The organism is Methylobacterium sp. CCH7-A2, assembly GCF_001557075.1.
GTDB lineage: Bacteria > Pseudomonadota > Alphaproteobacteria > Rhizobiales > Beijerinckiaceae > Allobosea > Allobosea massiliensis.
Map to the genome: position 1 here is coordinate 1 of NZ_LSKN01000248.1, position 42,567 is coordinate 42,567.

The 42,567-nt window shown below is 63.7% G+C and carries 41 protein-coding genes; 16 read left to right on the forward strand and 25 right to left on the reverse strand.

The window, feature by feature from the left end; genetic code table 11:
- Positions 1-87: 87 nt before the first annotated feature.
- From AX750_RS19210 to AX750_RS19230, 5 genes are all read left to right on the forward strand, one after another.
- Complete coding sequence (locus tag AX750_RS19210; RefSeq protein WP_066735000.1) at positions 88-636, forward strand: hypothetical protein; 549 nt, start codon at positions 88-90, stop codon at positions 634-636.
- Positions 637-686: 50 nt separating this feature from the next.
- Positions 687-1,226: a hypothetical protein gene (locus tag AX750_RS19215; protein ID WP_066734883.1), complete on the forward strand. Its 540-nt coding sequence runs from the start codon at positions 687-689 to the stop codon at positions 1,224-1,226.
- Complete coding sequence (locus tag AX750_RS19220) at positions 1,223-1,870, forward strand: hypothetical protein (protein WP_245282453.1); 648 nt, start codon at positions 1,223-1,225, stop codon at positions 1,868-1,870. Before AX750_RS19215 ends, AX750_RS19220 begins: the two co-directional genes overlap by 4 nt.
- 126 nt (positions 1,871-1,996) lie before the next feature.
- Positions 1,997-2,563 carry a hypothetical protein gene (locus tag AX750_RS19225; RefSeq protein WP_066734888.1) on the forward strand — a complete coding sequence of 189 codons (567 nt, stop codon included), beginning with the start codon at positions 1,997-1,999 and terminating at the stop codon, positions 2,561-2,563.
- A 13-nt stretch (positions 2,564-2,576) separates the two neighbouring features.
- Positions 2,577-3,275: a hypothetical protein gene (locus tag AX750_RS19230; protein ID WP_066734890.1), complete on the forward strand. Its 699-nt coding sequence runs from the start codon at positions 2,577-2,579 to the stop codon at positions 3,273-3,275.
- 908 nt (positions 3,276-4,183) lie between these two features.
- Here AX750_RS19230 and AX750_RS19235 read toward each other — a convergent pair.
- The 7 genes from AX750_RS19235 to AX750_RS19265 form a co-directional block, all read right to left on the reverse strand.
- Positions 4,184-5,146, reverse strand: coding sequence for a DMT family transporter (locus tag AX750_RS19235; protein ID WP_066734892.1), 963 nt, complete (start codon positions 5,144-5,146; stop codon positions 4,184-4,186).
- Positions 5,139-5,954 carry an ABC transporter permease gene (locus tag AX750_RS19240; protein WP_245282454.1) on the reverse strand — a complete coding sequence of 272 codons (816 nt, stop codon included), beginning with the start codon at positions 5,952-5,954 and terminating at the stop codon, positions 5,139-5,141. The genes AX750_RS19235 and AX750_RS19240 overlap by 8 nt, the downstream gene beginning before the upstream one ends.
- A gap of 25 nt (positions 5,955-5,979) precedes the next feature.
- Positions 5,980-7,053: an ABC transporter substrate-binding protein gene (locus AX750_RS19245; RefSeq protein ID WP_245282455.1), complete on the reverse strand. Its 1,074-nt coding sequence runs from the start codon at positions 7,051-7,053 to the stop codon at positions 5,980-5,982.
- Positions 7,010-8,050, reverse strand: a complete 1,041-nt coding sequence (locus tag AX750_RS19250; RefSeq protein ID WP_245282456.1) for an ABC transporter substrate-binding protein — start codon at positions 8,048-8,050, stop codon at positions 7,010-7,012. Before AX750_RS19250 ends, AX750_RS19245 begins: the two co-directional genes overlap by 44 nt.
- A 51-nt stretch (positions 8,051-8,101) precedes the next feature.
- Positions 8,102-9,064 (reverse strand): LysR family transcriptional regulator, encoded by a 963-nt coding sequence (locus AX750_RS19255; RefSeq protein WP_066734897.1) that lies wholly within the window; start codon positions 9,062-9,064, stop codon positions 8,102-8,104.
- Between the two features lie 79 nt (positions 9,065-9,143).
- Positions 9,144-9,824 (reverse strand): ABC transporter permease subunit, encoded by a 681-nt coding sequence (locus tag AX750_RS19260; RefSeq protein ID WP_066735012.1) that lies wholly within the window; start codon positions 9,822-9,824, stop codon positions 9,144-9,146.
- A 78-nt stretch (positions 9,825-9,902) separates the two neighbouring features.
- Positions 9,903-10,790 carry an ABC transporter ATP-binding protein gene (locus AX750_RS19265; RefSeq protein ID WP_245282457.1) on the reverse strand — a complete coding sequence of 296 codons (888 nt, stop codon included), beginning with the start codon at positions 10,788-10,790 and terminating at the stop codon, positions 9,903-9,905.
- A 288-nt stretch (positions 10,791-11,078) separates the two neighbouring features.
- Here AX750_RS19265 and AX750_RS19270 point away from each other — a divergent pair, with 288 nt between their 5' ends.
- On the forward strand, positions 11,079-11,582 hold the full coding sequence (locus AX750_RS19270; protein ID WP_066734903.1) for a MarR family transcriptional regulator: 504 nt from the start codon (positions 11,079-11,081) through the stop codon (positions 11,580-11,582).
- On the opposite strand, the gene AX750_RS19275 is transcribed toward AX750_RS19270, so the two are convergent.
- The 3 genes from AX750_RS19275 to AX750_RS19285 all read right to left on the reverse strand — a co-directional run bounded on the left by AX750_RS19275 (position 11,579) and on the right by AX750_RS19285 (position 16,429).
- Positions 11,579-13,366, reverse strand: a complete 1,788-nt coding sequence (locus AX750_RS19275; RefSeq protein ID WP_066734906.1) for a thiamine pyrophosphate-dependent enzyme — start codon at positions 13,364-13,366, stop codon at positions 11,579-11,581. The genes AX750_RS19270 and AX750_RS19275 overlap by 4 nt on opposite strands.
- 182 nt (positions 13,367-13,548) lie before the next feature.
- A complete protein-coding gene (locus AX750_RS19280) occupies positions 13,549-15,018 on the reverse strand; it encodes an aldehyde dehydrogenase family protein (RefSeq protein WP_066734909.1) in 1,470 nt (489 codons plus the stop codon).
- A 73-nt stretch (positions 15,019-15,091) separates the two neighbouring features.
- Complete coding sequence (locus AX750_RS19285) at positions 15,092-16,429, reverse strand: Rieske 2Fe-2S domain-containing protein (RefSeq protein ID WP_066734912.1); 1,338 nt, start codon at positions 16,427-16,429, stop codon at positions 15,092-15,094.
- Between the two features lie 114 nt (positions 16,430-16,543).
- On the opposite strand from AX750_RS19285, the gene AX750_RS19290 reads away from it, so the two are divergent.
- A complete protein-coding gene (locus AX750_RS19290) occupies positions 16,544-17,503 on the forward strand; it encodes a PDR/VanB family oxidoreductase (RefSeq protein WP_066734920.1) in 960 nt (319 codons plus the stop codon).
- A gap of 9 nt (positions 17,504-17,512) precedes the next feature.
- A complete protein-coding gene (locus tag AX750_RS19295) occupies positions 17,513-18,712 on the forward strand; it encodes a Gfo/Idh/MocA family oxidoreductase (protein WP_066734936.1) in 1,200 nt (399 codons plus the stop codon).
- Between the two features lie 31 nt (positions 18,713-18,743).
- Here AX750_RS19295 and AX750_RS19300 read toward each other — a convergent pair whose 3' ends face one another.
- From AX750_RS19300 to AX750_RS19335, 8 genes are read right to left on the reverse strand one after another with little or no spacing between them, the layout of a single operon-like run.
- Complete coding sequence (locus AX750_RS19300) at positions 18,744-19,817, reverse strand: hydroxyacid dehydrogenase (protein ID WP_066734939.1); 1,074 nt, start codon at positions 19,815-19,817, stop codon at positions 18,744-18,746.
- 28 nt (positions 19,818-19,845) lie between these two features.
- Positions 19,846-20,685 carry an ABC transporter permease gene (locus AX750_RS19305; protein WP_066734941.1) on the reverse strand — a complete coding sequence of 280 codons (840 nt, stop codon included), beginning with the start codon at positions 20,683-20,685 and terminating at the stop codon, positions 19,846-19,848.
- Between the two features lie 13 nt (positions 20,686-20,698).
- Complete coding sequence (locus tag AX750_RS19310) at positions 20,699-21,691, reverse strand: ABC transporter substrate-binding protein (protein WP_082735260.1); 993 nt, start codon at positions 21,689-21,691, stop codon at positions 20,699-20,701.
- Between the two features lie 56 nt (positions 21,692-21,747).
- Positions 21,748-22,524 (reverse strand): ABC transporter permease, encoded by a 777-nt coding sequence (locus AX750_RS19315; protein ID WP_066734952.1) that lies wholly within the window; start codon positions 22,522-22,524, stop codon positions 21,748-21,750.
- On the reverse strand, positions 22,521-23,354 hold the full coding sequence (locus AX750_RS19320) for an ABC transporter ATP-binding protein (RefSeq protein ID WP_245282459.1): 834 nt from the start codon (positions 23,352-23,354) through the stop codon (positions 22,521-22,523). The genes AX750_RS19315 and AX750_RS19320 overlap by 4 nt, the downstream gene beginning before the upstream one ends.
- On the reverse strand, positions 23,351-24,100 hold the full coding sequence (locus tag AX750_RS19325) for an aspartate/glutamate racemase family protein (protein WP_137883173.1): 750 nt from the start codon (positions 24,098-24,100) through the stop codon (positions 23,351-23,353). The genes AX750_RS19320 and AX750_RS19325 overlap by 4 nt, the downstream gene beginning before the upstream one ends.
- Positions 24,097-26,112: a hydantoinase B/oxoprolinase family protein gene (locus AX750_RS19330; RefSeq protein ID WP_066734955.1), complete on the reverse strand. Its 2,016-nt coding sequence runs from the start codon at positions 26,110-26,112 to the stop codon at positions 24,097-24,099. Before AX750_RS19330 ends, AX750_RS19325 begins: the two co-directional genes overlap by 4 nt.
- Positions 26,109-28,184, reverse strand: a complete 2,076-nt coding sequence (locus tag AX750_RS19335) for a hydantoinase/oxoprolinase family protein (RefSeq protein WP_066734958.1) — start codon at positions 28,182-28,184, stop codon at positions 26,109-26,111. The genes AX750_RS19330 and AX750_RS19335 overlap by 4 nt, the downstream gene beginning before the upstream one ends.
- Positions 28,185-28,301: 117 nt before the next feature.
- On the opposite strand from AX750_RS19335, the gene AX750_RS19340 reads away from it, so the two are divergent.
- The 8 genes from AX750_RS19340 (at position 28,302) to AX750_RS19375 (ending at position 35,969) form a co-directional block, all read left to right on the forward strand.
- Entirely contained in the window at positions 28,302-29,084 is a 783-nt protein-coding gene (locus tag AX750_RS19340; RefSeq protein WP_067254867.1) for an IclR family transcriptional regulator, read from the forward strand.
- Between the two features lie 80 nt (positions 29,085-29,164).
- Positions 29,165-30,151, forward strand: coding sequence for an ABC transporter substrate-binding protein (locus AX750_RS19345; protein ID WP_067254870.1), 987 nt, complete (start codon positions 29,165-29,167; stop codon positions 30,149-30,151).
- A 197-nt stretch (positions 30,152-30,348) separates the two neighbouring features.
- Positions 30,349-31,164: an ABC transporter ATP-binding protein gene (locus AX750_RS19350; RefSeq protein WP_066734969.1), complete on the forward strand. Its 816-nt coding sequence runs from the start codon at positions 30,349-30,351 to the stop codon at positions 31,162-31,164.
- A 19-nt stretch (positions 31,165-31,183) separates the two neighbouring features.
- Complete coding sequence (locus AX750_RS19355; RefSeq protein ID WP_082735263.1) at positions 31,184-32,173, forward strand: ABC transporter substrate-binding protein; 990 nt, start codon at positions 31,184-31,186, stop codon at positions 32,171-32,173.
- On the forward strand, positions 32,170-32,913 hold the full coding sequence (locus AX750_RS19360; protein ID WP_066734975.1) for an ABC transporter permease subunit: 744 nt from the start codon (positions 32,170-32,172) through the stop codon (positions 32,911-32,913). Before AX750_RS19355 ends, AX750_RS19360 begins: the two co-directional genes overlap by 4 nt.
- Before the next feature lie 41 nt (positions 32,914-32,954).
- A complete protein-coding gene (locus tag AX750_RS19365; protein WP_197432843.1) occupies positions 32,955-33,680 on the forward strand; it encodes an ABC transporter permease in 726 nt (241 codons plus the stop codon).
- Between the two features lie 63 nt (positions 33,681-33,743).
- Positions 33,744-34,940: an alpha-hydroxy acid oxidase gene (locus AX750_RS19370; protein WP_066734980.1), complete on the forward strand. Its 1,197-nt coding sequence runs from the start codon at positions 33,744-33,746 to the stop codon at positions 34,938-34,940.
- 102 nt (positions 34,941-35,042) lie between these two features.
- Complete coding sequence (locus AX750_RS19375) at positions 35,043-35,969, forward strand: DMT family transporter (RefSeq protein ID WP_082735264.1); 927 nt, start codon at positions 35,043-35,045, stop codon at positions 35,967-35,969.
- 37 nt (positions 35,970-36,006) lie between these two features.
- On the opposite strand, the gene AX750_RS19380 is transcribed toward AX750_RS19375, so the two are convergent.
- From AX750_RS19380 to AX750_RS19410, 7 genes are all read right to left on the reverse strand, one after another.
- Positions 36,007-36,213 (reverse strand): hypothetical protein, encoded by a 207-nt coding sequence (locus AX750_RS19380; RefSeq protein WP_066734985.1) that lies wholly within the window; start codon positions 36,211-36,213, stop codon positions 36,007-36,009.
- Positions 36,214-36,441: 228 nt separating this feature from the next.
- Positions 36,442-36,909 (reverse strand): MarR family transcriptional regulator, encoded by a 468-nt coding sequence (locus AX750_RS19385; RefSeq protein ID WP_066734986.1) that lies wholly within the window; start codon positions 36,907-36,909, stop codon positions 36,442-36,444.
- 92 nt (positions 36,910-37,001) lie between these two features.
- Complete coding sequence (locus tag AX750_RS19390; RefSeq protein WP_066734989.1) at positions 37,002-38,948, reverse strand: FAD-binding monooxygenase; 1,947 nt, start codon at positions 38,946-38,948, stop codon at positions 37,002-37,004.
- 33 nt (positions 38,949-38,981) lie between these two features.
- On the reverse strand, positions 38,982-39,974 hold the full coding sequence (locus AX750_RS19395) for a class II aldolase/adducin family protein (protein WP_245282460.1): 993 nt from the start codon (positions 39,972-39,974) through the stop codon (positions 38,982-38,984).
- 154 nt (positions 39,975-40,128) lie between these two features.
- Positions 40,129-40,779 carry an amino acid ABC transporter permease gene (locus tag AX750_RS19400; RefSeq protein WP_068078768.1) on the reverse strand — a complete coding sequence of 217 codons (651 nt, stop codon included), beginning with the start codon at positions 40,777-40,779 and terminating at the stop codon, positions 40,129-40,131.
- Entirely contained in the window at positions 40,776-41,402 is a 627-nt protein-coding gene (locus AX750_RS19405; protein ID WP_066734992.1) for an amino acid ABC transporter permease, read from the reverse strand. The genes AX750_RS19400 and AX750_RS19405 overlap by 4 nt, the downstream gene beginning before the upstream one ends.
- Positions 41,403-41,524: 122 nt before the next feature.
- Positions 41,525-42,370: a transporter substrate-binding domain-containing protein gene (locus AX750_RS19410; protein ID WP_066734994.1), complete on the reverse strand. Its 846-nt coding sequence runs from the start codon at positions 42,368-42,370 to the stop codon at positions 41,525-41,527.
- Positions 42,371-42,567: the final 197 nt, after the last annotated feature.

Below are 42,567 nucleotides of genomic sequence, written 5' to 3' on the forward strand. Positions count from 1 at the left end.
ACAGTGGCCGGTTAATTATTGGATTACCCGGCCGGTCGCGTCGGAATCTGCAGTCTGAGCTCTATCGCCGGGATCGGCGCCATCGTGATGGCGGCGATGGTTGGTCTGGGCGTCCCGGGCAAATCCGATGAGAACGCGTCATCGGAGGAGCCGGGCTTCTATGCGCCTAAAGGCCAGCAGCAATCGCCTCCCTTGCGGGTCGAGGTGATCGAGGGGGTCAGGTTCCGGGATATCGAGACCGGCCAGATCTACACGCTCTACGGGATCGACACATGCGCGCCGGATCAGCGCGCGACGCTCGGGCGTCAGCCATGGCCTTGCGGGGTCATCGCAACCGCCTGGCTCGTTTCGGCGACTCTCGGAAAATGGATCGCCTGCGCCAGGATTCATGAACGCGACGGTGTCATCCAGGCTCGCTGCGCCTCCTCTCAGCATGGCGATCTCGGCGCCGCCATGCTGCGTGAAGGTCTGGCTGTCTCGATTCCGGTCGAGCCGCCGCTCAGGACCTATGCTGCGCTCGAGCAGGATGCTCGGAAGGCCTATCGCGGCCTCTGGGCGAGCCGCTTCCAGATGCCGGCAGAGTTTCGGCGCAGCGCCGCGGCCGCGCTCAGCGAAGCCGAGGGAGCCCGGCGATGATAGGGCATGGCCCCGAGAGAGAGAGCCGCGTCATCGATAGGAGACGCGGAATGGCCGCGATGCTGACCGTCCTGCTCGCCTCCTGCGCGCAGCCGCAGCCGGTGAGCCTCGTCGCGGAAGGTCGGCCTACGAGCGATGCTCTCTATCGTGCTGACCCCGTCAGACCAGGTCGCCTGGCCTATGCGCCGGACCGCGCAACCTTCGCTCCGATGCTGACGGAAGCCTACACCTACCCCACGCAGCCACAGGCCGAGCAGGCCTGGCAACGAGCAAGCCTCAATCGCATGGAGGTCATGGCACGGAATGATGGGCCGCCCGGCATCCGACTGTTCGGGTGCAAGCCGGGCGCGCTCGACAGTTTGACTGGACGCATCACGCGCTATCGCGGTCCCGTCGTCCATTGCGCGGCCGATGTCGCGATGGCGTCAGGATTGCCGCCTCGGCGCGAGACGGTGAACTTCTACTACCATGGAGGTGCCTGGAGCCTGCTTATGACCGATGCGCCGCGGGCGCCTGTTGCCTGGCTCAATCGCGAAAAATCGGTGCGCGATCCGTGGCGGTTCCTGCCGTGGCGGGATCGCTACGAATGAAACCGACTTTGTCGAAAAGTGTTGCGAGTTCTGGGCGATGCCTGCGATGGGGGCGGCATCGTCGACGCGCCGCCCGCTGCGTTACGACGATCGCCACAGCCCTTGTCTGGCAAGGCGTGCAACTCGATGCCGGCGCGCAAGAGCGCACACCCGATCCCGGGGCCTGGCGGCCCGTCTCCTATTCGGATCTGACGGCCCCCGCCCCTGCAAACGCGACCTTCGTGGACATCTGGAAAGAAGAGATCGAGGCGAACAACAAGACCTATCGCGAGAAAGGCGACTTTCGCTTTGCCGGCGGCAACGCGCCAGCGACCGAAGCGCATTTCGTGATCTGGAGTCCCGCGAAATCCGTCGTCCTTTCGATCCTCAACACCGCGACGCACTGCACGACGAAGCAGCGTGACGCCGGCGTTCTCGTCAAGCTCTGTCCTATGCGACTTGTCATCTATGAAGGCGTCCGGACCCAGGTGCTCGACGCCGATCGCGGCTGCTTTGTCGAGATCGACCCCTCAATCGGTCAGCAATCCAGCGTGGCCGCAGCCTACGCTGCTTATGACCTCGGAGCCCGAACGATCAAGACGGGTCTGGTCGTTATGGGCCAAGCTGTCGAGGGCTGTTCGCATGGCATTCCGCTGCCGCGATGAACCGGTGGAACTCAATTCGTGTTCCAGAATCGCGGCGGACCTGGACGCCTAACGCAGCCCACCATTGGCGGTCCGGGCCTCTGGCGCTTAACTCACCCCACCCGCCGTAGGAAACAGGAGCAGGTCATGAACCAGGTTTTGCGAGCGGCCGGCACACTTCTTCTGATCATGGGTGCCGGGCAGGCCATCGCGCAGTCCGATGGGAACTCGGCCTGGCGGGCGATGACGTTCCATGATTTCCGTCAGCCATCAAGCGATGTCCTCCAGACGGTCGTCTGGCCTGACGTGATCGCGGCCGCCAATGCCTACACCGAGAATGAGCTTAAGCGCCCGCTCAAAGGTCGCAATGCGCTCGTCACGGCGTTGTCCTCGACCTATCAGCTCGGCGATCGCACCGTGATCATCAGCACTGCGCTCGTGCGTGGCTGCGACAGCGGCGCAAATTCGAGCGGTGCCGAGATCGAGCCATCGCTCTGTCCGCTCCGCATCCTCGTGATGAAAGCCGGAAAAGTCGTCTCATCCAAGACCGAACACGGCTGCTACATCGACCATGCCGACAAGGACCTCCCCCAAAAGAACCGCAACGACAGTTCCTATACGCGCTTCGACCCGAAGACCGGAACGATTGCGCTTCGCACGGTCGTGGGCGGCAAGGAGATCCCGTCCTGCCAGCGCAGCTACGCTGTCGACTGAAAGGGGGACCGGCATGCCAAGATTCACAAAGGTCTGCTTCGCGCTCAGCCTGGCGGTGAGCCACATTTTTGCCTCGAGCGCGATCGCGCAACGGGGCCAGTACTGTGAACGGACGAACTATTCAGCTCAGCAGATTACCGATGCCGTCCGAAATTCGTCCCTGCGCGATGATCTGAAGTCGACCTCGTGTTCACTGGGCGGGCTCGGACGTTATGAATCCGGCGGCAATAAGGGCGTCTACAATGGCAGTTGCTGCACCGGCATCTTCCAGCTCAACAATGCCAATGTCCGAAAATATGCGGGCACCGATCGCGAGGGCTACGGATGCCTCACGCTGCAGCAGCAGGTCAATGCCTGGGCGAACCTGACCAATGACGGCTACAATACGGGGGTGGTGCGCCAGCTCGCATCGATGCAGACTTTCGACGGCCAGAAGGTCGACGCCGGCTTCCTGTCAGCCTGCATCCAGCTTGGAACGGGGAACTGCCAGAGGATGGTGAGTTCCGGCCGGTGCTCGGGCTTCGCCGACATCAATGGCACAACCATCTGCGACATGGCCCGCTCCGCGCGCGCGATGACGGACCCGAACTGCAAAGATGGCGAAGCGTCATGCACACAGGGGCCGGGGGATTTTCCAACAAACATCGGTGTCGCTGCAAATCCGCCGACGGCCGACATCGCAAATGTCGTCGTAGGATCTTCGGAGGTTTGAGTCAGTCAGGTTCACGAAATCTCGTCGGGATCAATCGCGATCATTGCCGCAAGCCGCTCAAGAGAGATTCGAGTCTCTTGAGGCAGGGAAGTTTTTCGATAGTAGGCGTGAACGAGCGCCCAGTACGCCACAGATTCCGAATTTCCTGCGAACAATGCTTTTGTCATGCATTGGCCAATTATAGTAATCGCACGGATTGACGATCCATGCCGGTCGTAGAGCCGCAACGCCATCTCCTGAGCTTGTATCGGTCCCGCTGTCGTCACAATTTGCTCCCAGATTGGCTCATCGCGGTAGTTGTGTCAGTCTGCCAAGAGCATCGGACCGAATATCCTATTCAAGCCGATACTTTAGCTCTTTGATTTTGCATTGGCTTTATCGAAAGCCGCGTCCACTTTTCGGGACGATGCTCTAGCGGTATGAACGCTGAAGGAGCCAACGATGAATTCGACCGATGCATTCGCTTGAAGTTAGACGCTCCTCTTACGGTTGCGGTGCCCGGCGCCCGACTTTTGACGTAAGCATTCGCATCCAACAATCCGCCTGAATTTCGTCGGACCCATCTGACAATGCCGGTCGATCTTTATAGTGGCTCTGAAAAACCTAATGATATCTTAGATTTATAGAAAGCAATCACGAGAAATACTGATTGTCTGATATCAGATAAGAATAATGTGAATCACAATTGTTCCGAGGTTCTGAGCATTTGAGCGCATGAATAATTGACCTAAGTTCAATTCATAGCGCAGAGAGCACGAATTGGCTTCTATGACGCTTAGCGCAGTCAGCGAAGCACCGAAGAGTGGCCGGGGTCTCCTCGATTAGCTCAATTTGCGGCAACTCATCCAGATCTGATGACGTTCGCCAAAGGCAGATGACTTGCTAAGGACGGCATCCAAGGCAAGCTACTATGCTCCAGTTCCGTGCTGTTTCGCACGGGGGTGTAAGGGGGAATTCGTCGTAGCCAATGCGATTCCCGCGATGATCACAACAAAAGCCACAGGGTGAAACCACGCCAGCCTCTCGCCGAGAAAAACCGCGGCAAGTCCAGCGCTGAAAACTGGTAGGAGGTGCATGAACATCCCCGTCGTAGCTGGTCCGAGCGTGGCGACGGAACGGTTCCAGCAGACATAGGCCAGGATCGACGGAAAAACCGCAAAATAGAGCAAACCGAACGCAATCCGTGGCGTGGGCACAAATGTTCCGACCGCATTCGTTTCCGCGAGGACGAAAGGAACATGGAAGAGGACACCGAATGCAGCCGTAACCCCGAGCAGAGATAGCGCCTCAAGTCCAGGTGGCCGCCATCTGATCAGGACGGTGTAAAATGCCCAAAAGCTCATGCCGATAAAGACGAGTACCTCGCCGCGGCTAATCGAGAAGTGGGCGAGCGAGATCAGATCGCCGCGCGTGATCACCAGAGCGGCCCCGACCAGCGAGACCAGAATGCCGACGGCTCGCCGCGGCGCCACTAGTTGACCGAGCAGAACGCGTGCGATCAGGATCGTGACCACTGGAAGCAAAGCGTTGACAAGGGCCGCGTTGACGACCGTCGTGTGATGCAGGGCGGTATAGATGAAGCAGTTGAAAGCGGTCACTCCGACCGCTCCCAGCAGCGCCAAAAACGGAAGCTGGCGCTGGATCCTCGTCCAGTCGCGCCGCGTTGGCCGCCAAATGAACGGCAGCAGAATGAGAAATGCCAGCAGCCAGCGCCAGAAGGACATCTGTATCGGCGGGATATCGTCACGTATCAGCCGGGCAATCAGGAAATTGCCCGACCAGAACAGCGGTGGAAGCACCGCGACCCAATAGGCGGCCGGAGCGGCGCCCGCAGACGAGCGCGTTAATCCGGCCCTGGAATATTCAGCCATTCGCTTGCTTCTTCGCCTGGCGGACTTCGGTATAACGTCCTAGGATCGAATTGACTCCAACAGCAAGCAGGAACACAATAAGTAAAAGTGCGTACATGCGTGGCATATTGAAAGTCGCGTAGGTTTGAATGACGGCGTAACCCAGTCCTTGATTTGCGAGTTTTGTCTCGGCTAGGAGTGTTCCGACGATCGCGACTCCCAAACCAATACGGATTCCATTGAGAACAGGAACCCGCATGGCTGGGATGTAGATTTTCATAAACATCTGAGCGGCATTTAGACGAAAGCTCATTCCGACTCGGATTAGTACCTGATCCACCTCGCGCATCGAACTCGCAACGCTGACGGCCACGGGAAAGAAGCAAGAAAGGGCCCCCATGGCGATCTTCGATCCAACACCAACGCCAAACCACATGATCATGATCGGGAAGAAAATGATCTTCGGCGTTGGACCGAGATAGTGCAGCAGAGGCTCGAAGGCATGGCCGAGATAGCGGTTACGGCCAAGGACAACCCCGACGGCAATGCCACTTCCGCCCCCTATCGCCACCGCCAGCAGCACCTCACTGACTGTGATGCCGAGGTTCCAATAAAAGCCGCCGTCGAGAAAGAGCAGAACGAATTCTTTCGCGATGAGCGACAAAGACGGGACGACATCGCGATAGAGCAATCCGGACCGCGCGAGTGCCTCCCATGCGACAACAATCGCCGCTAGTATTGCCAATCGCGTCAGAATGACCGATCGAGATTCATCGGCTGCGGTATTTGAGACCGACTTCGCCGGTTCTCGCATGGCAAGCAACTGCATGATTTAAGTCCCAGGACAGTCAGAATTACCGGCGCGGTGGAATCCGGATCAGATCGTCGAGCTGTACCTTCGTCAAAGGCTGCGCGGTATATTTCAGCGCAACGGCATCAGGTACGATAGTCTCCAGTCCAACGATACGATCGGGATTCAGCGCCTCTTTCGGGAAGAACTCATCTCGTGTCCGCCTAGCGATATCAATCGGCACGCCGACGAATTCTGCGTAGACCTTGAGCGCCTCTTCGCCGGAATACATCGCCTCGATCGTTTCGCGATAGGCTTCCATGAAACGATTGATCTGATCCTGCTTATTCTGAAGCACCGATGTATTGGTGATCAGCAGGCGCACGGTTTGGCTCTTGAAGGCTTTCGTATCGTTGCCGGTGGCAATGACACGGATTTCGCCCTTGCTCAGCTGTTCTAGCCCAAAGGGAGGAGCGGACCAGCCGACATCGATCTGGCCCGACATAACCTGAGTCAGTGTCGGAGCAGGACCTCCCGTAGCCGTTAAGCGGGGCTTGATGCCGTTTTCCTGGACAAAGGCGTTGACAACACCATGCGTGGAAGAGCCGTTGGTCGAATAGGCAACAGTCTTACCGTCGAAGTCCTTCAGCGTCTTGATCGGCGAATCCGCCTTCACATACCAGTAAAGATCCTGGCCGCCCGTGGTTTCCGCGCCGATAATCCGAATTGGAGCTCCTTTCGAATACGCCGAAAGCGCCCCCATGATGCCACCCGCGACTCCGATGTCGACGCTGTTGGAGAGCACAGCCTGTTGCGTCTCTCCGCCGCCTTGCGTGTAAAGCAGCTGCAGCTCGAGGTTGTGCCTTTTGAAGATGCCGAGCCGGCTTCCAATTTCTGCCACAGAAGTATCCCAGTTGCCACGCTGACCAACTGCGAGTTTGAGTTGATCCTGTGCGGCAGCTAAGCTCACACTTGAAGCTGCAATAGCAATAGCGCCCGCAGCAATCAGTAGTCTCTTTAGAATAATCACTTGAACCTCCCATAAAGTTTTGTTGGTTTTTTGGACAAGCTCTAGCTTGGCCGCCCTTGCCGATCTAGATCTTGAACGCTTCCAGTGTCGGCAAATGAAAAAGCTCATCAATTCCCAACTGGCGAGGCGAAAGACCTTGCGAATGATGGGTCTTCAGGAAAGCGTCGAGCACATGCAGGTTGGGTCCAACTCCGTAGGACCAAAAATCCTCGCCCATCAGCGCGCGGGCCGATTGAAGTTGCTCTTCCACGAAGGGCAGCGTGATCTTCGTCGCCGAGGTATCACTCAGCCGTCCCAGCGCAACCCGCTTCGATTGCTCAAAGGCCTTTAACAGTGCAGCCGGCAGCCATGGGTGCTCTTCAACGATGGTGCGGCGGGCGCCTATGGCATGCATGATGGGAAAAATCTTGGTGCGCCGATAATAGTCGGCGGCGGCAGAGGTCGGATCCGAAAACAGCCGCACGACGTTGGGATGACCAGCCTCGAAAGAGGAAGGTGAGCGCGGACCGATAAAGCCATCGATCTCACCGTTGGCAAGCATCTGGTTCAGGGATCGGTCTGCAGGCGCTTGCTCCAGACGAATGTCCGACGGCAGTGACACCTGAATCTTCTCGGCACGCCCGGGTTGCTCGATACCGCCCCGCACCCAGGTCACATCTGAAGGCTTCACCCCGTAATCATCTTCAAGAAGGGCGCGAATCCAGACACAGGCGGTAAGCTGGTATTCAGGGCAACCGATACGCTTACCCTTCAGATCCTGCGGCTTCTCGATGCCACGGTCGTTGCGGATAAAAATGCCGGTGTGCCGGAATGCTCGCGAGACAAAAGCCGGGACGCCGACATAGGGGTTGGTCCCTTGTGCTGTCTTGATGGTGAAACTCGAAAGCGAAGCTTCGCAAACGTCGAATTCAGCATGCCTGAAAGCACGAAAAAAAATCTCCTCCGGCACGAGCTTCATGAAGACAGGATCGACACCATCGATTTGCACCTCACCATCGAGCAGCGGCCTGTTGCGATCGTAGTCACCAATAGCTATTGAAAGACGAAGCTTCGACAATGATCCCTCCCGAGCGGCCCACCGGCCGCGCTCTTTACCGAGGATCATGCTGTCTGCTGGCGCCCGCGACAAAGACTTATCCGAGATGCCAGTTAGATATTAGCTGTTTGGCGCTGCCGCCCCGACCCGTCTCGCGAGCGGTCCCAGCGACTCAAGCAGACGTTTGACGATCGTGTTGAGAAAGCTGTCGATCGCGTCCTGATGACGCGAGAGCGGCGCATGAGACGGCTTCAGCAGGTAGAGGGTACGCGTCAGGGGGGTGTCCGAAATTCGTTGGACTGCAATTTTCCCCGCTCGAATTTCCTCGACGGCTGTCCCATAGGGCATGAAGCTTGATGCTGCGCCCCGGACCACCAAGGTTCGCATCGCAGGAATGGACTGCGCCTCGTAAACGATCCGCAAGTTCAGCGTGTATTTCTCGGCCGCGCTCTTCAAGAGACGCTGGACCATGTCACGCTCGCCGGCCTGAACCAGATCATGTGTCAGCGCCTCGGCCAACGTCAGCGATTCTGGAAGGGACGTGTCGGTCGCCGGGCGTACGAAAAGAAGCTCCTCGATAAGAATGGCCTTGCGCTCAACCCCTGGTCGCGGCTCGTCGGCGCCATAGGCGAAAGCGTAGTTGAGTTCGCCGCGTTCGAGCGACATCGCAAGGCCGTAGCTCAACTCTTCCACCAGGCTCAATGACACGTTCGGCATGGTCTGCTTGGCATCGAGCAGCATGTCCGGCCCGATCTGCAGCACGATGCTCGGAGTCAGACCCAGTATGAGCATCTCCTGCTCATGACCCGGCAGACCGCGAAACTCTCGCTTGATCTCCTCCACGTCCTGAAGCAGCCGACGCGCGCGCTCCAGAAGGAGCTTGCCGGCCTCCGTGAGTTCGACGCCACGAGAGTGGCGTAGCAGCAAATCGGCGCGGAGTTCCTGCTCGAGCTGTCGAATTTGCAGGCCGAGGGCAGGCTGAGCGACATTGAGCTGCTCGGCCGCGCGCGTGATGTTCCCGACCTCCGCGATTCGTACGAAATATTGAAGCTGTCGAAGATTGATCCTCGCCTCCTCCGGCACTGGATGACGCGCCGATTATGTCGGCGGCGCGCCCTGTCGAGAAGAAGCTAACGCATCGCGCTTGCGACCACGAGGCACATTACCGCGAAGGGCGAAGCCAGCGCTCTATCCACTCCAGCGCCGAAAAGAGGACCACGCTAACCAGGATAACGAAGATGATCGTGGCAAAAACGCCAGGAAGATCGTAGCGCTCGGCGAGGTCATTGATCAGCTGGCCAAGCCCGCCGAAGTTGATCAGGAATTCAACGCCGATGAGGTTGATCAGCGTGAAAATCAGGCCCAGGCGGATCCCGGTAAAGATCGTTGGAATTGCCGCTGGAAACTGGATTTTCCAGAACAACTGGCCTGAGCTCAGATTGTAGCTATGACCGACGTTCAGCAGCGTCTTCCTAACAGCCTGGAATCCTTCAAGGGTCTTCAACAAGGCCGGAGCAAGCCCAGCAACGAAACCCATCGCGACGATTGTTGCCGAGCTACGACCAAATATGACGAGAAAAAGTGGGTAAGCGAGCACGATCGGCGCAGCCGCCGCCGCAGCGATCCATGACTCTGTGGCCAGCCTCAGGATGCGGTGCTTGTGGAGCAGTATACCACCACCGATGCTGAAGCCGATGACAAGCAGGCTCGCGGCAAGCGCCTCCGCACCGGTAACCAATAGCCGGTGTAGAAGCTGTTCCTCGGCGAATAGACGACCGAAGGCGCCGAGAACGGCTGAAGGAAACGGGATTACGAACTGGTTCAGCACCCCGATGGCGAGCATAGCCTCGACGGCGCAGAAGCAGAGTGCGACACAGCCCAAGCCGAACGCAATGGGTGGGATCCTCACAGCTCCCACGGCTTAGGCTCCCCTCAGCCGCGCACTATCCTCGGCCTCTGCCATACCACGCGAAGCCTCCTCGCGCAGATCGTTCCAGATCTCCGCCACGTAACGACCGAAAGCGTCGCTCCCGACGACATCGCCTTGGCGCGGACGCGGCAAATGAATATCAACGATCCTCTTCACCTTGCCGGGCCGGAAAGTCATGATGAGAACCCGATCGGACAGCTGCACGGCTTCCGTGATGTTATGGGTAATCAGCAGCGTGGTCTGACGCAAATCCTGCTGGATCTTGAGAACCTTGTCTCCGAGCAGCACACGGGTCTGCTCATCCAGAGCCGCGAATGGCTCGTCCATCAGCAGGATCTTTGGCTCGAATACCAGAGTGCGGGCAATGGCCACGCGCTGCCGCATGCCGCCGGAGAGCTCGGACGGATAGCGCTGCTCGAAGCCAGTCAAGCCAACCATGTCGATGAACTTGCGCGCGACCGCATAACGCTCGGTCTTAGGCACGCCTTTGACCTCTAGCGGAAAGGCGACGTTGTCGATCACGGTACGCCACGGGAATGTCGATTCTTCCTGGAAAACCATGCCAATCGACGCATGAGGCCCTGAGATCCGCTCGCCTCCGACCACGACGGACCCGTCATAACCGCCTACGAGCCCTCCGAGGATGTTGAACACCGTCGACTTGCCGCAACCCGACGGGCCGATGATCGACACGAATTCCCCTCGTTTGATCTCGAAGGACACCCCGTCAACTGCGGTCACCGTCCCTTCACGCGTATTGAAACGCATGGAGACGTCCTGGATGACCAAATCGATCTCATCTGTCGTGTCGGCCGCCAGACGCAGCTTCGCACTGGATGCCCGCATATCCGTTTCGTCCTCTGAATGGCTGCCGCTCATTAGCCCAATCCGCGCTTCGAAACGCACAGGGGTGCGGCGCGCGGAATGGAGGCATTGCTATCTATTGCGATAAGTCCGAGCATGTCGGCCCTTCCCTTTATCGCGGTTGTCGTTTTGGAGATGCTCCGCTTGCCATCAACGGTATGAGGGTCGGGCAGCCAGGTCCAAGATTATCTCGCTTGGCCTCTCAAACATTTGTGCGGTACCCTCGACGTTCCGCGTGGGTGCGCGAAAGTTGGTAACGCACGCATGAATAGAGGACTAGATTAGAGCCGAGACCCGGAAATCATGGCAAACAGAAATCAGGCGCGGGTCGAAGAGCCAGCGGTCGAGTTTAACGATTTGCCTTTGCAATCGAGCATCGGCTATCAGTTGCGCATGGCTAATCGTGCGATGCAGCGTTATCTTCAGTCGCAGATCGAACCGCATGGCGTAACGCTCGGCATGTGGTACTTCTTGCGCGCCCTTTGGCAAGAGGACGGCCTAACACAGCGCGAACTATCTCAACGAATCGGCACGATGGAGCCCACAACCCTCTCTGCCTTGGCGGCGATGGAACGCTCCGGGCTGGTGACCCGGGAACGTGACGATACCGATAGACGCAAGCTGAACGTGAGGCTCACGCCGAGGGGGCGCGGGTTGAAGAAAAAACTGATCCCCTGCGCCGAACACGTTATCGATCGCGCAACGACCGGCTTCGCTCCAGAGGACAAGGCGAGATTCCTGGGCTATCTCGCCACGGTTCAACGCAATTTCGGGGACAGCTACGCGACGCCTGAAGAGGTCGACTAGTCTCCGGCTGTTTTGGACCCTTCGCGGGTCATCCCGGCGGCCATCGTCGGGTTATAGCCGGGCTTCACCCGCGCATCGATCACGACCGACGCACCCGCCTTTGCGGCCGAGACCCCTTCGCGAACGGCCTTGACGAGATCGGCCGTGGTCGTTACAGGGCCGATTCCGACGAGCCCTTGCGCTCGCGCAATGGCTGCGATGTCGATGTCGGGGTCTCCGATCCGCTGCCCGATCCACTTGTTTTCGACCGGCCGGTCTCTCGTGCGCGCGACACGTTCCTGATGGATTTCGTCATTGTAGAACGACCGGTTATTCGAAACGATCGCCAGGAAAGGCAGCTTGTAGTGAGCGGCGGTCCACAGCGCCGAAACCCCCATCATCGTGTCCCCGTCGCCGAGGACGGCGACCGGAAGCCGTTCGGAGCCCTTGAACGCAAGCGCTGCGCCAACGAGCATGCCGGGGCCGGAACCAATACCGGCGCCGCCATCGGAACCGAGATAATCAAGCGGGTGGCGAAAGTGCCAGGACTCGCCGGCCCAACCCAGCGGCAGTCGCACCAGCGAGACGATCTCGTCGCGCAAAACCTCCCCGATCGCTGCAGCAAGCGAGACGACATCGAGTTCCCGGGCCTGCTTCTCGAGGTTCAGCGCAGGCAAGGCCGGAAGCGTGTCCGGCTCCGAGCCCGCACCCACGCCCAGCTCATCCGCGATAAGGTGCAGGGTGAGATCCGGGTCGCCGCTCAAATACAGGTCGGCGGGCGGCAGCGCCTGATGATCCATGCTCCAGCCATTGTGGAGATGGTGATCGAGCGCAACGTTGATCACCTTCGCACCGGCCGCGCCGCCCCCCTGCTTCAGCGTTCCGGCGAGATCGACCCAGTCGAAAGCTGCGATCACGTCCGCCTCGCGAATATGCCGGGCTCCCGTCTCGTCGAGGAAATGGCCGGGCTTGGCGGCGTGGAGCTCATGGTCGGTTGGGAAGACCGCGCCCACCTTGATATCGGTGAGCACCCGCGCCTTGAGCCGCTCCGCGAGCGCGACACGGCGCGCCCAGTCGCGCGGGTCGCGCGACAGCCGGCCGAGCAGGATGAGCGGGTTTCGGGCGCCGGCGAGCAGCGCAGCGGCGGCGGTGATGTCATCGCTCGCCGGAACGCTCGTGGACGGCGCCCTGTAGCGCGCCGGATCGGGAAATTCGGGCATGGCCTCCAGGCGTCGCTCCTGCATGGAGACGTCGAGGCAGACATAGGTCGGCGCCATGGGGGTCGCGCGCGTCAGGTTGACGGCGCGCAGCAGGGATTCGAGCGTCGCCGGCACAGAAACGGGCTGGTCGTCCCATTTGATATAAGGCCTGATCAGCGCCGCCTGGTCCTTGGCGGTGTGCAGCCAGTCGATCCAGGGGCGCCGCTCGGCGGCGTCGAAAGGCCCCGTCGCGCCGAGGATGAGCATGGGAACGCGATCGCACCACGCATTGTAGATCGCCATCGCTCCATGCATGAGCCCGACATTGCTGTGAAGGATCACGCCCATCGGATGGCCGGCCACCTTCGCATAGCCATGGGCTACGGCGACGGCATGCTCCTCGTGCAAGCACAGCAGCATCTGCGGCTGCTCGTTGCCGAGATGGTTGACGAGGCTGTCATGCAATCCGCGGAAGCTCGAACCCGGATTCAGGGCGAGATACGGTATGTCGAGCTTACGAAGCATGGCGGCGACGGCGTCACTGCCCCAGATCCCGTTATCGTGGGATGCTACCGGCACATCGATGCCGTCCAACGGAATGCTCATCAGGTTTTCCTCGGTTGTTCTTCTCATTGCTCAGGCGCCGACATCCGCACTTCTCGCACAGGATGTCGGCGGCCAGAACGGTTGATGATTGTCTGGCAGCAAGCTCCGGCGCTTTGGGCGGGAGCCGGTTGAGCGCGCGGCGCCCGCCCGGCATCGCACCAGGGCCGGATCCCGCAGGCCGCTCAGGCGCGGCCCTGTTTCAGGCTGACGTGAACGTTCTTCTCCTGCGTGAACGCCAGGAGTTCGCCCAGACACTCCTCGCGCCCCAGCCCCGATTGCTTCCAGCCGCCAAAGGGCGCTCCGAGGAAATGCTTCGAGACCTCGTTGATCCAGACGAAGCCGGCCTCGACCGCCATCGCAGTGCGATGCGCCTTGAGCAGGTCGTTGGTCCAGATCGAGCAGGTCAGCCCGTATTCGACGCCGTTGACCTGCGACACCATCGCAGCTTCGTCGTCCCAGGGCGCGATCGCCAGGACCGGACCGAAGATCTCCTCGCGGGCGATACGCATCCCTGGCTCGACATCGGCGAAGATGGTCGGTTCGATGTAGAAGCCCTTTTTCAGGGCCGGGCCGTCCGGCGTGCCGCCACCGGTCACGAGACGCGCGCCCTCCTCCCTGGCCGACGCGATGTAGCCGAGCACGCGCTCGTACTGCGTACGGCTGATGAGGGCGCCCATCGTCGTCGCTTCGTCCGTCGGCAGGCCCGGCACATAGTGGCTCGCCTTGGCCGGAAGGCGGGCCAGTACGTCTTCGTAGATGGCGCGGTGCACGAAAGCACGGCTGGTCGAGCCGCAGGACTGCCCGCACCAGGTGAAGTTCATGCCCGCGACGATGGCCTGCGCGACCTGCTCCGGGCCGGCGTCCGGGAAGGCGATCAGCGCGTTCTTGCCGCCGAGCTCGAGCAGAACCGGCTTGATCGTATCGCTTGCGGCGCGCATGACCGCGCGCCCCGCACCCACGCTGCCGATGATCGCGACCTTGTCGATGCCGGGATGGCCGGCAAGAGCGGCGCCCGCCTCGCGCCCGCCCGGCAGGACGCTGAACACGCCCTTCGGCAGAATGCCGTGGACGAGCTCCGCCAGCCGCAGCGATGACAGCGGCGCCTGTTCCGGCGGTTTCACGATGACGGCGTTGCCGGCCGCGAGCGGGGCCGCGATCTTGCCGGCACAGAACATGAACGGGTGATTGAAGGCGAGGATACGCGCTACCACGCCGAGCGGCTGCCGAACCGTGAGGTTCAGCGCATCCGGCCCCATCGGAATGGTGTCGCCCTTCATCTCGGTGACGAGACCTGCGAAGAAATCGAGCTGGGCCGCGGCGATCGCGGCGTCGCCGATCATCTCGCGCACGGGATTGCCGCAGTTCGCCGCATCGAGGGCGGCGAGCTCGCGCGCATTGGCGCGCACCACGGCCGCAACCTCCTTGAGAAGGCGCCCGCGCTCCAGCGGCACGACGTCGCGCCAGACACGGAAAGCCTCGCGAGCGGCGACGACCGCTGCGTCGACGTCGGCGCCGCCGGCCTCCGCAACATCTCCGATCGGTTCATCGAGCCCTGGATTGAAGGTCGGGTTGTAGCGGCCCGAACTCGGATGGTGCCACTCTCCGCCGAAATAGAGACTACGGCCGCTCGGTGCCGGTTGAGTTTTCAACATCCTGGGGTCCTCACAAGCCACCGCCACGTCAAAGGGCGGCCGCAAGGGCCGCCCTTCCTAAACTTCTTCAGGATCAGGACTGTGCCGCAGCCGCCATCTCGGCTTCCGTCTCATCCTGTTCCATTCCCTCGATCAGCGCGATTTCCTCGTTCGATGCGCCGAGGCGGCGCCAATCGTCGCCCTTGGGAACGATCCCCTGATAGGAACGCAGCTTGGCCTGCGGAATATGGGGTTCAATCAGGCCGATAGGCGGACCGCCGGCCGCGTATTTGCGGGCGGCATCAATCATGACGCGGCGGAACTGCACAATAGCGATGTCGCTGGCACCGAGACGTTCGCTCGTCCGGTCGGCAATCGGCCCCATGGACTCCCACATCATGATGTCCTGATTGGGGATGCCCGGAACGCCGGTGAAATTGCCCAGCTTCATCCACTGACGATCCTGCAGATAATTGTTGGCTCGGTTACGCAGGATCGGCTTGTAGTTCTTGTCGAGATCGATGCCGACCTGCGCCACGCAGAACTTGCGCCAGCTCTCCTGGTCGATGCAGTCATCATTGCCCCAAGCGATGAAGTGGAAATAACTCGAGACATCATCTTTGGGCACGATCACGGTCGCGACGTTGTAGGACGAATTCGGTGGAATCAGCGCGGCAAACGGCGCCACATAGACGGTCAGACGGACGTAATCATGGGTCTGGGCATTCGCGATTGGCCGACGCAGAGCTGCGTAGCGGAAGCCGTAATTGGTGAGTTGCACCTGGATTCGTGGGTTCTTATCGGTGGAAGGCCGCGTCCAGTGCGTGTCGGTTGCCCCGGCCGTGGTCACGCGCGCCGGCTTCATGTCGGAGGAGTGGAGGCTCGAGGAGTGAGCGGAATCGATCTGCCCCTCCATGATCTGGGCCCAGTTGCAAGGCAGGTCGATCTTCACAATCGAGACCTTGGCTTCGGGCGTCGGCGCCCAGGGCGGCGCCTCGAACTCCGGCATCTCGTCCTTCGGCCCCATATAAACCCAGATGAAGCCGCCGGCCTCATGGGTCGGATAGGCTTTGTGCTGGACCTTGTCGGCGAAGCCGCTCTCGGCCGGCTCGGAGACCATCTCCAGCACCTTGCCGTCCACGTCGAACTTCCAGCCGTGGTAGAGGCAACGCAGGCCGCATTCCTCGTTGCGCCCGAAGAAGAGCGAGGCCTTGCGGTGCGGGCAGTATTCGCCCAGCACGCCGATGCGCCCGTCCGTATCGCGGAAGGCGACGAGATCCTCGCCGAAGAGCCGGACGCGAACCGGGGCGCCGTCGCTCTCGACGAGTTGCTCCGAGAGCAGCGCCGGCACCCAGTGGCGCCGCATCAACTGCCCCATGGGCGCATCGCCCTCGACACGGCACAGCAATTCGTTCTCTTCATGCGTCAGCATTGGCTTCCCTCCATCTCGTCGGCCGGGGCTAGCCAGCCGGATAATACTTAGATATCTAATCCTCACATTAGTCTGGATGCAAGCTCCTGTCGAGCCGGGCAGGCTGAGGGTAAAATGGCCGAGGAAAATCAAACTTTTAACGTAAAAATCGCCGAGAAGCGGGCGATTGCCGACGACATCGTGATGTTCGAGCTGCAGACGGTCGACGGCAGCCCGCTGCCGCCTTTCACGCCGGGCGCGCATCTGGGCGTGCAGGTGCCCAATGGCGAGCTTCGCAAATATTCGCTCTGCAACGGGCCTGACGAGCTCGACCGCTACGTCATCGCGGTGAAGAAGGAGCATGGCGGACGCGGCGGGTCGATCAGCCTGATCGAGGAAACGAGGGTCGGCGACGAGCTCCCCATCACGCCTCCGCGCAACGACTTCTCCCTGAAGGAGGGTCCGTCGAGCTACATCTTCATCGCCGGGGGCATCGGGATCACGCCGATCCGGTCGATGATCCGGCATTTGATGGCGACGCGGGGCAGGCCGTTCAAGCTCTATTATTTCACCCGGACGCCGGCGATGATGGCGTTTCGCGAGGAATTTGCCGGTCCGGAATTCCGCGGCAAGGTCGTCATCCACCATGACAACGGCGACCCGGACCAGGCCTATGACCTCTGGCCCGTGCTGGAAGAACCGAAGGGCGCCCATCTCTACTGCTGTGGCCCGCGCGGCCTGATGGAGGCTGTGCGCGACATGACCGGCCACTGGTCGTCCGCAGCGGTGCATTTCGAGGATTTCGGCGCCGCCAGGGCGCGTCCGGAGGACAATACGCCCTTTACCGTCGTTCTGGCCAAGAGCGGCGAGCGCTACGAGATCCCGGTCGACAAGACGATCCTCGAGGTGCTCCGCGCGGCAGGCAGGACATTGCCGAGCTCCTGCGAGAGCGGCACCTGCGGCACCTGCAAGACGCGCCTCGTCGGCGGCGAACCGGACCATCGCGATCTGGCCCTTTCCGAGCAGGAGCGTGCGCGCAACATCATGATCTGCGTCTCGCGCGCGAAATCCGACGAACTTGTGCTCGATCTCTGAGGAACGGTGATGAGCGATCCGTTACGCCTTGGCGTGGTCGGTCTCGGCCGCGCTTTCATGCTGATGCTGCCCACCTTCGCTCAGCACCCGCTGATGCGCCTGACCGCGGCGAGTGATCCGCGCGAGGAGGCGAGACGGCGGTTCGAAGCCGATTTTTCGACGCCCGCCTCGGCCGCGCGCGTTTACGGGACGCCCGAAGCGCTATGCGCCGATCCCGGCGTGGAGGTGGTCTATATCGCCTCGCCCCACCAGTTCCATGTCGAGCATGTGCGGCTGGCCGCGCGTGCCGGGAAGCATATTCTCGTCGAGAAGCCGATGGCCCTTACCCTGGCCGATTGCCGGGCCATGATCCAGGCTGCCCACGAAAACGGCGTCCATCTCCTGGTGGGCCACAGCCACTCCTTCGACGCCCCCTATCTTCGCGCCGCCGAGCTGATCCGCTCCGGCGTATACGGCCGGCCGCGAATGATCCTGGCGGCGAATTTCACGGATTTCCTCTACAGGCCCCGACGGCCGGAGGAGCTCGACACCAGCCAGGGCGGCGGCGTGGTGTTCAGCCAGGCCGCGCACCAGGTGGATGTCGTCAGGCTGCTGGCGGGGAACAGGGTCAGCACCGTTCGCGCCGTGACGGCGCGGTTCGATCCGGCTCGCCCGACCGAGGGCGCCTACCAGGCGTTCCTGACGTTCGCCGATGGCGCGAGCGCTATGCTGACCTACAGCGGCTACGGCCGCTACGATACCGACGAGCAGCTCGGCTGGCTCGGCGAGCTCGGCCAGAAGAAGGACCCGTCGCAATACGGCTCAGCGCGCAGGGCGCTCGCCAAAATCGCGACGCCGGAAGAAGAAGCCGCACTCAAGAACAAGCGCGCCTATGGCATCTCGACAGGCGGGGCTGGCCCCTTCCCCGTCCCGGAGGGTCACAACCATTTCGGGCACATCGTGGTCTCTTGCGACAAGGCCGATCTGCGCCCGACGGCCGAAGGAGTCCACATCTACGCAGACGAACGCAACTGGCTCGACAGGTTGCCGGTTCCGGCGGTGCCGCGATCGGAGGTCGTGGACGAGCTCTACGCGGCCGTGCGCAACGGGGTGCCGCCGCTCCACTCCGGCGAGTGGGGCATGGCGACTCTGGAAACCTGCCTGGCCATTCTCGATTCGGCGGGCTCTGGCAGGGAGGTCGCCCTCGGCGGCTCTCCTGCGGGCGTCTGAGCAGCCCTTCCCTGCCGGCGCAGACGCCGCGTCAGGAGTAGGCGGGCAGTTGCGGCGCAAAGCCCATGATGGTGGTGAAGCGCCGGCTGAAATTCGGCCAGGCTTCCAGATTGACGATGCGCGGCGGCGCCCGGCCGTTCAACAGTTCGATCCATTGCTCCGCCGCCGAAACCGCCATCTGGCGCAGCGCCTCCTCGGTGATGCCGCCCGTATGCGGCGTCGCCAGGACATTGTCGAAAGCCAGCAGCGGATGGTCCGGCGGCGGCGGCTCCTTCAGGAACACGTCGATGCCGGCCCCCGCGATGCGCCTCTCGCGCAAGGCCGCGGCGAGCGCCTCCTCGTCATGGATTCCCCCGCGGGCGGTGTTGATGAAATAGGCGGTCGGCTTCATGAGCGCGAACTCCGCCGCGCCCAGCATGTTGAGCGTCTCCTTCGAGCGCGGGCAATGAACGGAGATGTAGTCGCTGCTGCGCAGTAGCTCGCCGAGATCGACCTTGCGTCCATGGCGGCGCGCGATCTCGTCGGCGTCGAGATAGGGATCGCAGGCTAGCACCGTCATGCCGAACAGCCGGTGGCAGAGCTCGGCGAAGCGGCGGCCGATCGTGCCGATGCCGATGATGCCCACCGTCTTGCCGTGGATGTCGTTGCCTTGCAGCGCGTAGCGGTCGACCGCGGCGCCCGGCCGGCGCAGCAACTTGTCGGCAAGTCCGATGCGCTTGGACAGGGCGAGCATCATCCCCAGCGCGTGCTCGGCCACCGCCTCGGTATTGGTTCCTCCCTGGTTGCAGACCAGGACGCCGGCCGCCGTACAGGCATCGACATCGATATAATCGTAACCCGCGCCGGTCGAGCTCATCGCCAGCAGATTCGGGCATCGCGCGATCAGCGCCGCATCGCCGAACCAGGGTTCGCGCAGCTCGGTGCGTGCCTGGACCTGATAGCCGTGGGCGCCTGCCATGATCTGCCAGTTGCGGGTTTCCGGCGTGGCGTAATCGAGCTTGACCAGCTCGAGGTCGTCGCGATCGCGCAGCATGGTCTCGGCTACAGAATCGACCCAGCTGTCGAAGAAGACCAGCCGCGGCCTGTTGGTCGAAATGCCTGTCATGATCCGTCCGTCCGGGAGCGAGGCCGCATCAGCGGCGGTTCCAGTGAAGAATACGCTGCTCGATGCGCAGGAAGCCGGCATTGAGCGCGAAGCCGCAGATGGCGAGCAGGAACAGCGCGGCATACATCTCGGCGGCACGGCCGGCATATTGCATCGAGACGAGATAGTAGCCGATGCCGGCATCGCCGGCGATCATCTCCGCGACCACCGTGACGATGAAGGCCAGGCCGATCGCAACCCTGATCCCGGCAAAGATGAAGGGCAGCGTCGCCGGCAGCAGCACGGCCCGCATCCTGCGCAGCGGCGGCACCCCCAATGTGCGCGCCACCAGACGATAGGTCGGCTCCACCGAGGTCGCGCCCTCGAGCGTGTTGATGAAGACCGGGAAGAACGCCGTCATCGCGACGACCGTGATCTTCATTCCGTCGTCGAGCCCGAGGAAAAGGATCAGCGGCGGCACCAGCGCCGGAACCGGCAGCGGCCGCAGCAGCTCGACCAGAGGCTCGACGGTCAGGCGCAGCCAGCGGCTGGACGCGAGTGCGAGCCCGACGAGCACGCCGATGGCGCTGCCGAGCACGAGGCCTGCCAGCATGCGGTAAAGCGTGCCGACCAGCGCGAGCAGGAGATCGCCGCCGGCGAGGCTGGTGGCTGCGACCGCCAGGGCCTGCGTCACCGGCGGCCAGTTCTCGCTGCGCACGATCCCCAGCCTCGCGGAGAGTTCCCAGGCCAGCAGGAGCAGCACCACGAGCAGGTAGCCGCTGACGCGGCGCCGGCCCGGAAGTGTGCCGTTCCCGGCGGAGCCCGTGGCCTCGCGGGAGGGTCGTGCTCGCCGCAGCGGAGCGCCGGACGCTACGGAGCCTTGCGGCATGGCGCCTCCTCCCTCAATGCACGCGCCCGGTCTCGTAAAGATAGCTTTCCGCCTTGGGCACGGAGGTGAGCATGCCGTACCGCTTCATTCCCTCGGCGATGCGGTCGAGATTGGCCGTGTCCACGCCTCGCGGATAGCTCGGCCAGGCCAGGAGCGCGCGCAGCCGTTCCGGCGGCAATTGCGTGAACTTGGCGATCAGCTCGACATGGGCGGGGTTGCCCTTGTTGCCCTCGCACCATTCGGCCCCGTTGCGATGGGCCCGAGTGAAGGCCTGCACGATCTCCCTGTTCCTATCGATATAGCTCTGCGTGGCGGCGAAGGCGGCGACCACCGTTCCCGGCATCATGCTGCCGCACAGTCCCGAGATGATCTCGAGCTTGTCGGGATTGGCCTGAACCTGGGCGGACATGAACGGCTCGATGCTGGCGACGTAGTCGACGCGGCCCTGCAGCAGCGCATCGGCCTGCTGCGGAAAGCGCACCTCGATGATCGCGTTCTTCGCGGAGTCCCCGCCGGTCTGGTCGACCCACATGCGCAGGCAGATCCACAGCAGATTCTGCAGCAGATGCGAGGCGCCGATCTTGCCGACGGTGTCGGCACCCGAGCGGACGCTGCCGTCCTTCCGGACCAGGATGGAGGTGTAGTCGTTCGGCGGCGCGTTCGCGATCGAGGTCGGCGCGACGATGCGCAAATCCACCCCCTCCGCCGCCCCGGCGATGATAGTGGTGATCGTCGACATCGCGAACTGGAACTGGTTGGCGACCAGCGCGGCCATCGCCGGGCCGCCGCCCGGGGTCGGCGTCACCTCGACCTCCAGTCGCTCGGCCGCGAAATAGCCTTGCGCCTGCGCGGCGATGAAAGCGCCGGCATCCAGGACCGGCACGACGCCGGCGCGGATTTTGGTGATGTTCGCCTGCGACCAGACCGCCGGGGCCTTGAGCGTTAATGCACCGGCTGCCGCTGCGGTGAGCAATCCCGACATCTGTCGGCGATTCATGCGAGACATGGTTGTTTCTCCCTCGGTTCCGCCCCGTTCCGGGTGTCGTGGACAGGAATTGAGCGCTAGCGCCGGTGCTTCTCCAGCCAGGGCGCCAGCCTGCGCTCGGCAACCGTCATGCCCCAGCTGATGACGAGGCCGATGACGGCGAGCAGCACCAGCCAGGCATACATCTGGCGGATGCGGAAGGAGCGCTGGTTCTCGAGGATCACCGCGCCGAGCCCGCCGGTGCCGGCCAGCATCTCCGAAAGCACCGTCATCAGCAGGGCGATGCCGACCGAGATGCGCAAGCCGGCCGCGATGAAGGGCAAGGTCGCCGGCAGCACGATGCGCAGCGTGATCCTGGCGCCGCTCCAGCCGAAGGTGCGCCCCGTCGCGATCAGGACGGGGTCGATGCTGCGAACGCCCTGAACCGTGTTGATCAGGATCGGAAACACGCTGGCGAGCGCGATCGAGGTGATCTTCATCGGCACGCCGAGGCCGAGGAACAGGATCAGCACCGGCACCAGCGCCGCCTTGGGCATCGGCCTCACCAACTCCACCAGCGGGTCCAGCAGGTCGTCGACCCAGGGGACCGTCCCCATCAGCAGGCCGAGCACGACGCCGAGCGCCACCGCGATCGCGAAGCCGACGGCGAAGAGGCCGAGCGTCGCGAGCAGCGGACCCTGCACCTCGCCGGAAAGGAGCAGGTCATAGAGCGTGCGCCCGATCACGCTCGGCGGGGGCAGCAGCACGCGATTGATCAGGCCGCGATCCACCAGGATCTCGATCGCGACCAGCAGCGCCGCGATGAAGGCGACGCCGGGGACGAGCCGCAGCGAACGGTCGAGCAAGCCGATCATAGCGGGCGATCCAGCAGGCGGTTGAGCAGCGCGTGCCGATGCTTCAAATAGACGGAATCCTCGCGGGTCTCGATCGCATGCCGCGGACGCGGCAGGCCGATCTCGATCACGTCGTCGATCCGCGACGGGCGGCGGCCCAGGATCGCGATGCGGTCGGCGAGGTAAACCGCTTCGTCGACGTCGTGTGTGACGAGCACCACGGTCAGATCCTCGCTCGAGGACCAGATGTCGAGGATCAGAGCCTGCAGCTCGACCCGCGTCAGCGCGTCGACGGCGCTGAAGGGCTCGTCCATCAGCAGCAGCCGGGGACGGGCGGCGAGCGCGCGCGCGATGGCGACGCGCTGCTGCATGCCGCCCGAGAGCTGCCAGGGGTAGTGGTCGGCGAACTCGCCCAGCCCCACCCTTTCGAGGAGGCTTTCGGCGTCGCGCTTCCGTTCGGCAGCGGTGACAGGCTTGTGTTCCAGGGCGAAGGTCACGTTGCGCCGGACGGTGCGCCACGGGAACAGGGACTTGGCATATTGCTGGAAGAGATAGACGGCGTCCGGCGGCGGCGCGGTTACCCGCCGGCCGTCCAGCGTAACCTCGCCGGCGCTCGCCTCGGACAGGCCCGCGATGATCTGCAGCAGGGTCGACTTGCCACAGCCCGAGGGGCCGACGATGGCGAGGAACTCGCCGCGCCTGATCTCCAGATCGGCTTCCCCGATGGCGACAGTGCGCTGGTCGCCGCCCGCGCCGTAGTGCTTGCGCACGCCCGAGACGCGCACGAGCACGTCGCCGAAACGATGCGGCGGATCGGTGTGCAAGGCCTGGGATCCCGCCATGGTCGTCATGCGTCGCCTCCCGCTGCCGCAAAGAGGCGGCCAGGCCCGGTCGCGACATCCATGATCTTCATCTCGCGCAGCGCATGCCAGGCCGCGACCTGGTTGCTCGTGAGGACCGGCTTGCCGAGGTCGCGTTCCAGCGCCTCGACGACTTCGAGGGAGCGGATCGCCGTGCAACTCAGGAAATATACATCGGCGTCCGGACGCCGGTTGGCGCGCACCAGCCGGTACCAGTCGCCGGGATCGACCCGGACCATGTCCTGCGGACTGTCGATGCCGAGCCCGACGGCACTCAGCGTCTCGCAGCCATGCGCGGTGAGAAAAGCGGCCTCGCGCCGGTTGATCGCGTCGATATAGGGCGAAACGAGCACGAGGCGGCGTGCCGAAAGCGCCCGCAAGGCGCCGATCAGCGCCCGCGAGGTCGCCGTGGCAGGGCACCCGGCCGCCTTGCTTATCCTGGCGATCAGCGGCTCCTCCGCGGCCGCGTCCCATGTCGAGACGGCCGTGCAGTGGAACAGGATCAGATCGACGCCGGCATCGCCGAGCAGGCCGGCCGCCTCCTCGACATTGTCCGTCATGGCCCGCAACTGCTCATCGCTGCTGCCGGTCAGGCGCAATCGCGTCGTGTGCAGGCTGACGCCATCGGGGAGCATCGCCTGAAGCTGCGGTTCGGCGGCGACGTTCCCGGAGGGCAGCAGCATGCCGAGCCGGCCGCGCCAGCCATAGCGGATGACGTCGCGGTCGAACGTCGTCATGCGATGCCCTCTCCGCGGAATGGAACGGCGGTTCGAGCCCGTGCCGGACGACGCAGCCTCTCCCATCGCTCGCTCACGACCTCGGGCGTGAGCGCGGCGCCATCGGCCCGCCGCCGGTCGAGATCCTCCCACAGGCGACGGCGCGCGTCGCTCCGCAGCATCGGCGGCAGCGCGAAGAGAAGAGCGCTGAAGCGGTCCCAGACCGGCTGGCTCCAACCGGCCTCATAGGCCTCGCGCTCCTTCCCGAATGTGAACAACCCCGCGGCCGCCGGCCTGTTCGCACGCAGGCAAGCCGTCGCCGCGCGGTCGACCGCCTCGCCGGCCAGGACCACGCCGTAGTCCCGCCCGGCTCCCTCCCGCGTGACGAAACCATCCAGCACATCCTCCAGCACGCGCTCCGGTTCGCGCTCGAAGGGGCAGCCATAACCGCCGCCGCCCGGCGTCAGGATCCGCAGCGTGTCTCCCGCCGACACCTCGAGCGCGTCGATCTTCCACAGATCGGAGAATTCGGCTTCGCCGGCCCGCCGGATGAGCACGCGCGCTCCGGCCGGGCAGCCTCCGCCCGCCAGTCCCCAGGGCAGGAAGCGATGCCGCTCCTGCCCGCGGGCGGTGACGAGCCCGGTCGGCCCGAGCACCTCGAATTCGAGCACGGCGCCGAGCCCCCCGCGATTCAGGCCGGGTCCGCCCGAATCGGGCCGAAGCCCATAGGTCGTGACCAGCACCGATGCTGCCTGCTCGACGATCTCGAGCGGGCTGTTGCGCAGATTGGCGATGTCGACGACATCGCGCGCGTTGAGGCCATCGCCGGCCGAGGAAGCGCCGGTGCCGCCCACCATGGGTTCGAGCACGTTCACCCGCATGCCGCCGGCAACGAGATCGGGCTCCGCGAAAACGACGGGTGCGATATAGCCTGCCCCGGCGGCCGGCATGACTTCCGGCAGCGCTTGGGCCAGCGCGCCGCAGAGCGCGTCCTGGACCCTCACCCCCGCGGTAGTGCGCAGGCCCACGGCCGCGGGCGCCACGCAGTTGACCACGGAACCGGCCGGCGCGACCACGGAGACCGGCCGCATCATGCCGGCATTCACGGGAATGTCCGGCTGCAGCGTCAGCAGCAGGAACATCGTCTTGTAGATCAGCCAGGGATGCGGCTTGCCCTTGGAATAGATGTTGAAGGCCGAGCGGACCTGCGGGTCCGACCCCGTGAAATCGATCACCATCCCGTCGCCCCGGACCGTCAGCGCGACCTGGAACTTGATGGGGATCCGTGTGGCGACGTCGTCGTCGAGATAGTCGCTGAAGCGGTAGGTGCCGTCCGGGATCGTCGCGATCGCCCGGCGCGCCCGTGCCTCGCCATAGTCCAGCGCGTCCGCCATCGCTGCGACGAAGATCTCGGCGCCGACCCGCGTGACCGCTTCCTTGACCCGCCGCTCCCCGATGCGAAGGGCAGTGATCATCGCGCGGATATCGCCACGATTGTCCTTCGGCGCGCGGCAGTTGGCGAGGATCAGCGCCATGATGTCGGGGCACTCCACGCCGCCGCGATAAAGCCGCGTCGGCGGGATTCTCACGCCCTCCTGGAAGACGTCGTAGCTCGACGGGGACAGGCTGCCCGGCACCTTGCCGCCGACATCCGTGGAATGGACATAGGCATAGACATAGCAGATGAGCCGGCCCCCGACCCAGACCGGCGCAATCACGCTGATGTCCGGCAGGTGCGAGGACAGGCCGCCGGTGGAATAGGGATCGTTGCAGATGACGACGTCGCCCTCATCGAGCACGCCGGCCGCCTCCAGCAGTTCGCTGAAGTCCAGATTGGCGAACATCGTGATGCCGATCGAGCGGGGATATCCGAAGATCTCGCCGGTCGGCGTCACCAGAGCGACGCCGAGATCCGCCGTCTCGTTGACGAAGACGGTGTGGCCGGTGCGCTGCAGCGCATAGCCCATTTCCTCGGCGATGGAGCGGAATCGCTGGATCAGGACTTCGAGGGTGATCGGATCGGTGCGCATCATGCGGCTTCCCGGCTGAGCATCAGATTGCCGAAGCGATCCGCGCGAGCGAGATATCCCGGCAGCACCACGGTGGTCGTATCGGGCTGCTCGATCACGGCCGGCCCCTTCACGACATGGCCCGCCTTGAGCGCGGCGCGGTCATAGACGCCGGCCGCATGCCGCTGCCCGCCATGGACGATGGGACGCGATCCGGTGCGCGGCGGCGCCTCGCCTCGCCCGGCCTCCTCGAGGATGCGCGGTTCCGGACGATGGGTCCGGCCGGCGATGACGACCCGCAGATCGACGATATCGACCGGCGCCGCCGTGTCGCTGTTGCTGTAGAGCGCCTCGTAGGCGCTGTGGAACAGCCCGGCCAGGGTCGGGCCGTCGAGCGCGGCGGTCGGGATCGCGCCCGGGATCTCGACCTCGACGTCGAAGGCCTGTCCGCGGTATCGCAGGCCGGCGGAGCGGCGGATCTCGATCGTGGCGAGGTCGGGCCGTTCGCCGGCGAGCCAGTCGCGCGCCCGTGCCTCGAGTTCGCCGAATATTTTGCGCAGAACCTGCGGATCGGCGGCCTCGGCCGCAACCCGATGGGTCCTGATCTGCTCCGAGCGGATGTCCGCCATGGCGGCGCCATAGGCGCACAGCGCTCCCGGAGCGGGCGGAACCATCACGCGGGGGATGCCGATCTCCCGCGCCAGCAGACAGGCATGGGTCGGCCCGGCGCCGCCGAAGGCGATCAACGTGAAGTCGCGCGGATTGATGCCGCGCTTGGTCAGCATCGGCAGGATCGCCCCGGCCATCGTCGCGGTCGCCAGCGTCAACACGCTCTCCGCCGCCTGTTCGAGGCTGATGCCGAGCCGGGAGGCGACGCCGCCGAGCGCAGCCTCCGCGAGCTCCGGCCGGAGCGGTATGGCGCCGCCGGCAAAGCGCTGCGGATCGAGGAAGCCGCACGCAAGATAGGCATCGGTCGTGGTGGGCTCGGTGCCGCCCTGCCCGTAGCAGGCCGGTCCCGGCGAGGCCCCGGCGCTGCGGGGGCCGAGCTTCAGCAGCCCGGCCTCGTCGAACCAGGCGATCGATCCTCCCCCGGCGCCGACGGCGAAGACGTCGACCGCAGGCATGATGATCGGGAAATCGCCGACCACGGCCTCGGTCGACTGCACCGGCGCGCCGTCCCGGATCACCGCGACGTCGGCGCTCGTGCCGCCGATGTCGAGCGTGACCGCCTCGGTCACGCCGCTGCGCGAGGCGATGTAGGCTGCGCCCACGACCCCCGATGCCGGGCCGGAGAGCATGGTGTGGACGGGCTGCTCACGCGCGCTGGAGGCGGACATGATGCCGCCGTTGGAGCGGGTGATGTAAAGACGCGTGGCAAGGCCGATTTCGGCCGTCTCCCGTTCGAGTTCGTCGACATAGCGGCGCATGATCGGCTGCACATAGGCGTTGAGCGTCGCGACCGTTGCCCGCTCATATTCCCGGATTTCCGGCCAGAGCTGCGTCGAACGCGAGACATGCAGGCCCGGCCGCGTCCTTGCCGCCGCCGCGGCCGCCTGCCGCTCCTGGCCGTCGTCGAGATAGGCGTTCATGAAGCACAGGGCCACGCTCTCGACCTCCGGCGGAAGCGCGGCGACGGCACGCTCCACCGCCTCTTCGTCGAGAGGGATCATCGGCTGGCCGTCGGCCGCCATGCGCCCGGCGATCTCGAAGACGCGCCGGCGCGGGACCAGCGGCGCCGGCATCACCGCACGCAGGTTGAAGAGGTCGCTCTTGCGCTGGCGCCCTAGTTCGAGGATGTCGCGCGTGCCGTCCGAGACGAGCAGGGCGACCTCGGAGCCTCGACGTTCCAGCACGGCGTTGAGCGCGATCGTCGTGCCGTGGACGAAGCTGCCGATATCGGCCGGAGACGCTCCGACCCGCCGCATCACCTCGACGATGCCGCGCGAGACGGCACGGGACGGCGATTTCGGCGTGCTCTGGACCTTGTGCGTGGTGATCGACTGCGTCTCGTCGTCTATCAGGCTGAGATCCGTGAAGGTGCCGCCGATGTCGACTCCGAGGCGGTAGCGGCCCGGTGCGGAAGCTGAATGAACCAACTTCCCTCCTCCCATTACGTATTGTAGAATTTGATTATGAAAATAGAAGCAGCCTTTCCAGGAAGTCAAAGGAAATCCGCCGCGGCGGAGCAGGAGGCCGCCAGCGAACGGCAGAGCGTGCGCTCCGTGGTCGTTGGAACGCCGCTGCTGCAGGCGCTGAGCGAGGTGACGGGCCCCCTGCCCCTTGCCGAGCTTGCGCGCCGGGCCGGGATGCCAGCCGCCAAGGCACATCGCTATCTCGCCGGATATATCGCTGCGGGCCTGATCAGCCAGGATGCCGCGACGGCCCGCTATGACCTCGGGCCGTTCGCGCTGCATCTCGGGCTGGCGGCGATCCGCAGGCTGGACGTCGTTGCGGCCGCCGAACCGGTCATGGAGGCGCTGCGCGACGAAATCAACGAGACCGTGTCGCTGGCAGTTTGGACGACGCGCGGCCCGACGCTGGTGCGCTGGGTCAGCAGCACGGCCCCTATGACGATCAATATCAATCCGGGCACGGTGCTGCCTGTGACCACCTCCTCGAACGGGCAGCTCTTCGCCGCCTATCTGCCGGAGATCGCCACCGCTGGGCTGATCGATGAGGAGCTGAGCCGTGCCGCTGCTGCAGCTCCCGTGCCGGGCAGGCCACGTAACCGGCCCGAGCTCGATGTGATTTTGCGCAAGGCCCGCGAGACGGGTATGACGGCGATGAGCGGCGTCGTGCTGCGCGGCATCAGTTCGATCTCCGTTCCCATCTTCGGGCATGCCGGAAACCTCCTGGCGACGCTGACCATCGTGGGGCTGGAGAGCGTGTTCGACAATTCCCCGATTGGCACGCCGGCGCAGGCCCTGCTGCGTGCGGGAGCAAGATTGTCTGAGCGCATGGGCGCCCTGCCTGCCCGTCCGGCTGAGGCGCGCTGACGCTTCGTCGATCGAAAGGTCGGCTGGCGATTGCCATTCTGGCGAATGTCGCTTAGTTTTCTAACTAATAAAAGCTGGGAATGGCGCTGACGGGCGGGAGGATATCGTTGAGAACCTTACTGGGTATGTTCGTCGGGCTGGGAATCGTCGTAGCAACATCGGCTGCCGCTGAAGGAACCAAACAACTTCACGTAGCGATCGTCTCGCGAACGATATTTTATCTCCCTGTCTGGCTGGCAGCAGAGAAAGGCTACTTCAAGGACGAGGGCCTCGACGTCCACATCGAAGTATTCGACAATGCCGAGAAAATTAACGGCGCCTTGCGTGAGAACGCTGTCCAGATTGCCGTCTCGACGCCCGAGAGCATTATCGTCGACGCGCTCAAAGGCGGCAGCTTGCGAATGGTCGCTGGAAATGCGGGTCGACTGCCTCACTATGTGATCGCCCAACCGGCGATCCGATCCATCGCGGATCTGCGCGGCAAGACGATCGGTGTGCTGTCGAACGAGGAAGGCACCACGCATCTCGTGCCTGAAGTGACGCACAGCGCAGGCCTCGAGCCCTCTGATTACATGGTGAAGGCTGTGGGCGGTGCTCCAACGCGCTGGCGTTTATTGCGTTCTGGAGAGATCGATGCTGGCCTGCAGCCGTTCCCGCTAAGCTATGAGGCCGAGGCTGCCGGCTTCAGCAATCTCGGCCCTCTGGCGGATTTCGTGCCCGACTGGCAGTTCACGAGCGTCAATGCGGACCTGCGCTGGGCGGAGCGGCATCGGATGGTACTCGTCAGCGCCCTGCGCGCCCTGCAGCGAGGGCTCGATGCGATCATCGAGGATCCCGCTGCCGCAATCAGGGTCGCGGCGCGCGAGCTCCAAACCGATGCGAAGCTCGCCGAGCGCGCCATCCGGGATACTGCCAGGCTGGGCATATTGACGCCGAAGATGGAAATCTCCGTCGCAGGCACGAAGCGGGTCCACCAGGCATTGATCGCCGCCAAGCTCGTCCACGACGAACCGTTTGCGCTCGAACGTGTTTCCGAAGCCGCATTTCTCCAGGAAAGCCGCCGATGAACAGGCCGGCGCAATGCCGCAGCTCCTCCGGCAAGGAGGAACTCGCCCGCGCACCGGCTCACGGGCTGACGCGCGCGTCCTCGCCAGATGATGGATCGCTACGATGAAGCCGTTCCGCTGCCCCCTTGACGGAGACTGCGCCGATCCCCGCCGGCTAGTGGAGGCAGCCCTGCGCAACTTCATGTGGGAGCATACTTTTGGCCAATGATCTCGAGATTCGGGGCGTTTCGAAGCGCTATGGTGATCCGCCCGGCGGGTTGCTAGCGATCAGCGACATCAGCCTGAATGTGCAGAAGGGGGAGTTCGTCTCGATTATCGGGCCGAGCGGCTGCGGCAAGTCGACCCTCTTCGGCATCATCGGCGGGCTTGTGCCCGATTACGATGGCGAGGTGCGTGTCGGAGGGCAGCGTCATGTCGGAACGCACAAGGACATCGGCATCGTCTTTCAGGAAGAATCTACGCTGCCCTGGCGGACGGTGCTGACCAATGTCGCGCTTCCTTTGGAGATCCAGGGTGTCTCGCGGGCAGAGCGCGAAGAGCGTGCGCGCCATTATATCGAGCTTGTCGGCCTGGCCGGCTTCGAGAACAGTCGCCCCGTCGAACTGTCTGGCGGAATGCGACAGCGAACGGCGATCGCGCGCACCTTGGCCTTCCAGCCCAAAGTACTGCTGATGGACGAGCCTTTCGGCGCGCTCGACGAGCAGACGCGGCTACTGCTGGGCGACCGGGTGCTCGCCATCCACAAGGAGCTGAAACAGACAACCCTGCTGATCACCCACAATATCACCGAGGCGGTCCAGCTCAGCGATCGGGTGGTGGTGATGTCCTATCGGCCGGGGCGGGTTCTGCGGATACTCGACATCGACCTCCCGCGGCCGCGCAGCTCCGATAGCGTCACCGATGAGCGCTTCGGGCGCTACGTCGCCGCGATCTGGGGAGATCTCCGCGCGGAGGCGAGTCGCGGCATGAAAGAAGCCGAGGCGTTACGGGGAACCGGCCGAAGAGCCGGCTGAATCGAGAGGAGAGAAACGCATGTCAAGACTGCCAAAACAATCGTTCATGCCGTCGCGCCGCAGCGTGCTCCAGGGCGCAGGCGCCGCACTCATCGCATCGCGGCCGGCCCATGCGGCTGACAAGATGCGCATCGTCAGCAGCCAGAAGGGCTTCTGGGATACGACGCTCATCCTGTTCGGCCAGCAAAAGGGCATCTTCGCCGATAATGGGCTCGAATTCGACATCATCTGGACAGACGGCGGCGCTGACATCCAGCAGTCCATCATCACTGGATCAACCGATTTCGGTGTGGCGCCCGGCATCCTGGGGGCGCTCAGCGCCTTCGCGAAAGGCGCGCCCATCGCTGTCACCAACGCCGCGATGACCGGCTCAAGTGACCTGTTCTGGTATGTGCGCTCAGACAGCCCAATCCGGAGCCTCGCCGATTGCGCCGGCAAGACAGTGGCATTCTCCCGGCCGGGTGCGTCTAGCGAGCTCATTGCCGCGACTCTGCTCGACCATGCCGGCGTCAAAGCCAAGCTGGTCGGCGCCGGCGGCCCCGGCGCCACCCTCACCCAGGTCATGTCGGGCCAGATCGATGTCGGCTGGTCGGCGCCTACAGTTGGACTTGCTGAAGAACGTGCTGGGCAACTCCGTGTCATCGCCCGTGGCAACGATGCTCCCGGCCTTGCCTCACAGACCGTGCGCGTCGGCATGACCAACAACAAGTTCCTGACCGAACGCGCAGATTCGCTCAAGCGGCTTTTCAAGGGAATCCAGCAGACGATCGAATGGGCCTATTCCGGAGACGAGGCGGTGCAGATGTATGCCGATCTCAACCGCATCGATCTAGCCACCGGCCGACAGGCGCGGGACGTCAATTATCCGAAGGCGGCGCTGGCGCTGGCCCCAATCGGCAACCTCGAGCTCAGCATCGCGCAAGCCGTCAAGGACAAGCGGTTGTCCACTACGCTGACGCCCGACCAGACTAAGGCCTTCACGGCCAATGTCGGTCGGTTCCTGGCATGACGCGCGGCGGGAGCATCGGCAGCATCGGGCTGCTCGTTGCGGTCGTCGCTGGGTTGGAGGCCCTGTCGCGCACCGGCCGGGTTTCAGCGTTCGTGATGCCGCCGCCATCCGAGATCCTGGCCGCCATCCCTGCCCTCGTGCTGCACGAGGGGCTGGGCTACGCGACTTGGCTGACATTCAACACCACCTTCGCGGCCACCGCGGCGGCGCTGCTGCTCGGAGTTCCCGCCGGCACGCTGCTGGCACGTCGGCGTGTGTTAGGGCAGGCCTACGAACCATGGCTGGAGGCGGCCTTCGCCGCCCCTATCATTCTGCTCTATCCGCTGTTCCTGATCTTCTTCGGTCGAAGCCTAGTAACTGTGGCGGTCATGGGGTTTGTCGTGGCGGTGATCCCGGTCATCATCAAGACTCGGGAAGGCATCATTGGAGTGAGGCCGGTTCTTCACAATCTCGCGCTGTCGCTCCACATGACGCCGCTGCAAAGCCTAACCAAGATCGTGCTGCCTGCGGCGCTTCCGACGATCTTCGTCGGTTTGCGGTTGGGATTGATCTACGCGATGATCAACATCGTTGCCGTTGAATTCCTCGTGGGCATCGGCGGTCTCGGCTTTGTCGTCGCCGACATGTATGATCGCTACGATATTCCTTCGATGTATTCGGCCGTCGTTTTCGTCATCGTGCTGAGCAGCCTGTTTTTCTTGCTGATAGAGCGGGGGGAGCGATGGCTACGGCCGGTCTGACTGCGTTTGCCCCGTCCCAGTCCGGCGGCGTGACCGTGACCATGATCCGGATGCTGACGCTCGCCGGCCTGCTGGCCGCATATCAGGCGATCTCGTCATCGGGACTCGTTTTCACCGGCGCCATGCCGAGCCTTTGGGCCATCGGCTCGGCGTTGCTGCGGCAGCTTGCGGATGCCGGCTTCTACGCGCATCTCGGCATCACCGCTTACGAAGCGGGCGCAGGCATCCTGATAGGCGGCAGCGTCGGCCTGCTCTGCGGGATCGCTCTGGGCGTCTCGCGGCTGCTGGCCGCGGTGCTCGATCCCTGGGTGCGTGCGCTCGCCCCGGCGCCCAAGATCGTTTTCCTGCCCATCCTCATGGTGGTCTTCGGCATCGACGCCGGCCCGAAGATCGCGATGGCGGCGATCTCGGCGTTCTTCCCGGTGGCCGTGGCGACGTTCGGCGGCATGCGCGGCGTCAGTCCGATCTTGATCCGGGTCGTGCGCAGCTTCGACGCCTCCTTGCTGCAGCTCGTCCGGCTGGTCTATCTGCCCTCGATCGTGGTGCCTGTGCTCGGCAGCTTGCGACTCGCCACCGGCGTAGCTCTGATCGGCGCGCTGCTGGCTGAGGTGAAGATGTCGAATCGCGGCCTGGGGTATCTGATCATCCAGGACTACAATGCGTTCCGGACGGCGGAGATGTACGCTCTGCTCATCTCGGTGTTTACCCTCGCGCTCGCCGTCAATGCGGCGTTGCGGGCCTTCGGCCGCCGCTACGGTGCGGTGTGAACACCTGTTTTTCATGACGGCCCGTCTTGCGCAGACTTCCGCCTTATCCGATTGGAAGGGACCATGCCTCTCGACAACGCGATCAGCATCGCGGACCTTGCAGCCCGCGCGCGACGGCGCCTGCCGCGCGTGGTCTGGGACTATCTCGACGGCGGAGCGGAGGACGAAGCGACGCTGCGCGACAATCGCGCCGCCTTCGAGCGATGGCAGCTGATGCCGAGCGTGCTGACCGGCAACAAGCAGCGCGATCAATCGGTCGAACTGTTCGGCAGCCGGTTCCCCGGCCCGTTCATGATCGGACCGACCGGCCTCAACGGCCTGCTCTGGCCGGATGCGGACCTCGAACTCGCCCGAGCCGCGGCCGATGCGGGCATCGGTTTCGCATTGTCGACGGCGTCGAACAACGCGCTCGAGCAGGTCGCCGCGATCGGCGCAGGCACGCGCTGGTTCCAGCTCTACCCCTGGGGCGACGTCAGCTTCGCAAGCCGGTTGCTCGATCGCGCCCGCAACGCCGGGTACCAGGCCGTGATCGTCACCGTCGATACGCTGACGGCCGGCAAGCGCGAGCGCGACCTGCGTAACAATTTCTCGCATGAGCTGCGCCTGACGCCCCGGGTCGTGCTCGACGGTCTCCTTCACCCCGGCTGGCTGGCCAATGTCTGGCTGAACAAGGGGATGCCGCGCTTCGAGAACCTCGCCGAGTTCCTGCCGCCCGGTGCCACGGCTGCCGAACTCGCAGACTTCACGCGCTCGAAGCGCAATCCCGCGTTCTGCTGGGCCGATATCGCAAGGCTGAAGGAACGCTGGGACGGGCCGCTGCTCGTCAAGGGAATCCTCTCCGGCGCCGATGCCCTGCGCGCCCACGAGCACGGTGCCGACGGCGTCATCGTCTCCAACCACGGCGGTCGCCAGCTCGACGGCGCGCCGGCCTCCATCGACAGCCTGCCCGAGGTGGTGCAGGCGGCGGATGGACGGATGGTCGTGCTCATGGACGGAGGCATCCGGCGCGGCTCCGACATCGTCAAGGCCGTGGCGCTGGGCGCCGATGCCGTCCTTCTCGGACGCGCGACTCTTTATGGCGTCGCTGCAGCGGGGCGAACCGGGGTTGAGCGTGCGCTGGCGATACTTCGGGACGAAGTCGATCGGACCATGGCGTTGATAGGAGTGGGCGCCCTTGCGGAGCTTCGCGCGAGCGGCATCCTGTATCCGCATCCGGCATCCAAAGGCCTGCCCGCTCGATCCAAACCAGCAGCGTGCTGAAGCGCCACGACCGATGCCTCTTCCTATCTTTGGCACGCCCGCCAGATTCTTACCTCATCCCGCTCGCCTAACGGCCAACGGTACAGAAAGGCCGCCTCTCCCATGACATTTATGGCGGCGAGACTCGGAGAGCTGTTTTCGATTCTGTCCGTTCTGGCCTTCGGCTTCGGCGGCGTGGCGATCGCCAAAGCACGCAAGAGCGGGCCTGGCGACGGCGGGGCCATCCTCTCGGTGGGGTTGACCGCGCTCCTTTCCGCAGCCCTATGGGTGAGCACGGCGCAGGAGTCGCAGAATCTGGTAGGAAGGCCCGGCGCGCTTGTAGGCCTCGCATGGTTTGCGCTTTCGGGACTTCTCGCGACCGCCCTGGCCCGCAGCCTGTATTTCCTCTCGGTGCGAGATCTCGGCGCGATCCGCGGCGCCGCAATCAAGCGCGCCATCCCCTTTTTCTCGGTGCTGTTCGGCGTCGTCTTTCTCGGCGAGATCCTAACCTCGGCCAAACTCGGCGGCCTCCTGCTGATCGCGATCAGCGTGGCCGCCCTGGTGGCGGTCGATCTCGCAGGCAGCGGAAAGTCTTCTGCACCGGCGGCGGAGCAGATCGAGCCGATGGGCTATATCTGGGGAACGGCTTCGGGCCTCTGTTATGCCTCGGCCTACGTCGCGCGCAAACTGGGGCTCGATCTGGTCCCGGACGGAGCGCTGGGCACCTTCGTCGGAGCCATGGCTGCAATGGGCTACTATGTCCTCACCGCGCTCGTCAGCGGGCGCAGCCGCAAGGCGATCCTCTCCGCATTGATGGCGCGCAACATCTGGGGTGTAGCCGCGGCGCTGTGCTTCGCGGCGGGGCAGATCGCCAACTTTTATGCAATTCAGTATACGGCGATCTCGACAGTCGGAGCGATTCAGTCGCTCGAGGTTTTCGTGTCGATGCTGATCGCCAGCTTGCTTTTGCGAACTGAACGCGCCCCGAATCTCCTCACCATCGCCGCCGCGGTCGTCGCAACCGCCGGTGTGCTGCTTGTCGTCGCCTGACAACAGCGTTACGGGCGGTCGCGGAGCCGAACCGACACTACCGCCGGTTGGGCGGTTCTTCCGGCGGCGGGTTGTTCGCGGCGGCCGACAAGATCGCGATGGTATCCTGTTCCGCCGCCGCAGCGCTCTTGTAGCGCGGTGCCGTGGTCACCAGCGGCTTTTCCGCATCTGCCGGCAGGTAAATCTCGATGGCGAAGCGGCCGGATGCTCGATCCTCGACGGGTTCAATACGGATTGTCGGCATATCTAGTCCTCCCTTTTTTCATGAGCACAAAACCTCTTCTGATATTTTAGGATAGGCACAGTCTGGTGGTCCAAGACAAAAGAGCTTTGTCTGCCAAGCTTCATGCTCATGGTCGATTTCAGTCCTTATGACGCTCAGACTGTTCACTGCGGCACCCGCTCGCGTCAGAAAATGCGATGGAACGTGGAACGGGAGCAGTTCCGCGATTCGGAGAAGTGTGGAATTCCCCTAGCTGGCCGACGTCAGCCGCAACGGCGCGCGCGAGACCTCGTTGTTGGATTCGACGAGCCTGGCCAATATGCTCATGAAAGCCTGCCGGTCCTCGGGCGGCAGCGGGGCCAGGATGCGCGTCTGCGCCCGATCGACCAAGGGCTCAGCCTGAGCGAGAACCGCCTCTCCCTCGGGCGTAAGCCGCAGGACCTTGACGCGCCTGTCGTTGTGGTTGCCCGAGCGCAAGATGAGCCGTTTCGTCTCGAGACGCTCCAGCACGTTGGCGAGCGTGGAGCGATCGAAAGCGACCAGCGCCGACAACCGCGTCGCGTCGATTCCCGGATGGTCGCGGATGGTGACGAGTGCGGCATATTGCACCGGCGTCATGTCCAGGGATGCGCATTCGTCGAGGAAGATCGAGACTGCGATCTGCTGGGCGCGCCTGATCAGATGACCGGGCATCGAATAGAGATTCTGGCTCGCCATTCTACGATCTTCGCCTCGCCCTCATCCCGAAACGGCGGCAATCCATGCCGGGAGCGGTCTACCCCCGCAAGCACGGACGGCCATCCTCTCTTTCACCTCGCCGGTCCGATCTCGCCCGGGACGAGCATGGATGAGGCGAAAAAAGCCGAGAGCGCTGCCCCGTCGGCCAGCGGCAGGATCTCGGCGACATACTGGTCCGGCCTGACGACGACGACGCAGCCGGCCTCGCGGCGGATACCGCGCAGGTCGAAGATGTCCTGCCCCGAGCGCGTATCGGCGCAGAACAGCTTTTCATAGTCCCATAGACCGTAGCGTCCCTTCGCCGGCCGCAGGAAGGCCGGAACGCGCGCCATATCGACCTCGCGATGGTTCTGCTGCAACACCGCCAGCACGTCGATCACGGCGTCGACATCCTGTCCCGGCGGCGTATGGCGCCGGAGAGGCGACGATTCGTCGGCGTCGAGGAAACGGCAGAGCTTCATCAGCTCCGATCCGGCGTCGAAGGGCTCGCCCGCATCGGCGAAGGCGATCAGGCGCCAGCGTCCGTCCGCCTTCGCGCAATGGCCCAGTTCCAGCGGCTTTGCATCAGCCAGCCGCACGACCGGGGCCGAATGCAGCCGCATGCCGAGCGGAAAGCCGCTTGCCAGAGCCTGATGCCGGCCATCGCCGCAGATCAGCGAGGGCTTGTAGCGGACCGCCGTGCCGGCTGTGAACCGCCCCTGCTTGACGAAATAGCGCTGGAAGTCGGCAGGATCGACGGCATCATCCTGATTGCCGGCCCCCGTTTTGGGACGGGCGCTGAACATCCGGGCGAACTCGCGGTCGAAATCGATCAACTCCTTTGCGACGGCATGGCGCTCGATCGAATATGTGTCGAGCAGCCACGGCGAGGCCTGTCCCCGGATGACGGCCGCCAGCTTCCAGCCGAGATTGAAGGCATCGCCCATCGAGACGTTCATGCCCTGCCCCGCCTTGGGGCTGTGGGTGTGACAGGCATCCCCGGCGATAAAGACGCGCGGCCGGCGATCCTCTCCGGCTGGAACGTCGTCGAACTTGTCGCATAACCGCTGGCCGATCTCGTAGACCGACCACCAGGCGATCTCCTTCACCTCGAGGGAATAAGGACGGATGATGCGCCGGGCTGCCGCAACGAGCCGGTCCGCGGTGATCGCGCGGGCCGAGACCCGCTCGTTTTCGGCGAGCTTGTCGAGCTCGATATAGAAGCGCACGAGATAGCCGCCCTCGCGCGGGATGATCAGCATGCTGCCTTCCTCGGCGGAGTGGATGGCGCTCTTCAGGCGGATATCCGGAAAATCGGTGACCGCGAGGACATCCATCACGCCCCAGGCCTGATTGGCCGAGTCGCCGGTCAGGCTGCGGGCGAGCGACTTTCGCACGGCGCTGCGCGCACCGTCGCAACCGACCACGTAGCGCGCCTTGACGACCTCCACCGTCCCCCGGCCTTCGGAGCCCGCCCGCTCCAGCCTCACCGCGACCGGATGGGACCGGCGGCCGTCGCCATCCCCTCCCGCGATCTCGAGATCGACGAAGCGCAACCCATAATGCGGCTCGAGGCCGAGCGGCGCATGGCGCATGGTCTCGAGGAGAAAATCATGCACGCGCGCCTGATTGAGGATGACATGCGGAAACTCGGACAGGCCGTCCTCGGTATCCTGGATGCGGCCGTGGCGCATGATCTTGCCGGCATCGGCCTCATCGGGCTTCCAGAAGGTCGTTTCGTTGACCCAGTAGGCCTCCTTCACGACACGTTCGGCAAAGCCGAAGGCCTCGAACATCTCCATCGTCCGGCAGGCGATGCCGTCCGCCTGCCCGATCTGGAGCGGCCCGGACTTTTGCTCGACGATGCAGACGCTGAGATCGGGAAAGGCGGCAAGTTGGGCCGCCAGGACGAGCCCCGCCGGCCCGCAGCCGATGATCAGGACATCGACCTCCCGCGGCAGGCCCCGGCCGCCTCCGGGGGCGGGGACTGCCCTGATCGCCGGATCCCCCGGCCTGAAACCATTGAGATGAAATTGCACGGCCGCTTCCAGAAGCTCGGGACGGTTTTCGGTTCAGCCGGGCACGGCCTCGCAGCGAATGCGCGCTTTCTCGAGCCAGAGATCCCAGGGCCTCTGCATCTGCCCCTCGACCTTGTCGACGCAGGCGCGGCACTCTCCCTCGGTCAGGAAGGTGACCTCGCCGAGCTGCATCGCCTGCAACTGGTAGCGTGCGTTCAGCTCCGCATAGACCGCACGATAGACGGCCCGCTTGATCGAATCTCCGACGACGGTTGAACCGTGCCCCCGCATCAGCACGATATCGCTCTCCGAGAAATGCCGTGCCAGCGCCGCACCGATATCACGATTGCTGATCAGCAGATCGGTCGACTCGCCCGCCACCTCGCGAATCTCGAAAACCGGCGCACCTGGTCCGATGAACCCCGCCATATGGAACAGCGGGCGCAATCGCGCGCCCCTGACGACGCTAAGCGGCACGATCGAATGCGAATGGCTATGGACCACCGCCTGGACATCCGGTCGGGCCTTGAAGATCTCGGAATGGATGAAGCGTTCGAGATAGACCTTGCGCCCTTTCGCGTTCACCGCCTCGCCATCGAGCGTGAACTCCACCAGATCGTCGAGCGTGACCCTGCCCGGCGCCATGTTGCGGGCGAGGAAGAAACGGTCCGGCCGCTTGTCGTGCCGGACGCTGATATGGCCGAAGGCATCGACGACACCCTGGTCGAACAGGATGTGATTGGCTGCCACCAGCTCGTCGAGCAAGGCAGTCGAAACGTCGCTCGAAGCATCGCCAACGTCAGGAACCGCAACCGCGGCACCGCCCCCGGATTCGCTGTGACACATGGCCCGTCCTCCCTTGCTGTTCCGCCCTGTCTCTCCACCGACGGTTTCGTCGGCAGGCTGGATTATATGAGCACTGAATATCAGCATACGGAGGAAATGCCAACCGCGCGATCTCCGGCGAAGCGGAACGCGGACCGCGATAAGAAGCCGACACGTCAGTGGGGTGCGCTGGCTTTGCCGGGAGCGAGCAATTCCGGGCAAGCGTACCGGCGGTGCCGAGCCGGCCTCCACCCGAAGGGGCCGCACCCTCCGATAGAGTTCGGGGGGCCAAGCCCGAGGCGCGCCTTCATCCGGCTCCGGGAACAAGAAAAGAGCAAATTCGCCGGGGGCGTCCGCCGCGCTCCCGCCGGACCGGTCAGCGGATAGCCAGGCGGCGCTCGAGATGGCGCCCGAGCATCGACAACGGCATGCAGACGGCTGTGTAGATCAGCCAGACCAGGGTCATGACCTTGAATCCTTCGAGGTCGCGCTCGATGATCTCGCGCGCCGAAAACATCAGTTCGGGCACGCCCAACAAGGAGATGATCGACGTAGCCTTGACCAGGAACACGAACTGCCCGATCAGCGGGGCAAGCAATACCCTCAGAGCTTGGGGAAGAATGATCAGGCGGATCGTCATGAGCCGCTTCAATCCGAGAGAATAGGCGGCTTCGATCTGGCCTTTCGGGATTGCGACGAGGCCACCGCGAACGATTTCACTGATCGTCATGGCCGCAAATGCGCCGAGGGCCACCGCTGCCGTGGAAAAGCGGTCGAGCGTCGGGCCGAACAGAGGCAAGAGGTAAAAGATGGCGAAGACCTGGATCAACAGCGGAAGTCCTCGCGCCAGATAGAGAAGCGCGCCGACGAAGAGACGCACCGGCGCGCCGCCATAGGCTGAGGCGACGCCGAGCACGACGCCGCCGGCGGTGCCGAATACGAGCACGACGGCAGCCAGTTGAAGGGTGACGGCCAGCCCATGGAGCAGGGTGAGGACGATGTCCAGGTTCGATGTGGCTTCCATCATCGCGCCCTGGCCTCCCCGCGTGCGAGAGCGCGCTCCCAGAGACGGGCAATCGCCGCTACTGCGCTGGTCAGGAGCAGATAGGTCAGCCCCGCCACCAGGAAGAATTCATAGGTGCGCATGTTGAGGGCGATCTGCGAGGTGAACACGAAATAGAATTCCCGCACGGAGAGCGCGCTGGTCAGCGACGTATCCTTCACCATCTCCGCCCAGTAGTTCCCCAGCCCGGGGAGCGCCCGGCGCAGGGCCTGCGGCAGAAGGACCTTCCGGTACGTCAGAAAGGGATCGAGGCCCAAGCTGATCGCCGCCTCGCGCTGGCCGCGTGCCACGCTGGCGAAGGCCGCGCGGAAGATGTCCATCATATAGGCCGCGTTGTGGAGGACGAGCGCTATGACACCGGACCAGAAGGCGGTCGGAAACAGCCCCAGGACCGGAAAGCCGAAATAGATGAAGTACATCTTGACGAGGCTCGGGCTGTTGCGCATGAGCTCGACATAGCCGGTCGCGACAAAGCGCAAGCTCGCATGTCTCGAGAGCATGAGGCTCGCGCCGCCCAGGCCCAGCAGCGTGGCACCGATCGAGCTGATCAGGAAGATCTCGAGGCTTATCGCGAGTCCGGAAAGCAAGGCTTGTGACGCTTGAAGCACTGGAAGCCAGTCGAGTCTGTATGCCATGCGTTGGCCTTTTGGAGCTTGGCAAAGACAAGCGCGACGGAGTTACGCCTCCGCCGCGCCATGAACGATACGGTCTACAATGGTTGCTTCACCCAGCTCGGCTGAAGCGCATCTGTCTCGAACCACTTCTGGTGCAAGGCCTGCAGCTTGTTGTTCGCCTTCAGGTCGTACAGGAGCCAGTTGATATAGTTGATCCAGACCTGATCACCTTGCTTCAAGCCAATCGAGATGCCACTGGCTGCGATTGGATTGGCCTTGTCGTCGATGACCCGGAACCGTCCTCCTGTGCCTTTCATGAGATAGTAGGCTGCCGCTCGCTCGTAGAAGAATGCATCGCCGCGCCCCTGCCGGAAGGCCAAGAACGCATCGGAGAGCTCCGGAAACCCTTCAATTTTCGTGCCGGGAACCGAGCCGTTGATCATCTGCTCGAGATCGGCTCCTTGACGGGTCAACACGGTCTTGCCGACCAAGTCAGCGTTCTTCTGAAATGGCGAGTCCGCCCGAACCACGAAGACCGTGTCCGACAGTGCGTACGGCGCCGAAAAGTCGATCACTTGCACGCGTTCCGGATAAGGGCTGAAGGAAGAAATCACGGCATCGACACGTCCCGAAACCAGTGCAGGCACGCGATCGGCGGAACCAGAGAGTACGACGAGTTCGACCTTGCTAGGATCCTTGAATATCTGCTGCGCGAGCAGGCGCGCCAGATCGATGTCGAAGCCCGCCAGTTCACCTTTCTGATCTTTGAAAGAAAACCCGATCGCAGAGCTGCGAGTGCCCACGATCAATTTCCCGCGCGCAAGGACCGTCTGCAGCTGGGACGGCGCCGGTGCTTGGGCGCCGGCATCCGTTACAAGTCCCATGACCATCAAGGCCGCGAGCGCCAGCGCACCCAGCGCGGATGTGAAAAATCGTCTCATGTGAATTCCCCTCGGTTTTGCGCGCCGGGGACGCCTGAGGCGAAACCCTCTAGGGAAGCGCCGAGGTGGCCAAGCGCGATTACTTGATCGTCCTAGCGGCGATGCCGGGCCCTGCACACCGACCAATCACGATAGCAGATATGGTGATTCATATGTGGACGCCCCCTTTGGCAAGGCGTTTATGTCGGGATGATTTG

Bases quoted from the DNA above. Each gene is read 5' to 3' on its own strand.
- AX750_RS19240 (WP_245282454.1), bottom strand. From the start codon at position 5,954: ATGCAGTTGCTTGCCATGCGAGAACCGGCGAAGTCGGTCTCAAATACC.
- AX750_RS19250 (WP_245282456.1), bottom strand. From the start codon at position 8,050: ATGATCCTCGGTAAAGAGCGCGGCCGGTGGGCCGCTCGGGAGGGATCA.
- AX750_RS19345 (WP_067254870.1), top strand. From the start codon at position 29,165: ATGGCGCTGACGGGCGGGAGGATATCGTTGAGAACCTTACTGGGTATG.
- AX750_RS19400 (WP_068078768.1), bottom strand. From the start codon at position 40,779: ATGATGGAAGCCACATCGAACCTGGACATCGTCCTCACCCTGCTCCAT.
- AX750_RS19235 (WP_066734892.1), bottom strand. From the start codon at position 5,146: ATGGCTGAATATTCCAGGGCCGGATTAACGCGCTCGTCTGCGGGCGCC.
- AX750_RS19300 (WP_066734939.1), bottom strand. From the start codon at position 19,817: ATGACAGGCATTTCGACCAACAGGCCGCGGCTGGTCTTCTTCGACAGC.
- AX750_RS19320 (WP_245282459.1), bottom strand. From the start codon at position 23,354: ATGACGACCATGGCGGGATCCCAGGCCTTGCACACCGATCCGCCGCAT.
- AX750_RS19310 (WP_082735260.1), bottom strand. From the start codon at position 21,691: ATGTCTCGCATGAATCGCCGACAGATGTCGGGATTGCTCACCGCAGCG.
- AX750_RS19410 (WP_066734994.1), bottom strand. From the start codon at position 42,370: ATGAGACGATTTTTCACATCCGCGCTGGGTGCGCTGGCGCTCGCGGCC.
- AX750_RS19375 (WP_082735264.1), top strand. From the start codon at position 35,043: ATGACATTTATGGCGGCGAGACTCGGAGAGCTGTTTTCGATTCTGTCC.
- AX750_RS19225 (WP_066734888.1), top strand. From the start codon at position 1,997: ATGAACCAGGTTTTGCGAGCGGCCGGCACACTTCTTCTGATCATGGGT.
- AX750_RS19315 (WP_066734952.1), bottom strand. From the start codon at position 22,524: ATGATCGGCTTGCTCGACCGTTCGCTGCGGCTCGTCCCCGGCGTCGCC.
- AX750_RS19385 (WP_066734986.1), bottom strand. From the start codon at position 36,909: ATGGCGAGCCAGAATCTCTATTCGATGCCCGGTCATCTGATCAGGCGC.
- AX750_RS19270 (WP_066734903.1), top strand. From the start codon at position 11,079: ATGGCAAACAGAAATCAGGCGCGGGTCGAAGAGCCAGCGGTCGAGTTT.
- AX750_RS19260 (WP_066735012.1), bottom strand. From the start codon at position 9,824: ATGCTCGCCATCGGGGTGCTGAACCAGTTCGTAATCCCGTTTCCTTCA.
- AX750_RS19355 (WP_082735263.1), top strand. From the start codon at position 31,184: ATGTCAAGACTGCCAAAACAATCGTTCATGCCGTCGCGCCGCAGCGTG.
- AX750_RS19275 (WP_066734906.1), bottom strand. From the start codon at position 13,366: ATGAGCATTCCGTTGGACGGCATCGATGTGCCGGTAGCATCCCACGAT.
- AX750_RS19370 (WP_066734980.1), top strand. From the start codon at position 33,744: ATGCCTCTCGACAACGCGATCAGCATCGCGGACCTTGCAGCCCGCGCG.
- AX750_RS19365 (WP_197432843.1), top strand. From the start codon at position 32,955: ATGATCCGGATGCTGACGCTCGCCGGCCTGCTGGCCGCATATCAGGCG.
- AX750_RS19285 (WP_066734912.1), bottom strand. From the start codon at position 16,429: ATGCTGACGCATGAAGAGAACGAATTGCTGTGCCGTGTCGAGGGCGAT.
- AX750_RS19290 (WP_066734920.1), top strand. From the start codon at position 16,544: ATGGCCGAGGAAAATCAAACTTTTAACGTAAAAATCGCCGAGAAGCGG.
- AX750_RS19360 (WP_066734975.1), top strand. From the start codon at position 32,170: ATGACGCGCGGCGGGAGCATCGGCAGCATCGGGCTGCTCGTTGCGGTC.
- AX750_RS19265 (WP_245282457.1), bottom strand. From the start codon at position 10,790: ATGAGCGGCAGCCATTCAGAGGACGAAACGGATATGCGGGCATCCAGT.
- AX750_RS19380 (WP_066734985.1), bottom strand. From the start codon at position 36,213: ATGCCGACAATCCGTATTGAACCCGTCGAGGATCGAGCATCCGGCCGC.
- AX750_RS19245 (WP_245282455.1), bottom strand. From the start codon at position 7,053: ATGAGCTTTTTCATTTGCCGACACTGGAAGCGTTCAAGATCTAGATCG.
- AX750_RS19325 (WP_137883173.1), bottom strand. From the start codon at position 24,100: ATGACGACGTTCGACCGCGACGTCATCCGCTATGGCTGGCGCGGCCGG.
- AX750_RS19230 (WP_066734890.1), top strand. From the start codon at position 2,577: ATGCCAAGATTCACAAAGGTCTGCTTCGCGCTCAGCCTGGCGGTGAGC.
- AX750_RS19220 (WP_245282453.1), top strand. From the start codon at position 1,223: ATGAAACCGACTTTGTCGAAAAGTGTTGCGAGTTCTGGGCGATGCCTG.
- AX750_RS19215 (WP_066734883.1), top strand. From the start codon at position 687: ATGGCCGCGATGCTGACCGTCCTGCTCGCCTCCTGCGCGCAGCCGCAG.
- AX750_RS19210 (WP_066735000.1), top strand. From the start codon at position 88: ATGGCGGCGATGGTTGGTCTGGGCGTCCCGGGCAAATCCGATGAGAAC.
- AX750_RS19280 (WP_066734909.1), bottom strand. From the start codon at position 15,018: ATGTTGAAAACTCAACCGGCACCGAGCGGCCGTAGTCTCTATTTCGGC.
- AX750_RS19295 (WP_066734936.1), top strand. From the start codon at position 17,513: ATGAGCGATCCGTTACGCCTTGGCGTGGTCGGTCTCGGCCGCGCTTTC.
- AX750_RS19330 (WP_066734955.1), bottom strand. From the start codon at position 26,112: ATGATGCGCACCGATCCGATCACCCTCGAAGTCCTGATCCAGCGATTC.
- AX750_RS19305 (WP_066734941.1), bottom strand. From the start codon at position 20,685: ATGCCGCAAGGCTCCGTAGCGTCCGGCGCTCCGCTGCGGCGAGCACGA.